General features: G+C 51.8%; 58 protein-coding genes and 1 other annotated feature (2 of these 59 only partly in view). Of the genes, 19 read left to right on the forward strand and 39 right to left on the reverse strand.

From position 1 onward, the window contains the following. Together fucP and rbsK are read right to left on the reverse strand one after the other, a co-directional pair. Positions 1 to 502, reverse strand: the 5' end (the start) of a protein-coding gene (gene fucP / locus OGX66_RS04580; protein ID WP_003023919.1) for an L-fucose:H+ symporter permease. It extends 815 nt beyond the left edge of the window; only the first 502 of its 1,317 coding nucleotides appear in the window; its start codon is at positions 500 to 502; its stop codon lies off the left edge, out of view. A 27-nt stretch (positions 503 to 529) separates the two neighbouring features. Next, positions 530 to 1,450, reverse strand: coding sequence for a ribokinase (rbsK, locus tag OGX66_RS04585; protein WP_003844463.1), 921 nt, complete (start codon positions 1,448 to 1,450; stop codon positions 530 to 532). Between the two features lie 324 nt (positions 1,451 to 1,774). On the opposite strand from rbsK, the gene OGX66_RS04590 reads away from it, so the two are divergent. Further along, complete coding sequence (locus OGX66_RS04590) at positions 1,775 to 2,560, forward strand: DeoR family transcriptional regulator (RefSeq protein WP_003023916.1); 786 nt, start codon at positions 1,775 to 1,777, stop codon at positions 2,558 to 2,560. 1 nt (position 2,561) lies between these two features. Here OGX66_RS04590 and ilvN read toward each other — a convergent pair whose 3' ends face one another. The 3 genes from ilvN to ivbL all read right to left on the reverse strand — a co-directional run bounded on the left by ilvN (position 2,562) and on the right by ivbL (position 4,750). Further along, the gene (gene ilvN / locus OGX66_RS04595) at positions 2,562 to 2,852 is read right to left on the reverse strand and encodes an acetolactate synthase small subunit (RefSeq protein ID WP_003023914.1); all 291 of its coding nucleotides are present in this window, start codon (positions 2,850 to 2,852) and stop codon (positions 2,562 to 2,564) included. Between the two features lie 3 nt (positions 2,853 to 2,855). Continuing rightward, positions 2,856 to 4,544: an acetolactate synthase large subunit gene (gene ilvB, locus OGX66_RS04600; RefSeq protein WP_032937132.1), complete on the reverse strand. Its 1,689-nt coding sequence runs from the start codon at positions 4,542 to 4,544 to the stop codon at positions 2,856 to 2,858. Positions 4,545 to 4,651: 107 nt separating this feature from the next. Next, the gene (ivbL, locus tag OGX66_RS04605; RefSeq protein WP_071696250.1) at positions 4,652 to 4,750 is read right to left on the reverse strand and encodes an ilvB operon leader peptide IvbL; all 99 of its coding nucleotides are present in this window, start codon (positions 4,748 to 4,750) and stop codon (positions 4,652 to 4,654) included. Positions 4,751 to 5,270: 520 nt separating this feature from the next. On the opposite strand from ivbL, the gene tisB reads away from it, so the two are divergent. From tisB to emrD, 3 genes are all read left to right on the forward strand, one after another. Continuing rightward, a complete protein-coding gene (tisB, locus tag OGX66_RS04610; RefSeq protein ID WP_003840643.1) occupies positions 5,271 to 5,360 on the forward strand; it encodes a type I toxin-antitoxin system toxin TisB in 90 nt (29 codons plus the stop codon). A gap of 123 nt (positions 5,361 to 5,483) precedes the next feature. Next, positions 5,484 to 6,317: an EamA family transporter gene (locus OGX66_RS04615; protein WP_003840641.1), complete on the forward strand. Its 834-nt coding sequence runs from the start codon at positions 5,484 to 5,486 to the stop codon at positions 6,315 to 6,317. A gap of 193 nt (positions 6,318 to 6,510) precedes the next feature. Continuing rightward, entirely contained in the window at positions 6,511 to 7,695 is a 1,185-nt protein-coding gene (gene emrD, locus OGX66_RS04620) for a multidrug efflux MFS transporter EmrD (RefSeq protein ID WP_003023905.1), read from the forward strand. On the opposite strand, the gene OGX66_RS04625 is transcribed toward emrD, so the two are convergent. Together OGX66_RS04625 and dsdC are read right to left on the reverse strand one after the other, a co-directional pair. Further along, complete coding sequence (locus OGX66_RS04625; RefSeq protein ID WP_088903382.1) at positions 7,622 to 8,704, reverse strand: cellulase family glycosylhydrolase; 1,083 nt, start codon at positions 8,702 to 8,704, stop codon at positions 7,622 to 7,624. The two genes, emrD and OGX66_RS04625, sit on opposite strands and share 74 nt — an antisense overlap. 78 nt (positions 8,705 to 8,782) lie before the next feature. Next, a complete protein-coding gene (gene dsdC / locus OGX66_RS04630; RefSeq protein WP_003023900.1) occupies positions 8,783 to 9,709 on the reverse strand; it encodes a DNA-binding transcriptional regulator DsdC in 927 nt (308 codons plus the stop codon). A 229-nt stretch (positions 9,710 to 9,938) separates the two neighbouring features. Here dsdC and dsdX point away from each other — a divergent pair, with 229 nt between their 5' ends. Both dsdX and dsdA read left to right on the forward strand, forming a co-directional pair. Continuing rightward, positions 9,939 to 11,276 (forward strand): D-serine transporter DsdX, encoded by a 1,338-nt coding sequence (gene dsdX / locus OGX66_RS04635; protein ID WP_003844455.1) that lies wholly within the window; start codon positions 9,939 to 9,941, stop codon positions 11,274 to 11,276. 17 nt (positions 11,277 to 11,293) lie between these two features. Then, complete coding sequence (gene dsdA / locus OGX66_RS04640; protein WP_088902920.1) at positions 11,294 to 12,616, forward strand: D-serine ammonia-lyase; 1,323 nt, start codon at positions 11,294 to 11,296, stop codon at positions 12,614 to 12,616. Between the two features lie 2 nt (positions 12,617 to 12,618). On the opposite strand, the gene OGX66_RS04645 is transcribed toward dsdA, so the two are convergent. From OGX66_RS04645 to ibpA, 6 genes are all read right to left on the reverse strand, one after another. Next, positions 12,619 to 13,131 (reverse strand): radical SAM protein, encoded by a 513-nt coding sequence (locus tag OGX66_RS04645; RefSeq protein WP_003023893.1) that lies wholly within the window; start codon positions 13,129 to 13,131, stop codon positions 12,619 to 12,621. Positions 13,132 to 13,145: 14 nt separating this feature from the next. Further along, positions 13,146 to 13,508, reverse strand: coding sequence for a DUF202 domain-containing protein (locus OGX66_RS04650; protein WP_003023890.1), 363 nt, complete (start codon positions 13,506 to 13,508; stop codon positions 13,146 to 13,148). Beyond that, positions 13,498 to 13,845 carry a YidH family protein gene (locus OGX66_RS04655; protein WP_003023888.1) on the reverse strand — a complete coding sequence of 116 codons (348 nt, stop codon included), beginning with the start codon at positions 13,843 to 13,845 and terminating at the stop codon, positions 13,498 to 13,500. Before OGX66_RS04655 ends, OGX66_RS04650 begins: the two co-directional genes overlap by 11 nt. 185 nt (positions 13,846 to 14,030) lie before the next feature. Then, positions 14,031 to 15,692 (reverse strand): putative transporter, encoded by a 1,662-nt coding sequence (locus tag OGX66_RS04660; protein WP_003023886.1) that lies wholly within the window; start codon positions 15,690 to 15,692, stop codon positions 14,031 to 14,033. 124 nt (positions 15,693 to 15,816) lie between these two features. Further along, positions 15,817 to 16,245 (reverse strand): small heat shock chaperone IbpB, encoded by a 429-nt coding sequence (gene ibpB, locus OGX66_RS04665; protein WP_003840609.1) that lies wholly within the window; start codon positions 16,243 to 16,245, stop codon positions 15,817 to 15,819. A gap of 92 nt (positions 16,246 to 16,337) precedes the next feature. Continuing rightward, complete coding sequence (gene ibpA, locus OGX66_RS04670; protein WP_003023882.1) at positions 16,338 to 16,751, reverse strand: small heat shock chaperone IbpA; 414 nt, start codon at positions 16,749 to 16,751, stop codon at positions 16,338 to 16,340. After that, positions 16,745 to 16,817: a sequence feature (ROSE (Repression Of Heat Shock gene Expression) occurs in the 5'-region of heat shock genes and acts as an RNA thermometer to modulate expression.), on the reverse strand. Its footprint overlaps the gene before it by 7 nt. A gap of 238 nt (positions 16,818 to 17,055) precedes the next feature. Here ibpA and OGX66_RS04675 point away from each other — a divergent pair. After that, entirely contained in the window at positions 17,056 to 17,388 is a 333-nt protein-coding gene (locus tag OGX66_RS04675) for a YceK/YidQ family lipoprotein (RefSeq protein WP_003023879.1), read from the forward strand. 1 nt (position 17,389) lies between these two features. Here the strand turns inward: OGX66_RS04675 and OGX66_RS04680 are convergent, their stop codons facing one another. Continuing rightward, positions 17,390 to 18,616: a YidR family protein gene (locus OGX66_RS04680; protein WP_088902919.1), complete on the reverse strand. Its 1,227-nt coding sequence runs from the start codon at positions 18,614 to 18,616 to the stop codon at positions 17,390 to 17,392. A 99-nt stretch (positions 18,617 to 18,715) separates the two neighbouring features. On the opposite strand from OGX66_RS04680, the gene cbrA reads away from it, so the two are divergent. Beyond that, entirely contained in the window at positions 18,716 to 19,834 is a 1,119-nt protein-coding gene (gene cbrA / locus OGX66_RS04685) for a colicin M resistance lipid reductase CbrA (RefSeq protein ID WP_087879407.1), read from the forward strand. A 4-nt stretch (positions 19,835 to 19,838) separates the two neighbouring features. Here the strand turns inward: cbrA and yidA are convergent, their stop codons facing one another. From yidA to dnaA, 5 genes are all read right to left on the reverse strand, one after another. After that, a complete protein-coding gene (yidA, locus tag OGX66_RS04690) occupies positions 19,839 to 20,651 on the reverse strand; it encodes a sugar-phosphatase (RefSeq protein ID WP_061547771.1) in 813 nt (270 codons plus the stop codon). A gap of 206 nt (positions 20,652 to 20,857) precedes the next feature. Next, entirely contained in the window at positions 20,858 to 23,272 is a 2,415-nt protein-coding gene (gene gyrB, locus OGX66_RS04695) for a DNA topoisomerase (ATP-hydrolyzing) subunit B (protein WP_003844435.1), read from the reverse strand. A gap of 28 nt (positions 23,273 to 23,300) precedes the next feature. Then, positions 23,301 to 24,374, reverse strand: a complete 1,074-nt coding sequence (gene recF / locus OGX66_RS04700; RefSeq protein ID WP_003023865.1) for a DNA replication/repair protein RecF — start codon at positions 24,372 to 24,374, stop codon at positions 23,301 to 23,303. After that, the gene (dnaN, locus tag OGX66_RS04705; protein ID WP_003023863.1) at positions 24,374 to 25,474 is read right to left on the reverse strand and encodes a DNA polymerase III subunit beta; all 1,101 of its coding nucleotides are present in this window, start codon (positions 25,472 to 25,474) and stop codon (positions 24,374 to 24,376) included. Before dnaN ends, recF begins: the two co-directional genes overlap by 1 nt. A 4-nt stretch (positions 25,475 to 25,478) precedes the next feature. Further along, complete coding sequence (gene dnaA / locus OGX66_RS04710; protein WP_003023861.1) at positions 25,479 to 26,882, reverse strand: chromosomal replication initiator protein DnaA; 1,404 nt, start codon at positions 26,880 to 26,882, stop codon at positions 25,479 to 25,481. Positions 26,883 to 27,179: 297 nt separating this feature from the next. Here dnaA and OGX66_RS24585 point away from each other — a divergent pair, with 297 nt between their 5' ends. From OGX66_RS24585 to OGX66_RS04755, 10 genes are all read left to right on the forward strand, one after another. Next, positions 27,180 to 27,260: a hypothetical protein gene (locus OGX66_RS24585; protein WP_418222139.1), complete on the forward strand. Its 81-nt coding sequence runs from the start codon at positions 27,180 to 27,182 to the stop codon at positions 27,258 to 27,260. A gap of 228 nt (positions 27,261 to 27,488) precedes the next feature. Beyond that, positions 27,489 to 27,629: a 50S ribosomal protein L34 gene (gene rpmH / locus OGX66_RS04715; RefSeq protein ID WP_003023858.1), complete on the forward strand. Its 141-nt coding sequence runs from the start codon at positions 27,489 to 27,491 to the stop codon at positions 27,627 to 27,629. 17 nt (positions 27,630 to 27,646) lie between these two features. Further along, a complete protein-coding gene (gene rnpA, locus OGX66_RS04720; protein WP_088902917.1) occupies positions 27,647 to 28,006 on the forward strand; it encodes a ribonuclease P protein component in 360 nt (119 codons plus the stop codon). Continuing rightward, positions 27,970 to 28,227: a membrane protein insertion efficiency factor YidD gene (gene yidD / locus OGX66_RS04725; RefSeq protein ID WP_003023846.1), complete on the forward strand. Its 258-nt coding sequence runs from the start codon at positions 27,970 to 27,972 to the stop codon at positions 28,225 to 28,227. The genes rnpA and yidD overlap by 37 nt, the downstream gene beginning before the upstream one ends. A gap of 2 nt (positions 28,228 to 28,229) precedes the next feature. Continuing rightward, on the forward strand, positions 28,230 to 29,876 hold the full coding sequence (gene yidC, locus OGX66_RS04730; RefSeq protein ID WP_003023844.1) for a membrane protein insertase YidC: 1,647 nt from the start codon (positions 28,230 to 28,232) through the stop codon (positions 29,874 to 29,876). Between the two features lie 105 nt (positions 29,877 to 29,981). Then, a complete protein-coding gene (gene mnmE / locus OGX66_RS04735; protein ID WP_003844431.1) occupies positions 29,982 to 31,346 on the forward strand; it encodes a tRNA uridine-5-carboxymethylaminomethyl(34) synthesis GTPase MnmE in 1,365 nt (454 codons plus the stop codon). 182 nt (positions 31,347 to 31,528) lie between these two features. Further along, a complete protein-coding gene (locus OGX66_RS04740; RefSeq protein WP_003840591.1) occupies positions 31,529 to 32,710 on the forward strand; it encodes an MFS transporter in 1,182 nt (393 codons plus the stop codon). Continuing rightward, positions 32,679 to 33,638, forward strand: coding sequence for an HTH-type transcriptional regulator YidZ (yidZ, locus tag OGX66_RS04745; protein WP_003023837.1), 960 nt, complete (start codon positions 32,679 to 32,681; stop codon positions 33,636 to 33,638). The genes OGX66_RS04740 and yidZ overlap by 32 nt, the downstream gene beginning before the upstream one ends. A 166-nt stretch (positions 33,639 to 33,804) precedes the next feature. Continuing rightward, positions 33,805 to 34,551: a 4'-phosphopantetheinyl transferase family protein gene (locus OGX66_RS04750; protein WP_048217017.1), complete on the forward strand. Its 747-nt coding sequence runs from the start codon at positions 33,805 to 33,807 to the stop codon at positions 34,549 to 34,551. Positions 34,552 to 34,581: 30 nt separating this feature from the next. Then, a complete protein-coding gene (locus OGX66_RS04755) occupies positions 34,582 to 35,148 on the forward strand; it encodes an NADPH-dependent FMN reductase (protein WP_003023832.1) in 567 nt (188 codons plus the stop codon). 54 nt (positions 35,149 to 35,202) lie between these two features. On the opposite strand, the gene adeP is transcribed toward OGX66_RS04755, so the two are convergent. Continuing rightward, positions 35,203 to 36,540, reverse strand: a complete 1,338-nt coding sequence (adeP, locus tag OGX66_RS04760) for an adenine permease AdeP (protein ID WP_003023830.1) — start codon at positions 36,538 to 36,540, stop codon at positions 35,203 to 35,205. Between the two features lie 167 nt (positions 36,541 to 36,707). On the opposite strand from adeP, the gene yieH reads away from it, so the two are divergent. Further along, a complete protein-coding gene (yieH, locus tag OGX66_RS04765) occupies positions 36,708 to 37,373 on the forward strand; it encodes a 6-phosphogluconate phosphatase (protein ID WP_003840584.1) in 666 nt (221 codons plus the stop codon). Between the two features lie 84 nt (positions 37,374 to 37,457). On the opposite strand, the gene phoU is transcribed toward yieH, so the two are convergent. From phoU to atpB, 19 genes are all read right to left on the reverse strand, one after another. Then, positions 37,458 to 38,183, reverse strand: a complete 726-nt coding sequence (gene phoU, locus OGX66_RS04770) for a phosphate signaling complex protein PhoU (protein ID WP_003023824.1) — start codon at positions 38,181 to 38,183, stop codon at positions 37,458 to 37,460. Positions 38,184 to 38,197: 14 nt separating this feature from the next. Beyond that, a complete protein-coding gene (pstB, locus tag OGX66_RS04775) occupies positions 38,198 to 38,971 on the reverse strand; it encodes a phosphate ABC transporter ATP-binding protein PstB (RefSeq protein WP_003023821.1) in 774 nt (257 codons plus the stop codon). Positions 38,972 to 39,017: 46 nt separating this feature from the next. Beyond that, on the reverse strand, positions 39,018 to 39,908 hold the full coding sequence (gene pstA, locus OGX66_RS04780) for a phosphate ABC transporter permease PstA (RefSeq protein WP_003023819.1): 891 nt from the start codon (positions 39,906 to 39,908) through the stop codon (positions 39,018 to 39,020). Further along, positions 39,908 to 40,867 carry a phosphate ABC transporter permease PstC gene (gene pstC / locus OGX66_RS04785; RefSeq protein ID WP_003023817.1) on the reverse strand — a complete coding sequence of 320 codons (960 nt, stop codon included), beginning with the start codon at positions 40,865 to 40,867 and terminating at the stop codon, positions 39,908 to 39,910. The genes pstA and pstC overlap by 1 nt, the downstream gene beginning before the upstream one ends. 144 nt (positions 40,868 to 41,011) lie before the next feature. Then, on the reverse strand, positions 41,012 to 42,052 hold the full coding sequence (gene pstS / locus OGX66_RS04790; protein WP_003023814.1) for a phosphate ABC transporter substrate-binding protein PstS: 1,041 nt from the start codon (positions 42,050 to 42,052) through the stop codon (positions 41,012 to 41,014). A 253-nt stretch (positions 42,053 to 42,305) separates the two neighbouring features. Beyond that, positions 42,306 to 43,373 carry a fimbrial protein gene (locus tag OGX66_RS04795; protein ID WP_088902915.1) on the reverse strand — a complete coding sequence of 356 codons (1,068 nt, stop codon included), beginning with the start codon at positions 43,371 to 43,373 and terminating at the stop codon, positions 42,306 to 42,308. Then, positions 43,360 to 45,831, reverse strand: a complete 2,472-nt coding sequence (locus tag OGX66_RS04800; protein ID WP_225990926.1) for a fimbria/pilus outer membrane usher protein — start codon at positions 45,829 to 45,831, stop codon at positions 43,360 to 43,362. Before OGX66_RS04800 ends, OGX66_RS04795 begins: the two co-directional genes overlap by 14 nt. 66 nt (positions 45,832 to 45,897) lie before the next feature. Then, on the reverse strand, positions 45,898 to 46,617 hold the full coding sequence (locus OGX66_RS04805) for a fimbrial chaperone (protein ID WP_371303540.1): 720 nt from the start codon (positions 46,615 to 46,617) through the stop codon (positions 45,898 to 45,900). 81 nt (positions 46,618 to 46,698) lie between these two features. Beyond that, positions 46,699 to 47,271 (reverse strand): chaperone-usher fimbrial major subunit, encoded by a 573-nt coding sequence (locus OGX66_RS04810; RefSeq protein ID WP_044714273.1) that lies wholly within the window; start codon positions 47,269 to 47,271, stop codon positions 46,699 to 46,701. Between the two features lie 438 nt (positions 47,272 to 47,709). Beyond that, positions 47,710 to 49,539, reverse strand: a complete 1,830-nt coding sequence (gene glmS / locus OGX66_RS04815; RefSeq protein WP_003023813.1) for a glutamine--fructose-6-phosphate transaminase (isomerizing) — start codon at positions 49,537 to 49,539, stop codon at positions 47,710 to 47,712. A gap of 224 nt (positions 49,540 to 49,763) precedes the next feature. Further along, positions 49,764 to 51,134: a bifunctional UDP-N-acetylglucosamine diphosphorylase/glucosamine-1-phosphate N-acetyltransferase GlmU gene (gene glmU / locus OGX66_RS04820; RefSeq protein ID WP_044700491.1), complete on the reverse strand. Its 1,371-nt coding sequence runs from the start codon at positions 51,132 to 51,134 to the stop codon at positions 49,764 to 49,766. A 647-nt stretch (positions 51,135 to 51,781) separates the two neighbouring features. Beyond that, positions 51,782 to 52,201, reverse strand: coding sequence for a F0F1 ATP synthase subunit epsilon (locus OGX66_RS04825; RefSeq protein ID WP_003023809.1), 420 nt, complete (start codon positions 52,199 to 52,201; stop codon positions 51,782 to 51,784). A gap of 20 nt (positions 52,202 to 52,221) precedes the next feature. Continuing rightward, positions 52,222 to 53,604, reverse strand: coding sequence for a F0F1 ATP synthase subunit beta (gene atpD / locus OGX66_RS04830; RefSeq protein WP_003023806.1), 1,383 nt, complete (start codon positions 53,602 to 53,604; stop codon positions 52,222 to 52,224). Positions 53,605 to 53,630: 26 nt separating this feature from the next. Further along, positions 53,631 to 54,494 carry a F0F1 ATP synthase subunit gamma gene (gene atpG, locus OGX66_RS04835; RefSeq protein ID WP_003023804.1) on the reverse strand — a complete coding sequence of 288 codons (864 nt, stop codon included), beginning with the start codon at positions 54,492 to 54,494 and terminating at the stop codon, positions 53,631 to 53,633. Positions 54,495 to 54,544: 50 nt separating this feature from the next. Next, complete coding sequence (atpA, locus tag OGX66_RS04840) at positions 54,545 to 56,086, reverse strand: F0F1 ATP synthase subunit alpha (RefSeq protein WP_003023802.1); 1,542 nt, start codon at positions 56,084 to 56,086, stop codon at positions 54,545 to 54,547. Between the two features lie 12 nt (positions 56,087 to 56,098). Continuing rightward, positions 56,099 to 56,632 carry a F0F1 ATP synthase subunit delta gene (gene atpH / locus OGX66_RS04845; protein ID WP_003023799.1) on the reverse strand — a complete coding sequence of 178 codons (534 nt, stop codon included), beginning with the start codon at positions 56,630 to 56,632 and terminating at the stop codon, positions 56,099 to 56,101. 14 nt (positions 56,633 to 56,646) lie between these two features. Then, complete coding sequence (gene atpF / locus OGX66_RS04850) at positions 56,647 to 57,117, reverse strand: F0F1 ATP synthase subunit B (protein ID WP_003023796.1); 471 nt, start codon at positions 57,115 to 57,117, stop codon at positions 56,647 to 56,649. Positions 57,118 to 57,176: 59 nt separating this feature from the next. Then, positions 57,177 to 57,416, reverse strand: a complete 240-nt coding sequence (atpE, locus tag OGX66_RS04855; RefSeq protein WP_003023794.1) for a F0F1 ATP synthase subunit C — start codon at positions 57,414 to 57,416, stop codon at positions 57,177 to 57,179. A 46-nt stretch (positions 57,417 to 57,462) separates the two neighbouring features. Continuing rightward, positions 57,463 to 57,671 carry the end of a F0F1 ATP synthase subunit A gene (gene atpB / locus OGX66_RS04860; protein ID WP_003023792.1) on the reverse strand. The gene runs 607 nt beyond the window's last position, so 209 of the gene's 816 nt are visible here — the last part of the coding sequence; the start codon falls outside the window, past its right edge; it ends in the stop codon at positions 57,463 to 57,465.

A 57,671-nucleotide genomic window follows, 5' to 3' on the forward strand; every position in this document is an offset into this window, starting at 1 on the left:
TGCCCAGCAGAATACCGGCGGCGGCGCCAATGGGGTAAAAGGTCTGGCTGATGTTCAGGCGTAAAGTGGCATACGCTTTTGGGCCGATCATGGAGCTGTAGGTATTAGCTGCCGTTTCCAGGAAGCTCAGGCCAATCGCAATCGCAAAAATTGCCGCGAGGAACATGGTGTAGGTGGCCATGTGCGATGCCGGGAAAAAGAGCGTACAGCCAACAATATATAGCGTCAGCCCCATTAAGATGGCAATTTTATAGCTGGTCTTTTTAATCACCAAAGATGCAGGAATCGCAATTAAAAAATATCCGCCATAAAAGGCACTCTGCACTAATGCCGAGGCAAAGTTGCTGAGTGAAAATACGCTTTTGAATTGCGTAATCAGAATATCATTTAATGCGGCTGCGCATCCCCATAATGGGAATAAACAGGATAACAAAATAAACTGGAACAGAGGCGTCTTATTCAGATAGCCGTCGGGCATCTGAATGATGTTTTTATCGTTCATAGTGCTACCTTTTACAATGCAGGAGTATTATTCGTTTAAGGTAAGAAACTCATTAAATTGTTCGATGCTTGGATAAGATGATTGAGTGCCTTTCCCGGTAACGCTAAATGCAGCGAAGAGAACGGCTTTTTTCATGGCGGCTTCGACATCACCGCTTTGAACGTAATAATGGGCAAAACAACCGATGAAAGCGTCGCCTGCGCCACTGGTATCGACAGCGTTCACTTTAAACGCCGGAACATGGACTTCCTGGTCACGCGTCATCCACAACGCACCTTTCTCACCCATGGTGACGATAATATTGTTCAAACCTTTATCAACCAGAGAACGTGCCGCTGCGCGAATATGGTCATAAGTATCCACTGGCATACCGGTTAATATTTCCAGCTCGGTTTCATTCGGCACAAAAAAATCACATTTACAGGCATAAGACATATCTAATTCCCGTAATGCAGGGGCGGGATTTAGTAACACTTCAATACCGTGTTTTTTGCCAAATTCAATCGCGTGATAAACAGTTTCCAGCTGCACTTCCAGTTGCAGGACAATAAGCTGACATTTTTTCAGATCTTCCGCCGCACGATCGATATCTTCCGGGGAGAGAAATTTGTTCGCTCCTTTAATAATCAGAATACTGTTGCTAGAGTTCGCATTAACAAAGATCGGTGCGACACCGCTGCTGGTGCAGGGTACCTTTTCGACATAGGTGGTATTAATCCCCCAGGATTCGAGATTGCGAATAGTGTTATCCGCAAAAATATCATCACCGACTTTTGTCAGCATCAGTACTTTGGAATTGAGCTTAGCGGCTGCAACGGCCTGATTTGCCCCTTTACCGCCACAACCAATTTTGAACGCCGGCGCTTCCAGCGTTTCCCCTTCTTTGGGCATCTGGTTGATGTAGGTGATGAGATCCACCATGTTGGAGCCAATAACCGCGATATCCATTTTACTACCTCTCAGAAACAATCACACCACAATGATATTAAAATAACATTATCATGTTACTTTCGTATCATTTGTGACTAGGATCGCGATTGGAAGATCATTTTATTGTTTATTTATTACGCTAAATGTTGCGACCCCATCACACTACAAATAATGAAGTTGCTTACAATTGACTGAAAGTTAACTGGATATAATCAATAAAACGTGAAAAAACACGCTTTTATTTCCGAATAGTCAGACGTATAGTAATACGGCAATGCCATGTTCTCAGAAACACAAAAATGTTACTGAAGGAACATGGGAACATGATTCGTGGAGAAGCACATGGAAACTAAGCAAAAAGAACGTATTCGACGTCTGATGGAATTGTTGAAGAAGACCGACCGAATCCATCTGAAAGAGGCGGCACGAATGCTGGAAGTTTCCGTGATGACTATTCGTCGGGATCTCAGTCAGGATGACGAGCCGTTACCGCTTACGCTGCTCGGTGGTTACATTGTGATGGTGAACAAGCCCGCCGCCATCGTTAATGCCCCAGTGCCTGCGCAAAAACAGTATCACCGCGACGATTTACCGGTTGCCATTCTGGCCGCGGGACTGGTAAGTGAAAATGATCTGGTCTTTTTTGATAATGGTGCGGAAATGCCGTTGGTGGTCAGCATGATCCCGGATGATATTTCCTTTACCGGAATTTGCTACTCGCACCGGGTATTCGTGGCGCTAAATGAAAAACCCAACGCCACGGTGATTCTTTGCGGAGGCACCTATCGGGCGAAAAGTGACGCCTTTTACGATACCAGCACCCCCTCTCCGCTGGATGCGCTCAACCCACGAAAAGTATTCATCTCCGCCAGCGGCGTCCATGAGCATTTCGGCGTTAGCTGGTTCAATCCGGACGATCTAGCCACAAAACGCAAAGCAATGGAACGCGGATTACGCAAAATTCTGTTGACGCGCCACGCCCTGTTCGATGAGGTCGCCCCCGCCAGCATTGGTCCACTCTCCACCTTTGACGTACTGATAAGCGACCGTCCGTTACCGGCAGATTACGCAACCCACTGCCGGAACGGCTCTGTCAAAGTGATCACCCCGGATTCAGACGGCGACTAACTCACTCAAAGAACACGGTGATTTTGTTAAACATCGACGGATCGGACTGATTGCGGGCCACTTTCACCACATCTTCAAGCTTGTCGATCTGGCTTATCATCTGCTCAAGACGTTGATCGTCGTTGACCAGTAGCCAGATGCGGCTCTTATCGCTGTCCTGAATCGGTAGACAGAGGATGCCTTCTACGTTGAACGCACGACGGGCGAACAGGCCGCAAACGTGAGTCATTACGCCCGGATGGTTACGTACGGTGAGTTCCAGGATTACGTTGTCATGAGTCTGCTGTTGCATGGCTTATTCCCCCACCATTTCTGTGTTTGCCGCACCCGGCGGCACCATCGGGTACACTTTTTCTTCGGCATCGATGCGCACGTGGATCAGCGCAGGTCCAGGGCGATTAATAATCTCCTGCAACGCTGCCTGTGGGTCCGCTTCGTTATTCAGATCGCAGGTTTCGAGACCAAACCCGGCAGCTATCTGCATAAAGTTAATCATCCCCGGATAGGTCGCGGCAAAAACACCCTGCTTATAGAACAGACTCTGCTGTTGATATACAAGACCTAACGCTTCGTTATTCATCAGAATGATTTTAATATCCAGCTGATTTTCGCTGGCGGTCGCCATTTCCTGAATATTCATCATCAGGCTGCCATCGCCGGAGAAGCACAGCACTTTTTTGTCTGGGTTAGCCAGGGCCGCACCAATCGCCGCAGGCAGGCCAAAGCCCATGGTTCCCAGACCGCCGGAGGTCAGCCACTGGCGTGGACGATTCAGCGGGTAAGCCTGTGCCGCCCACATCTGATGCTGGCCTACGTCGGTGGTGATAATGGCGCTGTCGTCTACGCAGGCAGCCACGGCGTTGATCAATCCATAGTGGCTGAGCGGATTTTTTTCCTGGGGGATCGTGCACGGAAATTCTTGCTGCAGGTCAGACACCAGTTGATGCCACTCTTCACGCGGCTGCGCTTCAATCTGCGGGAGCAATTGTGCCAGAACCTCATCGACATCTGCCTGGATCGCCACATGCGGCTGTTTGATTTTACCCAGCTCCGCGCGGTCAATATCCACGTGGATGATTTTGGCATTCGGGCAGAACTGTTCGGTTTTACCAATCGCCCGGTCATCAAAACGTGCGCCCAGAACAATCAGTAAATCCGCTTCTTGCAGAATAAAGTTGGTGCTGCGTGCGCCATGCATGCCCAGCATGCCTAACGACAGCGGATGCGCTTTTGGCAGCATACCGAGCGCCATCAACGTCATGGTGGTAGGCAGTTTTGCTTTTTCGGCCAGCTCACGAACACGTTCCGGCGCGTTAATTACGCCGCCGCCGAGGTACAGCACCGGGCGTTTGGCGGCGTTAATCATAGCTGCAGCATCGCGAATGCTGTCCTGGCTGAACGCTGGTGCCGCCATTTTCTGCGCGGGTTCCGGCATCTCTTCAATGTCAAAAACAGCGGTTTGAATATCCTTAGGAATGTCTATCCACACCGGGCCTGGACGTCCGGACTGCGCAATGCGGAACGCATCGCTCATGACCTGCGGTAATTCACTGATATGGCGGACCAGATAGTTGTGCTTAGTGATGGGGATAGAGATGCCGTAGGTGTCGACTTCCTGGAAAGCGTCGGTGCCGATCATTGAGGCCGGAACCTGCCCGGTGATACACACCAGCGGGATGGAATCCAGACGCGCATCGGCAATGGCGGTTACCAGGTTGGTTGCGCCCGGTCCACTACAGGCCATACAGACAGCGGGTTTGCCATCGGTTCTCGCCATTCCCTGCGCGATAAACCCCGCGCCCTGCTCGTGGCGCGCCAGGATATGACGGATTTGTGTGCTTTGGCTTAAGGCGTCATATACGGGAAGAATCGAGCCACCTGGAATACCGGTGACGACCTGAATCCCCTGACGTTCCAGGAAATGAACGATGAATTCTGCGCCCGTAAAACGCGTACGCTTGGATGTTATGCCCGAACTTGCCATGCTCCAGTCCTTTTATTCTGGGCCTTTGCTCCGGGCAGGTCTCTGAAACGAAAAACCCCGCCCGGTTTGCGCCGGCGGGGTTTTGGAATCGTGTGTTGATTCGGACCCTACGGCGCATTGCCGACGACCACCACCACACGCACGACGACCGCTGCGCGAGATGGCGCAGTTTTTAGTAGGGTCGCAGTCAGCGTGGAAGGGTTCATTAGGGACCTGTCTGTTTGTTGATTAACTGGATTTATACAAACACAGGTTTTTCAGCGTGACAATGGAAAAATTTTCATCTGCACAAAAATGCTTCAACGATCACATTTCATTGTATGTCGTGCAAAAACAAAAAACCCCGCCGGAGCGAGGTTTTTTCAGCGTTGTGCGGTTGGTAGCCGCCGAACACACTGTGTTATGTCAACGAAAAAAGTATACGCGTTCTACGAAGAACACGCAATTTCGGCACGAATTTTGATGCTTTTGAGTATGGAACATGAATAGCGTAACGTCCATAAAATACTGTTAATTTATACAGTATTTATCTATAATGTCTCGGTACGCAATGTGTTATGCGGGGGCCGCATCGTAAACCGGCGCATCAAAGTCCTGGCTGAAACGGGTGGTGCCGTCAGCGCCTTAACCCCGCGTGAGCACACTGTGTTATGTCAACAAAGGTGCTGGCAACAGGCAGCGGCGAGGTACGTCAGCACCGTGCTCCTTGTACCAAAAGGAGAGCGTATGAGCCTCGTGGATATCGCTATTCTTATCCTCAAACTCATTGTTGCAGCACTGCAACTCCTTGATGCCGTTCTGAAATACATTAAGTAATTCAGATTCAAGTCGCACCTAAGGGGGGCGGATAACACTCCGCTCCCCTTTCACCTTCTCCCTGGTGCTTGTATCGCGTCAATATGTTACGTTTTTATGACATCCTCAGGGAAGAATTCCGCCATGACGCTTTCTGTTTTCTGCATTTTGCTGTTCGCCGCACTGCTGCATGCCAGCTGGAATGCCATCGTAAAAGCGGGAAACGACAAGCTGTACTCGGCGATCAGCGTCAGCGGAACCGCTGCGATTATGGCGCTGATTTGTTTACCCTTTGCGCCGCAACCCTCTGCCGCCAGCCTGCCGTTTTTAGCTGTCTCAACCGCATTACAGGTGGTCTATACCGTCCTGGTCGCTAAAACCTATCAGGTTTCGGATATGAGCCAGACCTATCCTCTGATGCGCGGCACAGCGCCACTGCTGGTCGCGATTATCAGCGTCCTGTTTCTTGGCGATAGCCTTTCGCTACTCGCCTGGGTGGGGATTGCCACCATCTGTCTGGCTATTCTCGGGATGGCATTTAACGGACGCAGCGGTTCGCAACGCGGGATTATCCTGGCGCTCATTAACGCCTGCTTTATCGCCGGTTATACTCTGGTTGATGGCACCGGCGTACGTTTATCAGAAACCGCGCTGGGTTATACGCTGTGGACCTTCTTTCTGAACGGCTCCTGCCTGCTGGGCTGGGCGATGATCGCCAGACGCCGGGAAGCGTCGCGCTATCTGGTACAGCAGTGGAAGAAAGGTATTCTTGGCGGCATTGGCACAATGGGTTCTTACGGCCTGGCGCTGTGGGCCATGACCCAGGCTCCGTTGGCGGTAGTCGCGGCGCTGCGTGAAACCTCTATCCTGTTTGGCGCGCTGCTCGCGTGGCTGCTACTGAAAGAGAAGGTTGCCGGAATACGTCTTGTCGCGGCAGCAGGTATTGCCGTAGGCGCAGTTTTACTACGCTTATCATGATCGCGTTGTAAACCCGATGCAATCCGGCAACATTTGTTGCCGCTTTTTGTTTACATTTCCTGCCGTCTACCACATAAACATTCCAGCCCACTATCTGGCCTTCTTTTTCTGTTGTGGTAGATTCCACGCGCATTTACGGGAAAGTGCAGCACCTTATTCTTCTTTTTTCTCTTTTTTAAAAGTAATCAGCGAAATGAAAAGGCATAGAAGCGTCAATTTGTTGTTGATGTTGGTATTACTGGTGGCGGTAGGTCAGATGGCGCAAACCATTTATATCCCCGCGATTGCTGATATGGCGCGTGAACTGAACGTTCGCGAAGGGGCGGTGCAAAGCGTAATGGCCGCCTATCTGTTGACCTATGGTCTATCACAACTGGTTTACGGTCCCCTTTCAGACCGCGTTGGCCGCCGCCCGGTTATCCTCGCCGGGATGTCTATTTTTATGCTGGCCACGCTGGTCGCGATTACCACGCATAGTCTGACGGTACTGATTATCGCCAGTGCCATCCAGGGGATGGGAACGGGCGTCGGCGGTGTGATGGCGCGAACGTTACCGCGCGATCTGTACGAAGGCACGCAACTACGCCACGCCAATAGTCTGTTAAATATGGGGATTCTGGTCAGTCCGCTGTTAGCTCCGCTGATTGGCGGTGTGCTGGATACAGTGTGGAACTGGCGTGCCTGCTATATTTTTCTGTTGATTCTGTGTGCGGGCGTGACGTTTAGCATGGCACGCTGGATGCCGGAAACGCGCCCTGCAGGTGCGCCGCGTCCACGGCTGATCGCCAGCTACAAAACCCTGTTTGGTAATAGCGCTTTCACCTGTTACGTGCTGATGTTGATCGGTGGTCTGGCGGGCGTTGCGGTCTTTGAGGCCTGCTCCGGAGTATTATTGGGCGCACGTCTCGGTCTAAGCAGCATGGTGGTCAGTATCCTGTTTATCCTGCCCATCCCGGCGGCGTTTTTCGGCGCATGGTTCGCCGGTCGCCCGAATAAACGTTTCTCGACGCTAATGTGGCAGTCGGTGACCTGCTGTCTGGTAGCGGGTTTAATGATGTGGATCCCAGGGCTGTTTGACGTGATGAACGTCTGGACGCTGCTGGTTCCTGCCGCACTATTTTTCTTCGGCGCCGGAATGTTGTTTCCGCTGGCAACCAGCGGTGCAATGGAGCCTTTCCCGTTCCTGGCAGGCACTGCTGGCGCGCTGGTTGGGGGATTACAGAACATTGGTTCCGGCGTGCTGGCGTGGTTCTCTGCCATGCTGCCGCAGACCGGGCAAGCCAGTCTGGGCCTGCTGATGACCCTTATGGGGCTGTTGATTTTTGTTTGCTGGCTTCCGCTGGCGTCACGCGTGTCGCATCAGGGACAGGCGGTTTAAGCGTATGATGGCCCGGCTTATCGCCGGGCTTTTCGCATTCTGGCGCGATAATCGTCGTCAGTAACGGCTCCAGCGCCGGACGCCAGGCCCCCTCCTCACCATCATAGAACTGCGTATCCGCATTGATAGCATAGGGAATTTTCGCTTTTTTCAGCTCGCACGCCATAAAGCGGGCAAACGCCATTTGCGAGGCAGAAGGCGCGTTTTTGACGGTTTCTCCCGGCGACCAGCCCCCTACCCAACTGACATGCCCGGTTTTCTGCTGCCAATGAATGGCGGTATTGATACGGGCGCGAATGGCGGCCTTTTCTGCCGCAGTCCCTGAGGTCCACGGATATTTGCCGTTATTTTTCAGCGGTCCCCACGGGAAAATATGCCATTGGGCCAGCACCGTATTCTGACTTTGTGGCGGCAGCTTTAGGTTGGCCAAATCTTCCGGAGCGGCATGCAGTTTCGGCGCGATAAAAATCATTCGCTGTGGATCGATGGCATGGATGGTTCGAATGGTTTTGTCATACACGCGATTGAGCGACGCCTGATTATGGTTGAGCTTATCAGAGGGGTCGTAGATCAGGTCGAACCCCAGCAACGGCGAGCGTTGACCAAAGTAATGCGCCACCGCCACCCACCAGTTAACCACCTCTTTTTCGTTCCCGGCGCTGGGGTCTTTTTTATATTCGTCTGCCTGATAGGCAATGATCGGGATCACGCCATACTGCTCGCAGGCTTCCACCAGCTTGCGCAGATGAATCAGCCGCGCCTCCGTAGGCTCTCCCGCTACGCGAATGCGTACGTGGGCCAACCCTTTCGCCTTGTAGTCCCGCACTACCAGCGGATCGAATTCACGGATACCCCGATCGGTGCGCGCCCAATCTACGTCCATCCCAACGCCAAGCTGCTGCGCATACTGCGCCGCCGTCAGCGCAGGTTGCGCGGCACACACGGTGGCGCTGGCCAACAGTATGAGGGAAACAATCGGCTTTAACACGGTCGTCCTTACGCAAATCATCAGGAGTGATATCACGTATTTAGCACGCTTTTTCACTTTCCGTGTAGAGAGAAAGCGTAAAAAATATTCGCGGTCCGCTTATTTTACCTGCTCCTGAAGCCAGCTAATAAACGCCTCGATTTTCGGCCACTGCCTGCCGGGCAGCGTGGTGATGTAGTAATGCTGATGGCATTTCAGCGCCATATCGCCAAAAGGCGCTACCAGTTCTCCGCTGTCGAGACGTTTTTGCACCAGCCGCTTTCGGCCCATCGCCACGCCGATATGGTTCATGGCGGCAATTACCGCTAAATCAGAACGATCGAAACCAATCCCCGATGATGTCGGCAAATTCGCCGAAAAATGCTGCGCCCAGCTGTGCCATTCATCGGTTCCTGAGTCGTTACTCCATGCCTGTCTGTCGTGCAGCAAGGTGCAGTGCGGCAAATTCACTAACGAACCGGTAAGGTCATGGCGGCGAGCGTAGTCCGGGCTGCATACCGGCAGGATCTCTTCATCCATCAGGAAGTGGTGCGTAAGCTGCGCGGAGGGCGCATCGTCAAAATAGATAGCCAGATCGACCCCGGCACGCTGCAGATTGACGTTGTCGTTTCCGGTCAGGATGGTCAGTGAAATTGACGGGTAGCGACGGGTAAAGTCACCGAGCGCCGGAACCAGCCAGCACTGGGCGATAGAAGGTCGAGAGTAGACGGTGAGCGTCCCGGACAGCTCCTGGTTTTTAATATCGAGGATTTCCTGATTCAGCGTATCCAGCGACGATTTCAGCGCCCAGAATACCCGCTTACCCTCGTGGGTGAGTTCCACTTTACGGTGCGAACGGACAAACAGCTGAATGCCCAGTTCATCTTCCAGTTGATTAATGCGATGGCTGACGGCGCTGGGGCTTAACGACAGCTCATCTGCCGCCAGCGCAAACGACTGATGCCGGGCCGCCACTTCAAAAGTATACAGCTTTGACAGCTGCCAGCCATTGAGCAGCCGGTTTCTGACCTCGCGTAGGGGATCCAAACTCACCTCCTGTCCTCCTGATTCATTCGCCGGAGTGTAAAAAACTTCGCTGCAAAAATCAGCATAAAGATGAATCAAGGTGAACCATATCGCATAAACATAGCGTAATTAGACATAAATCACTCACTTGATGCAATCTAGCTCATGTGAAAGGAGATTTATATCGTTTGTCAGACGGTGCCTTATTTTTGTCCAATAACCTTATATTAATCACAGGGCAAGGTGAGCTATGCACTCTCAAATCTGGGTTGTGAGCACGCTGCTGATAAGCATCGTGTTAATCGTTTTGACCATCGTGAAGTTCAAATTCCACCCGTTTCTGGCGCTGCTGTTAGCCAGTTTCTTCGTGGGTACGATGATGGGGATGGGGCCGCTGGATATGGTCAATGCCATTGAGAGCGGCATCGGCGGTACGCTGGGCTTCCTCGCGGCGGTTATTGGCCTTGGGACCATTTTGGGCAAAATGATGGAAGTGTCCGGCGCGGCCGAACGCATCGGTCTGACGCTGCAGCGCTGCCGCTGGCTTTCCGCCGACGTCATTATGGTGCTGGTCGGGCTGATTTGCGGGATCACGCTGTTCGTTGAGGTCGGCGTGGTGCTGTTGATTCCACTGGCCTTTTCGATTGCTAAAAAAACCAATACCTCATTACTGAAGCTGGCGATTCCGCTGTGTACGGCGCTGATGGCGGTACACTGCGTCGTACCTCCGCATCCGGCCGCCCTGTTCGTGGCGAATAAGCTGGGCGCAGACATTGGCACCGTGATTGTCTACGGCTTACTGGTGGGTTTAATGGCCTCGCTTGTCGGCGGGCCGCTGTACCTGAAATTCCTCGGTAACCGTCTGCCATTTAAACCGGTACCGGCTGAGTTTTCCGACCTGAAAGTGCGCGACGAAAGTACGCTGCCATCGCTGGGGGCGACGCTGTTTACTGTACTTCTGCCGATTGGCCTGATGCTGGTCAAAACCGTCGCTGAGCTGAACATGGCGAAAGGCAGTACGCTGTATACGCTGTTGGAGTTTATTGGTAACCCGATCACCGCGATGTTTATCGCCGTTTTCGTAGCCTATTACATTCTCGGTCTGCGTCAGCACATCGGTATGGGTGCGCTGCTGACCCACACCGAAAACGGTTTTGGCTCGATTGCTAACATTTTGCTGATTATCGGCGCAGGCGGCGCATTCAACGCTATTCTCAAGAGCAGCGGGCTGGCGGATACTCTGGCGCTGATCCTCTCAAACATGCATATGCACCCGATTCTACTGGCGTGGCTGGTCGCTCTGATTCTGCATGCGGCGGTAGGCTCTGCCACGGTGGCGATGATGGGCGCAACGGCAATCGTGGCACCGATGCTACCACTCTACCCTAACGTAAGCCCGGAGATCATCGCCATTGCCATCGGTTCCGGCGCTATTGGCTGCACGATCGTCACCGATTCCCTGTTCTGGCTGGTGAAGCAGTATTGCGGCGCCACCCTGAATGAAACGTTCAAATACTATACGACCGCGACATTTATCGCGTCCGTTATTGCACTGGCTTGCACATTCCTGCTTTCCTTTATTATCTAAGCGCGAAGAGACTGACTATGGAAAACATTCAAACACTTATCGCCCAGCATCCTTTAGTGGAAGATCTGGTGGCTCTGAAAGAGACAACCTGGTTTAACCCTGGCACCACCTCTCTTGCGGAAGGTTTACCGTATGTTGGCCTGACAGCACACGACGTTGAGGATGCCCACGCGCGTCTGACGCGCTTCGCACCGTATCTGGCGCAGGCCTTCCCGGAAACCGCCGCCACCGGGGGCATTATCGAATCTGAGCTGGCCGCAATCCCTGCCATGCAAAAACGGTTGGAAAAAGAGTTCGGGCAACACATTAACGGCGAAGTCCTGCTGAAGAAAGACAGTCATTTGCCGATTTCAGGCTCGATTAAAGCGCGTGGCGGCATTTATGAAGTACTGACCCATGCGGAAAAACTGGCGCTGGAAGCCGGTCTGCTGACCACCAAAGACGATTACCGCGTTCTGCTTTCGCCGGAGTTCAAACAGTTTTTCAGCCAGTACAGCATCGCGGTTGGCTCCACCGGCAACCTGGGGATGTCGATTGGTATCATGAGTGCCCGCATCGGCTTTAACGTCACGGTGCATATGTCTGCCGACGCCCGCGCGTGGAAAAAAGCCAAGCTGCGCAGCCACGGCGTGACGGTAGTGGAGTACGAAGAAGATTATGGCGTGGCGGTTGAACAAGGTCGTAAGGCGGCGCAGTCCGATCCGAACTGCTTCTTTATCGATGATGAAAATTCCCGCACGCTGTTCTTAGGCTATGCGGTCGCCGGTCAGCGTCTGAAAGCGCAGTTTGCCCAGCAGGGGCGCGTGGTGGATGCCGATCATCCTCTGTTTGTCTACCTACCGTGCGGTGTCGGTGGCGGCCCTGGCGGCGTGGCATTTGGCCTGAAGCTGGCATTCGGCGATAACGTGCACTGCTTCTTCGCTGAACCGACTCATTCACCGTGTATGCTGCTGGGGATTTACACCGGGCTGCACGATACCATTTCCGTACAGGACATCGGCATCGATAACCTGACAGCAGCGGATGGACTGGCGGTGGGTCGCGCATCGGGCTTTGTTGGCCGGGCGATGGAGCGTCTGCTCGACGGTCTGTACACCCTGGACGATCAGACAATGTACGATATGCTGGGCTGGCTGGCACAGGAAGAAGGCATTCGTCTTGAGCCGTCGGCGCTGGCAGGCATGGCTGGCCCTCAGCACGTTTGTGCCTCCACGGATTACCAGCAGATGCATGGCTTCAACGCGGATCAGCTCAATAACGCCACCCATCTGGTGTGGGCAACCGGCGGCGGCATGGTGCCGGAAACCGAGATGGCGCAATACCTGGCGAAAGGGCGCTAATCTCAGCGCAGCATCGCCATCAGCTCCATCGGTGAGCGATGCTGCTTAAGCAGGTCACGCATCACGCGCATATGCGGTGCGGTATGGTTGAAGAAAGCCTGATATCCTGCACACAGCACGCCCTTTCCATTTTCCTCGCAGTACGCAGGACAATCACCATGGTAATATTGAAACAATGAGCATGTTTGGCAACGCGTATTCATTGATGACATGGTCTGTCGTTCAATTTGTGCTGCCAGACCACACCACTGGCGGAGCGTTTTGTCGAAAAGCTGGATAGATATCTGATTAATATCTTCACGTACCCAGATATCAAATATCGTAATTAAAAATCGGCCCCACGCCTCAGACGTAACCGATTCGTCTGTCAGATGACCTGAGCCATCGTGCTTAACCAGCGGAATAAACTGTACCAGGCGAACATTTCCTTGTTGCAAACCACGGTACACTTCAACTGGTTGTAAACACTTCTGGTGGTCAATCACCACGTTTAAAACATCATCACTAACATCCATGTTCTCACATCCTGTCATGCAAAATTCCCGATAAATACGATAAGTTGGCGAACATGCGTTACAGCAAACAGTATTGCGAGGGATAACACCGCGAGGGAGATCATAAATTTGTCACGCACCGCACGAGATTCAGAAAAATCGCTATGTGTAACATCCATCAGATTACGGCTGCGGGTATAGCGCCAAAGTACGATTCCCACCATCGCCAGCACCACAATTGAAACCCAAAACAGGAAGCCCGCCTGATGCCAGTTGTGCTTCAGCGCCAGCGCCATTAACGCACCATAACCCAGCAGGGTACGAAACCAGGCCAGCGATGTTCGCTCCGGTTGTAACCCCGGGTCGGCGATACGTCGCGATTTGCGGCTATCCGGCATACAGCACCAGCGTCATGACAATCACTGCCACAATAGTCAGCATAACGCTGATAATCAGCAGGCTGTGGGTGTAGGGCAAGTCCTCTTTCAGTCGCATCGCCTTTTCGTTACGTAGCCAGCGCAGGTAGCCGTAGATCGCCAGACCGCCGGCAAACAGACACAGCAACAAGGCAAGCGCCTCACGGATGACCGGCGTGGCAAAATCCGGGGCCAGTTGATCAAGGCCAACCCCCGCAGCCAGAAATCCGAGCGCGGTGCGGATCCACGCCAGAAAGGTACGTTCATTTGCCAGCGAGAAGCGATAGTCCGGTGCTTCCCCAAGGCGAGAAATCTTCATGACAGCTCCTTAAATATTGTTGTCTGGTCGTTATACCGGAACAGTTAAGGAGTATGAACCTGATTCTCAAACGAAAGGGCGAGTCGGGTGATGAGACAATGGAAAAGAGAGAGGGTGTTTGTAATGCCGGATGGCGAGTTGCGTTTTATCCGGCCTACAGGAGATGCAGGCCGGATAAGTCAGTTTTAACCTAATCCCCAGAAGAGCACCGCCAGCAATTGCGGGGTGATAATCCTCAGGAACATAACCAGCGGATAAACGGTGGCGTAGGAGAGCGCTGCCGCCCCGCTGGTGGCATGCAGGTTGTTAGCAAACGCCAGCGCAGGAGGATCGGTCATTGAGCCGGCCAGCATGCCGCACAGCGTCAGATAGTTCATTTTGGCGAATATCCGCGCCAGCAAGCCCACGGTAATGAGCGGAATCGCGGTAATGAAAATACCGTAGCCCACCCAGCTCAGACCATCGCCCTGCGTCAGGGTATGAACAAAATCACCGCCTGACTTCAGACCAACCACCGCGAGAAACAGTACGATACCCAACTCTCGCAGCGCCAGGTTAGCGCTGGGAGGCATAAACCAGTACAGCTTACCGATGCTGCCAATACGTCCAAGAATCAAAGCCATAATCAGCGGCCCACCGGCCAGCCCCAGCTTTAACGCCACCGGGAAACCCGGGATAAACAGCGGGATTGACCCCAGCAGAACACCCAGTCCGATACCGATAAATACCGGCAGCATCTGCACCTGCTGCAGTTTTTGCTGCGCGTTACCAACAACATTGGCAACGGCGTCAATCGACGAAGGGCGCCCAACCAGATTGAGGATGTCCCCGAATTGCAGGCTAGCGTCGCTGCTGGCTACCAGTTCAACCCCCGCACGGTTCAGGCGGGAGATCACCACGTCGTAACGTTCTTTAAAGTGCAGATCGCGGATACGTTTACCCAGCACTTGTTCGTTGGTCACCACCACGCGCTCAACGCGTAAATCAGTCCCGCGCGTCGACAACGATGTGTCCACCTCCTGACCAATCACCACCTGCGCGTTGTGCAGATCGGCTGGCTGCCCGACCAGGTGTAGCAGGTCGCCCATCTGGATAACTGTCCCTGGCGACGGCACCATCAATGTCTCGTCACGTTTCAGACGTGAGCAGATGATTTTGTCGCTGTTCAGAATCGGGACATCCTGAATTGCCATATTGTTGATGTTTGGGTTTTCCACACGGATGTTCATCGTCTGAATCAGTGCGTGCCCGTTGGTTAGCGTGGATTCATGCTGCTGGGCTTCAGCATCGACGTTAACGCGGAAAATAAGGCGCATCAGCCACATGGTGAGTAAAATTCCGCAAATGCCGAAAGGATAAGCCATGGCATAGCTCATCCCCATCTGGTCAACCACATCGCCAGGGGTACCCAGATCACGCAGAATTTGCTGCCCGGCTCCCAACGCTGGGGTATTGGTGACCGCCCCGGAGAATATACCCAGTACCACGGGAAGAGGAATGGCAAAAAGCTTATGCAGAATCGCGGTGACCAGGCCACCCATGATGACAATCAGCACGGCAAACAGATTCAGCCGCAGGCCCGAAACGCGCAATGACGCAAAAAAGCCCGGTCCGACCTGGATACCGATGGTGTAGACGAACAGGATCAGGCCAAATTCCTGAATGAAATGCAGCATGTCGCCGCTCAGGGTCATCCCTGCCTGATCGACAAAATGCCCGACAATAATACCGCCGAACAGCACGCCTCCGATGCCAAAACCCACACCACGTATTTTTATGTTGCCGATCCATAATCCGACAACTGCCACTAATGCCAGAACGCTGACCGTCAATGCTATATCACTCATTATCTTGTTCCCTGTGAATAACATCATTAAGTAAATGGATTCTCGCAGAGTACAGTCGCAATGTATGGGTGGTAAAGCACAAAAAAGCCCCGTCATTTCTGGCGGGGCAAAGGCAAGGAGCTATTTAACTATTTAATGCGGGACGTTCGCTGATAGCGATACGTTGTGGAGCAATGGCTTCAGGTTCATTCCGGGTCAAATCGATATGCAGCAAGCCGTTAGTGAAGCTTGCGCCGGAGACCTCCATATTTTCAGCCAGCGTAAAGCTCAGGCTGAACGGCTGAATGACCAGCCCCTGGTGCAACCATTTGGTCTCTTTTTCCGGCTGCTGCGGCGTACCTTTCACGGTCAGGCGCGTACCTTCCAGTTGAATATCCAAATCTTCCTGGCGGAAACCGGCTAACGCAAGGGTAATGCGGTAGTGGTTATCATCGCTCTTTTCGATGTTATAAGGCGGGAAGCTCTGGCTTTCACCGGTGTTTTGCAAAGCATTGGCCAGTTTGTCAAAACCGATCCATTGACGCAGCAGTGGGGATAAATCGTAGTTACGCATAATAATCTCCTTCTAAGAAGCGAGTAGGTACCTTTCGGCTCCCTGACGGCAAGCCGATGACTTAGCAAGGCCGCCTGAAGCGGCCTATAGAATTAGTTGATTTCGATGCGGCGCGGCTTATTCGCTTCAGGAATCACGCGCTCAAGATCGATATACAGCAGACCATTTACCAGGTTTGCGCCGCGAACATGAATGTTCTCCGCTAACTGGAACTTACGTTCGAAGTTGCGCTCGGCAATACCCTGATACAGGTAAGTACGTTCTTTTTGATCGTCCGCATGGGCGCCTTTCACCACCAGCAGATTATCCTGGGCAGTAATTTCCAGTTCGCTTTCGGCAAAACCGGCAACGGCAATTGCAATGCGGTAATGGTTTTCGTCTACCAGCTCAACGTTGTACGGAGGGTAGCCGCCATTGCTTTGGCCCTGATTGTTTTCCAGCAGGTTAAACAGACGGTCAAAACCAATAGCAGAACGGTACAGCGGGGATAAATCAAAGTTACGCATAATTAATAGCTCCTGAAATCAGCGAGAATAATTGACCTTCCATCATGGACAGGTCAGGTAGCCAGGACACCCATCAGGCATGCCCTTCATTTGTCTACACTCTAAAAATGGGTCTTAATACAAACTTTTCAAGCGTATTCATCTGACTTTTTTTGCAGTTTGTTGTCTATTGCATACACTGGGGGGAGCAGTTGTTCTCGTTAAATCGCGATGGCCGCCACAGTGCGACGAAATGGTGATGTTATTTTCGCAACGGATCGCTTTAACTCACCATGCAAACACGATAAATACAGATGAATAAATGATGATTAAAAAAATGTTGGTAACACTGACGATGTGTAGTGGGATGGCGTTTGTAAGCGGCTGTTCCAGCATCATGTCGCATACCGGTGGCAAAGAAGGGACATATCCTGGCACGCGAGCCAGTGCCACAATGATTAGCGAAAGTGATACGAACTGGGGAACCAAGTCACTGGCAATTCTGGATATGCCTTTCACCGCGGTGCTCGATACGGTATTGCTACCGTGGGATCTCTTTCGCAAAGACAACTCGGTGAGATCCCGCGTAGAAAAGAGCGAGGAGAGAACCCAGGCCACGAACGCCGTTATTCCCCCGGCAGAAATGTCCGCGCCATAAGTTAACGCCCGGTTTCAGTCACCCACAGCTGGCGGAAACCCTCGACGTCTTCCATCCACGCAACCTGTCGACCATCAGGGGAGAAGACGATCGCATCGGCCGACGGCGGGTTACCATGACGTTCCGTTAAAAAAACAATCTCGCCCGTTTGAACATCACAACAAGCAATTCTGTTCTCCAGTACAAATCCCAGCCATTTCCCCGATGGGTGCCAGTTAAAGGCTGACTGAATATTCGTAGCGCATTGGGTAAGCTGACGCGGTGCTCCCCCCTGTGGGGAAATCAGCCATAGCTGTACAATACCGCTGTCATCACGCATTAAAAACGCAATCTCAGACGCCTTTGGATTACTGCGTACCCAATGGCGAGGTTGATTCACCAGCCCCGGGAAAGCGCGCTCATGGGTAAACGTCAGGCGACGTTGGCAAATACCGGATGGCGGCGCAGGCATGGTCATGTCAGTCCCCTCCAGAGGCGCGTCCCCCGGCTGTTTCCAGCCGTTTTCATCCAGTGGCAAATCGACAATAAACAATTCCGGTACTTTTTCGCCATTCACTGACAACGTATCGCCGATAAACGCCAGCCTGTTTTCTCCTACCCAGCCCTCTTCATAGGCACGGTTAATCTCATCGCTACCCGGTTTTGGCGTTGGTGTCGTCTGGCTCACCAGTACGCACCAATGGCTGCCACTGTATTCACGCGGATGCTGCGCGGAGACCTTCACCGGCCCATACGGTGCAGCTACGCCGACGTTGCGTAAATCCAGCGCCGCCGAGCGCTCATGCAAAACATGGTCGTTATAGGTGAAACTGACACACTCACCGTTTGGGCTAAAGACATGCACATGACTCCCGCCACGCAGCGCGCCTGGCGTGTACGGCGCGGTAATATCCATCGCATCCAGATTCTCCACCCCAGCCTGCGTAACAATCACCCCACGACGATGATGGAAGTCGTAATGCCATGTTTCATCAGGATTTTCAGGCCCGTGAATGAATACATATTTTTCCGACTTTGGATGAACGGTCACCACGCCAACGTGCGCTCCCTGAGTAGCCCGGTAAATCACCTCCAGTTCGCCAGTATGGATATTGACGCGCTCAATTGTTTCACCGGTAAAGGAGGCGCCAGAAGGACGCACATCAAAGACCAGCCACTGGCTGTCCGGTGTCCAGGTGTTAATATTGGTAAGCTGATGATTACGCGGCGTAAAGGTGATTTGCTTCATGGGATGCCCTGATACAAGACGATTAAAGCAATCATACTTCACAAGCACTTCACTTTCAGGCTTTAGCGTATCGCCATCTTCATTTTTGCGGACAGAAAGATGGAACATTTTGACGTGGCGATTATCGGATTAGGTCCGGCAGGCGCAGCGCTGGCGCGGCAGTTGAGCGGAAAAATGCGCGTGATTGCGTTGGATAAAAAACGCCAGTGCGGCAACGAAGGTTTCACTAAACCCTGCGGCGGTCTGCTGGCCCCGGACGCCCAGCGTTCGTTTATCCGCGATGGTATAACCTTACCCGTTGATGTCATCGCCAACCCGCAGATTTTTAGCGTTAAAACGGTTGATGTTGCCGCTTCTTTGACGCGTAACTACCAGCGCAGCTACATTAATATCAACCGCCATGCTTTTGATTTATGGCTTAAATCTCTCATCCCTGATGATGTGCAGGTGTACCACGACAGCCTGTGTCGGAAAATCTGGCGCGAGGGCGATAAATGGCATGTTATTTTCCGCGCCGACGGTTGGGAGCAGCAGATCACCGCGCGTTATCTGGTGGGGGCAGACGGTGCGAATTCACTGGTGCGCCGTCATCTCTATCCCCAGCACCAAATCCGTAAATATGTCGCTATTCAACAATGGTTTGCGGAGAAACATCCTGTGCCGTTCTATTCCTGTATTTTTGATAACGATGCAACTGACTGTTATTCATGGAGTATCAGCAAAGATGGCTATTTTATCTTTGGTGGCGCCTACCCCATGAAGGACGGACAGGCACGCTTTGACGCGCTGAAGGAGAAGCTGAAAGCGTTCCATTTCCAGTTCGGCAAACCGGTGAAAAGTGAAAAATGTACGGTGCTGTTCCCCTCACGCTGGAAGGATTTCGTCTGCGGTGAAGACAATGCGTTTTTGATTGGCGAAGCGGCCGGTTTTATTAGCGCCAGCTCGCTGGAAGGGATTAGCTATGCGCTGGACAGCGCGGAGATCCTCAAATCGGTACTGCTGCGGGATACGCCAGATATGAATCATGCTTACCGTAAAGCTACCCGTAAAATACGTCTCAAACTGTATGGCAAAATCCTTAAAAGCCGGGCACTCACATCAGCATTTTCGCGGAAATGGATAATGCGCAGCGGCGTGGCGCATATTCCCCAGGGAGACCATTCAGCACCACAAATCATGGCTGAAACAGGGCAAATGAAACAAGGCACTTGCCCATAATTTCTTAATTCAGCGCAAATTTCTCAATGGCATACGCGACGCCATCTTCGAGGTTGGATTTGGTCACGAAGTTGGCGATTTCTTTGACTGATGGAATAGCGTTGCCCATGGCAACACCCACGCCTGCGTATTCAATCATCGCGATGTCGTTTTCCTGATCGCCTATCGCCATCACCTCTTCGGCTTTAATACCTAACGCATCGGCCAGCGATTTTACGCCCGTCCCTTTATTGACGCGTTTATCGAGGATTTCGAGGAAATACGGCGCACTTTTCAATACGGTGTACTTCTCTTTTACTTCTGCTGGGATGCGCGAGATGGCTTTATCGAGGATCTCCGGTTCATCAATCATCATCACTTTCAGGAACTGGGTTTCTGGATCCATTTTCTCGGCTTCACAGAACACCAGCGGGATGGTCGCGACAAACGATTCGTGCACCGTGTAGTAGCTGATATCACGGTTCGCGGTATACAACGTGTTGCGATCGAGGGCGTGGAAATGTGAGCCAACTTCCCGGGAAAGCTGCTCCAGGTAGCGATAATCGTCATAGCTTAACGCAGTTTGCGCTACGGTACTGCCATCTCCAGCTTTCTGCACCAGCGCACCGTTGTAGGTGATGCAGTAGTCACCGGGCTGTTCCATATGTAGTTCTTTCAGATAGCTGTGAACGCCGGCATACGGGCGTCCCGTGGTCAGCACCACATTCACGCCACGCGCGCGCGCTGCGGCAATCGCCGTTTTGACCGCAGGTGAAATGGTGTGATCGGGCAGCAGAAGTGTGCCATCCATGTCGATAGCAATAAGTTTGATAGCCATGAGTTCCCCGGATTAAATGAGTCCGTCCTCATGCTAACGCGATTCCGCTCAAAAAACAGCTACGAAAAGGGGGATAGAAAGGGGAATCGAGATTCCCCTTTTGACAATCGATGGTAGGCCGGATAAGGCCTGAGCCGGCAAACATAGACGAACTGCCTGATGGCGCTTCGCTTATCAGGCCTACAGGAGCAGGCCTGAGGTACATGTTAGATATCGATATTCGCCGCTTTCAGGGCATTCTCTTCGATAAACGCGCGACGCGGTTCAACGGCATCACCCATCAGCGTGGTGAACAGCTGGTCGGCAGCAATCGCATCCTTCACGGTAACGCGCAGCATACGACGGCTTTCCGGATCCATGGTGGTTTCCCACAGCTGTTCCGGGTTCATCTCGCCCAGACCTTTATAACGCTGGATAGCGAGGCCGCGACGTGACTCTTTCTGCAGCCATTCCAGCGCCTGCTCGAAGCTGGCAACCGGCTGGCGACGCTCGCCACGTTCGATAAACGCATCGTCCTCGATCAGTCCACGCAGCTTCTCGCCGAGCGTACAAATACGACGATATTCGCCACCGGTCACAAATTCATGCTCCAGCGGATAATCGGTATCAACGCCGTGGGTACGCACGCGGATCACCGGCTCGAACAGGTTCAGTTCAGCGTCTTTACGCACAAAGCTGTTCCAGGTGCTGCCGTGAACTTCGTTTTCATTCAGTACGTTAACCAGCTGGGACACCCAGGCAGTGACTTTCGCTTCATCAGCCAGATCGGCTTCAGCCAGCGTCGGCTGATAAACCAGTTCTTTCAGCAGCGCTTTCGGGAAACGACGTTCCATACGGCCAATCATTTTCTGCGTCGCGTTGTATTCAGAAACCAGTTTTTCTAACGCTTCACCCGCCAGGGCTGGTGCGCTGGCGTTGGTGTGCAGCGTGGCGCCATCAAGGGCGATAGAGATCTGGTACTGATCCATCGCTTCATCGTCTTTGATGTACTGTTCCTGCTTGCCTTTCTTCACTTTGTACAGCGGCGGCTGTGCAATGTAAACGTGGCCGCGCTCAACGATTTCCGGCATCTGACGATAGAAGAAGGTCAACAGCAGCGTACGGATGTGCGAGCCGTCGACGTCCGCATCGGTCATGATGATGATGCTGTGATAACGCAGTTTGTCCGGGTTGTACTCGTCGCGACCGATGCCGCAGCCCAGCGCGGTGATCAGCGTCGCCACTTCCTGAGAAGAGAGCATCTTGTCGAAACGCGCCTTCTCAACGTTAAGAATTTTACCCTTCAGCGGCAGAATCGCCTGGTTCTTACGGTTACGTCCCTGCTTCGCAGAGCCGCCCGCTGAGTCCCCTTCCACCAGGTACAGTTCAGAGTGAGCCGGGTCGCGTTCCTGACAGTCCGCCAGTTTGCCCGGCAGACCCGCTAAGTCCAGCGCGCCTTTACGACGGGTCATTTCACGCGCGCGACGTGCAGCTTCACGAGCACGCGCAGCATCAATGATTTTGCCGACGACGATTTTCGCGTCAGACGGGTTTTCCAGCAGGTATTCGCTCAGCAGTTCGTTCATCTGCTGTTCTACCGCCGATTTCACCTCAGAGGAGACCAGCTTATCTTTGGTCTGAGAGGAGAATTTCGGATCCGGTACCTTCACGGAAACAACGGCAATCAGGCCTTCACGGGCATCGTCACCGGTAGCGCTGACTTTCGCTTTTTTGCTGTAGCCTTCTTTGTCCATGTAGGCGTTCAGGGTACGGGTCATCGCCGCACGGAAGCCTGCAAGGTGAGTACCGCCGTCACGCTGCGGAATGTTGTTGGTGAAGCAGTAGATGTTTTCCTGGAAACCATCGTTCCACTGCAGCGCAACTTCAACGCCGATACCGTCTTTTTCAGTGGAGAAGTAGAAGATATTCGGGTGGATCGGCGTTTTGTTTTTGTTGAGGTATTCAACAAACGCCTTGATGCCACCTTCGTAGTGGAAATGGTCTTCTTTGCCGTCGCGCTTGTCGCGCAGACGAATAGAGACGCCGGAGTTCAGGAATGACAGCTCACGCAGACGCTTGGCCAGAATGTCGTATTCGAACTCAACGACGTTGGTAAAGGTTTCGTGGCTTGGCCAGAAACGGACCTGAGTCCCCGTCATTTCTGTTTCGCCAGTTACTGCCAGCGGCGCCTGCGGCACACCGTGCACGTAAGTTTGCTGATGCACTTTGCCTTCGCGACGAATCACCAGTTCCAGCTTCTGTGACAGGGCGTTAACGACGGAAACACCCACACCGTGCAGACCGCCGGAAACTTTATAGGAGTTATCATCGAATTTACCGCCTGCGTGCAGAACGGTCATGATAACTTCCGCCGCCGAAACGCCCTCTTCCGGGTGAATACCGGTTGGGATACCACGGCCATCATCGGTAACGGACACGGAGTTATCAGCGTGAATCGTTACCACGATATCTTTACAGTGACCCGCGAGCGCTTCGTCGATAGCGTTATCTACCACCTCGAATACCATGTGGTGCAGACCGGTGCCGTCATCCGTGTCGCCGATATACATACCCGGGCGCTTACGCACCGCATCCAGTCCTTTCAGGACTTTGATACTGGAGGAGTCATAAGAATTCGACATCAACGTTTCTCGCTCATTTTATCTTGGGTTAATCCGTTATTTTACCCTTTTCCACGGTAAACATCTTCGAATTTTCATCGGACATGTCTATAACGTGTTCAGCGCTTATTGCGCTGACAAAGACCTGAGATTGCGTGGCTTTTAAGCGGCTGGCCAGCAGCCCGCGACGCGCATCATCCAGTTCAGAGGCAAAATCATCTATCAGGTACAGGCAGCGCCGTCCGCTTTCGCGGGTCAGGAACTCCCCTTGCGCCAGACGTAAGGCGCACATCAGCAGCTTGAGCTGCCCACGCGACAACGTATCTTCCACCGGCGCACCGTCGGCGCGAATGCGGAAATCCGCCTTATGCGGACCGTGCGCGGTGTAGGTCAACATGCGATCGCGTTCAAAACTACGTTCCAGCACTTCGGCGTAATCTGTCTCTTTCTCCCAGCCGCGCTGGAAAGAGAAGGAGAGAGAAAACTCGGGAAGAAACTGCTGGCAGGTATCCGCCATATCCTGCGCGATACCGGCGCTGTACTCCGCGCGCCAGGTGCTGATTTGTTCCGCCAGTGGGATCAGTTCTTTATCCCACGGGCGCAGTTGCTCATAACGACTCACCTGGCGCAGCGCTGCATTGCGCTGCTTGAGCAGTCGCTTCAGGTTACTCCAGGCGGTGAAAAATCCGGCTTCATTGTGAAAGCATCCCCAGTCAAGGAATGCTCTTCTGTATTTGGGGCCGCCATTGAGTAAAGTAAACCCCTCAGGCGTGATCAACTGCATCGGCATCAGGTGCGCCAGTTCCGCGACCTTGTGCCCGTCAGTGCCGTCAATGCGCACTTTGCTGTCACCCAGTTTGTCTTTCGTCAGGCCAATCGACGTCTCACGTTCTTCACCCTGCAAACGCCCGTGTAAAACAAACGACTCCTGCTCGTGGCGAATCACGCGGCCAATCTGCAAACTGCGAAACGCCCGACCATGGCCGAGCGTATAGATAGCTTCCAGCACGCTGGTTTTGCCGCTGCCGTTAGCGCCTACCAGAAAGTTAAAGCCGGGAGATAAAGCGAGATCCGCATTTTCGATATTGCGAAAATCGCGGATCAACAGGCGGGTCAGCGACATTACAGTCTCATTGGCATAACAACGTAAGCCGCGCTCTGGCTGGCTGCATCTTCAATTTGTACACTGGAGACGGAATCGGTCAGCAGAATACGCACGTTTTCGCACTTCAGCGCGTTCAGAACGTCCAGTACGTAGCTAACGTTAAAGCCGATTTCCAGTTCAGTACCAGGATAGGAAACATCCAGAATTTCTTCTGCTTCTTCCTGCTCCGGGTTGTTGGCAGTGATTTTGAGCTGGTTTTCGCTGACATACAGACGCACGCCACGGAATTTCTCGTTGGAGAGAATCGCCGCACGCGCAAACGCCTGTTTGAGGATATCGCAACCGGCTTCCAGATGTTTGTCCGGATTCTTCGGCAATACGCGGCGATAATCCGGGAAACGACCGTCAACCAGCTTGGAAGTAAAGATGAAGTCACCAACGTGCGCACGAATATTGTTGCTGCCAATCTGCACGCGCAGCGGGTTATCGCCGCCGTCGAGCATACGCATCAGTTCAATCACACCTTTACGCGGTACGATCACCGAATGGCTAGGCAACGGCTGACCGACAGGCATTGAACAGACCGCCAGGCGGTGACCGTCGGTCGCCACGGTACGCAACTCTTCCCCTTCGGTTTCAAACAGCATGCCGTTTAAGTAGTAACGCACGTCCTGATGCGCCATCGAAAACTGTGTGGCTTCAATCAGGCGCTTCATTGTCGCCTGTGGCAGGGTGAATTCGACTTCGCTCTGCCAGTCGTCCAGATTCGGGAAGTCGGCGGCAGGCAGCGTAGACAGCGAGAAACGGCTGCGGCCAGAACGCACCAGCATACGGTCGCCTTCCAGTTGAACGGCAATTTCCGCCCCTTCTGGTAATCCACGGCAAATATCGAAGAATTTACGCGCCGGAACGGTGGTCGCACCAGGTTCATGAGGCTGGATCAGCGCCACGCGCGCCACCATCTCCATTTCGAGATCGGTACCGGTAAGCGAAAGGGTGCCGTCAGCAACCTGCAGCAGCAGGTTTCCGAGGATCGGCAGTGTAGGACGTCCACCCAGCGGGCCGCTGACCTGCTGAAGCGGTTTTAATAAATGTTCACGTTCAACGGTAAATTTCATAGCGTCACGAAGATAATGTTCTGATTAAATTGGAGAAATCTTCTTTAATATCATGGCTTTCTTCACGCAACTGCTCAATCTTGCGGCAGGCATGAAGCACGGTAGTATGGTCACGCCCACCAAACGCGTCGCCAATTTCCGGCAGACTGTGGTTAGTGAGCTCTTTTGCCAGCGCCATCGCCATCTGGCGCGGACGAGCTACCGAGCGAGATCGACGCTTAGAAAGCAGATCCGCAATTTTGATTTTGTAATACTCCGCCACCGTCTTCTGGATATTGTCGATGGTGACCAGCTTTTCCTGCAAAGCCAGCAGATCGCGCAGCGCTTCACGCACGAAATCGATAGTAATCGCCCGGCCGGTAAAATTGGCGTTGGCGATCACGCGGTTCAGTGCGCCTTCCAGCTCACGTACGTTAGAGCGTAGACGCTTGGCAATAAAGAACGCTACTTCACCCGGCAGACGAATGTCGTTTTCGTCGGCTTTTTTCATCAGGATCGCAACACGCGTTTCCAGTTCAGGCGGTTCGATCGCGACAGTCAGTCCCCAGCCAAAACGGGATTTCAGACGATCTTCAACGCCGTTGATCTCCTTCGGATAGCGATCCGAGGTCAGGATGATCTGCTGATTGCCTTCCAGCAGGGCGTTAAAGGTGTGGAAAAACTCTTCCTGCGATCGCTCTTTATTCGCGAAGAATTGGATATCGTCAATCAGCAGCGCGTCAACGGAACGGTAGTAACGTTTAAACTCTTCGATCGCGTTGTTTTGCAGGGCTTTGACCATGTCCTGCACAAAACGCTCGGAGTGCATATACACCACTTTGGCGTTTGGCTTACGCGCCATAATGCCGTTACCGACAGCGTGCAGCAGGTGAGTTTTACCCAGGCCCGTACCGCCATAAAGGAATAACGGATTGTAGGCGCCGCCAGGATTGTCCGCCACCTGACGTGCCGCCGCGCGCGCCAGTTGGTTAGATTTACCTTCAACGAAGTTATCAAACGTGTGTTTGACGTTGACGTTAGAACGATAGGTAGGTTCTGCCGGAGCCGGGACGTTATCCCAGCCTGGACGCGCCGCCGGAGCAGCACGTTGTGGTTGCACTTGCTGAGTCACGTGGGCGGGCGCAACAACGTTGTTGACCGGCGTTTTCAGCGTTTGCGTGACGGGTTTAGTACCGACTTCAAAGCGCAGCTGTGGGGCATCCGCTCCACAGAAATTATTGAGTAATCCATTAATATTATTAAGGTATTTATCCCTTACCCAATCGAGCACGAAACGGTTTGGCGCGTACAAAGCCAGCGTGTTATCGCTCAGTTCCGCCTGCAATGGGCGTATCCACATACTGAACTCTGTGGCTGGTAACTCATCCTGCAATCGGGCAAGACACTGCTGCCAAAGCGAAAGTGACACGGCGGACTCCACTCGAACAAAAGTCGATAAATGACAAAGGCTGAAACATTCATGATTGTTGACGCACATCGACAAGACCCTATGCAAAGGGTGACGTGCGAATTGCTATCTGCAATTTTTACCCGATCAGGATCCATTGAAACGATCAGGACCGCGGATCATAGCGTAAACTGAGAAAGAGATCTTCTGTTTCTCACAGATTCTTCCCGATTTATCCACAGGATGATCCAGAATCGGCTAAGTGTAAACGATCCTGGAGAAGTGCTGCAGGTTTTAGCGCGCATATTGAAAAAATTAATGAGTAAAGATGCTTTACTGCTTAAACGATCTAATAAAGATCCCGAGCGATCCTTGCGCTTTATCCACCAGCCCGTATAATTCTTACCCCCAGCGAGTAACGGCCGCCTTACGGCGTCAACGCTGCCTGTTTTTTACGCGAAACCATGCGGAAAAAAGCGGGAAATAAGGAAAGAGAATTGACTCCGGAGTGTACAATTATTACAATCCGGCCTCTTTAATCACCCACACTGTGGCGTAAGTCGTTCGAAATTCGTTCGGGTATACGCAAAAGTCAGTGAATTTATTCAAGTTTAGGTAGAAATCGCCATGAAACGCACTTTTCAACCGTCTGTACTGAAGCGCAACCGTTCTCACGGCTTCCGTGCTCGTATGGCTAATAAAAATGGTCGTCAGGTTCTGGCACGTCGTCGTGCTAAAGGCCGTTCTCGTCTGACCGTTTCTAAGTAATAAAAGCTAGCCCCTGAGTGGTTAAGCTCGCATTTCCCAGGGAGTTACGTTTGTTAACTCCCACTCATTTCACATTCGTCTTCCAGCAGCCACAACGGGCTGGCACGCCGCAAATCACCATCCTCGGCCGCCTGAATTCGCTGGGGCATCCCCGTATCGGTCTTACCGTCGCCAAGAAAAATGTTAAACGTGCGCATGAACGCAATCGGATTAAACGTCTGACGCGTGAAAGCTTCCGTTTACGTCAGCACGAGCTTCCAGCAATGGATTTCGTGGTGGTGGTGAAAAAAGGGGTTGCTGACCTCGATAACCGTGCTCTCTCGGAAGCGTTGGAAAAATTATGGCGTCGCCATTGTCGCCTGGCTCGCGGGTCCTGATAGCCCTCATTCGGGTCTATCAACGCCTGATCAGTCCGCTGCTTGGGCCGCATTGCCGTTTCACTCCAACCTGTTCGAGCTACGGAATTGAGGCATTGCGCAGGTTTGGAGTGATAAAAGGCAGTTGGTTGACGGTGAAACGCGTATTAAAATGCCACCCTTTACACCCTGGTGGTGACGATCCCGTCCCGCCCGGACCATTTGATACCAGAGAACACTAACGATGGATTCGCAACGCAATCTTTTAGTCATCGCTTTGCTGTTCGTGTCTTTCATGATCTGGCAAGCCTGGGAGCAGGATAAAAACCCGCAACCTCAGGCCCAACAGACCACGCAGACAACGACCACCGCAGCGGGTAGCGCCGCAGACCAGGGCGTACCGGCCAGTGGCCAGGGGAAACTGATTACGGTTAAAACTGACGTGCTTGATCTGACCATCAACACCCGTGGTGGTGATGTGGAACAGGCTTCACTGCCAGCTTACCCGAAAGAACTCGGTTCTACCGAACCGTTCCAGTTACTGGAAACCACGCCACAGTTCATCTACCAGGCACAGAGTGGCCTGACAGGTCGTGACGGCCCGGATAACCCGGCTAACGGCCCGCGTCCGCTGTACAACGTCGAAAAAGACGCGTTTGTACTGGCTGACGGTCAGAACGAACTGCAGATCCCGATGACCTATACTGACGCAGCGGGTAACACATTCACTAAAACGTTTGTACTCAAGCGTGGTGAATATGCTGTCAACGTTAACTACAGCGTGCAGAACGCCGGCGAAAAACCGCTGGAAGTCTCCACCTTTGGTCAGCTGAAGCAATCCATCAATCTGCCATCTCATCGCGATACCGGAAGCAGCAACTTTGCGCTGCACACCTTCCGCGGCGCGGCGTACTCCACGCCGGATGAGAAGTATGAGAAATACAAATTCGACACCATTGCTGAAAACGAAAACCTGAACGTCAATGCTAAAGACGGCTGGGTCGCAATGCTGCAACAGTATTTCGCAACGGCATGGGTTCCGCGTAACGACGGCACCAACAACTTCTATACCGCTAACCTGGGTAACGGCATTGCCGCTATCGGCTATAAGTCACAGCCGGTACTGGTACAGCCTGGCCAGACTGGCGCAATGACCAGTACCCTGTGGGTCGGCCCGGAAATTCAGGATAAAATGGCGGCCGTTGCACCGCACCTGGATCTGACCGTGGATTACGGCTGGTTGTGGTTCATTTCTCAGCCGCTGTTTAAACTGCTGAAGTGGATCCATAGCTTCCTGGGTAACTGGGGCTTCTCCATCATCGTTATCACCTTTATCGTTCGTGGCATCATGTACCCGCTGACCAAAGCGCAGTACACCTCCATGGCGAAGATGCGTATGCTGCAGCCGAAGATTCAGGCAATGCGTGAGCGTCTGGGCGATGACAAACAGCGTCAGAGCCAGGAAATGATGGCCCTGTACAAAGCTGAGAAGGTTAACCCGCTGGGCGGCTGCTTCCCGCTGATCATCCAGATGCCAATCTTCCTGGCGTTGTACTACATGCTGATGGGCTCCATTGAACTGCGTCATGCGCCGTTCGCTCTGTGGATCCATGACCTGTCTGCACAGGACCCGTACTACATTCTGCCGATTCTGATGGGCGTGACGATGTTCTTCATTCAGAAGATGTCTCCGACCACTGTAACCGACCCGATGCAGCAGAAGATCATGACCTTTATGCCGGTCATCTTCACCGTGTTCTTCCTGTGGTTCCCGTCAGGTCTGGTGCTGTACTATATCGTCAGCAACCTGGTAACCATTATTCAGCAGCAGCTGATTTACCGTGGTCTGGAGAAGCGTGGCCTGCATAGCCGCGAGAAGAAAAACTCCTGATTCGGTGTAGGCCGGATTAGGCGAAGCCGCCATCCGGCAAACGGAACATAAAGTAAAGGGCGGTCATTAGACCGCCTTTTTTATTGCATTAAGAAGAGACAAACCATGAGCCATAACGACACCATCGTCGCTCAGGCCACCCCACCGGGACGTGGTGGCGTGGGTATCCTGCGTATCTCCGGCCTGAAGGCGCGTGAGGTCGCCGAAACCGTACTGGGGAAACTACCCAAACCGCGTTACGCCGATTATCTGCCGTTTAAAGACGCGGATGGCAGCACGCTGGATCAGGGGATTGCCCTGTGGTTCCCCGGCCCGAACTCCTTTACCGGCGAAGACGTTTTAGAGCTTCAGGGCCACGGAGGTCCGGTGATTCTTGACCTGCTGCTCAAACGTATTTTGACGATTCCCGGGCTGCGCATTGCCAGACCCGGTGAATTCTCCGAGCGCGCGTTTCTCAATGATAAGCTCGATTTAGCCCAGGCAGAGGCGATTGCCGACCTGATCGATGCCAGCTCGGAGCAAGCCGCTCGCTCGGCGCTGAACTCGTTGCAGGGCGCATTTTCCGCACGGGTAAATCATCTTGTGGAAGCACTCACTCACCTGCGCATCTATGTCGAAGCGGCGATCGACTTCCCGGATGAAGAAATCGACTTCCTGTCTGACGGCAAGATTGAAGCGCAGCTCAATAGTGTTATCAGCGATCTTGATGCCGTACGTGCCGAAGCGCGTCAGGGTAGCCTGCTGCGCGAAGGGATGAAGGTAGTCATTGCCGGTCGCCCTAACGCCGGGAAATCGAGCCTGCTGAACGCGCTGGCAGGCCGTGAGGCGGCTATTGTGACCGACATTGCGGGGACGACTCGCGACGTACTGCGTGAGCATATTCATATCGACGGTATGCCGCTACACATCATCGACACCGCCGGTTTGCGCGATGCCAGCGATGAAGTTGAACGCATCGGTATCGAACGTGCCTGGCAGGAAATCGAACAAGCCGACCGTGTGCTGTTTATGGTGGATGGCACCACCACCGACGCCGTGGACCCAGCTGACATCTGGCCAGACTTTATTGCCCGTCTGCCAGCCAAACTGCCGATTACCGTGGTGCGTAACAAAGCGGATATTACCGGTGAGACGCTGGGCCTTAGCGAAGTAAATGGCCACTCACTGGTTCGTCTCTCCGCACGTACCGGTGAAGGTGTTGACGTACTGCGTAACCATCTCAAACAGAGCATGGGCTTTGAAACCAATATGGAAGGTGGCTTCCTGGCGCGTCGTCGTCACCTGCAGGCACTGGCAGAAGCGGCGGAGCATCTTGAGCAGGGTAAAGCCCAACTTCTCGGCGCATGGGCCGGAGAATTGCTGGCAGAGGAGCTACGTCTGGCGCAGCAGAACCTCAGTGAGATCACCGGGGAATTTACCTCCGACGATCTGCTGGGACGAATTTTCTCCAGTTTCTGTATTGGTAAGTAACGTTGTGTTGCCCGGTGGCGCGATGCTTGCCGGGCCTACAGGCCCTGTAGGCCGGATAAGGCGTTTACACCGCCATCCGGCAACAATAATTTCCCATGCGGAAATCACTGTTGTCCAAATGGCAACTCGTGCAGTTGACTCTCTGACCGTATGCTTAGCGCCACATTTCTCATGAGGTCGCTATGACACGCTTTCTAATCTGCAGTTTCGCCCTGGTTCTTCTTTATCCTGCCGGTATTGATATGTATCTGGTGGGGCTGCCCCGTATTGCGGCCGATCTACAGGCCAGCGAGGCGCAACTGCATATCGCGTTTTCGGTTTATCTGGCGGGAATGGCGACGGCGATGCTTTTCGCCGGAAAAGTTGCCGACCAGTCAGGACGTAAACCAGTCGCTATTGTCGGTGCACTCATCTTTATTTTCGCCTCTGCGCTGTGTTCATTTGCCGAGAGCGGTACGCCGTTCCTGGTAGGCCGCTTTATTCAGGGTGTGGGCGCCGGCTGCTGCTATGTGGTGGCTTTCGCTATTCTGCGCGATACGCTCGACGATCGTCGCCGGGCGAAGGTACTGTCGTTGTTGAACGGTATTACCTGTATCGTGCCGGTGCTGGCTCCGGTGATGGGGCATCTGATCATGCTCAAATACCCGTGGCAGAGCCTGTTCTACACGATGATGGGAATGGGTGTGGCTGTTTGCCTGCTGTCGGTATTTGTCCTGCGAGAATCGCGCCCAGCAACGCTTATGGCGACGATGGAAAAGAACCACACAACCGAATCACTGGTAAACCGCTTTTTCTTAAGCCGTCTGGCCATTACCACCCTTAGCGTGTCGGTGATCCTGACCTTCGTGAATACGTCTCCGGTGCTGCTGATGGAAGTGATGGGCTTCGACCGCGGCGAGTACGCCACTACCATGGCCATGACCGCTGGCATCAGTATGGCAGTCTCTTTCTCTACGCCATTCGCCCTGAGCGTGTTTAAGCCTCGCGTTATGATGCTGACCTCGCAGGTGCTGTTTCTGTGTGCTGGCGTGGTGTTAACCCTTGCTACTTCACACGCGGTAACGTTGTTCGGGTTAACCTTAATCTGCGCCGGATTCTCGGTCGGTTTCGGTGTTGCGATGAGCCAGGCGCTGGGACCGTTCTCGCTGCGCGCGGGCGTCGCCAGCTCGGCATTAGGTATTGCACAGGTTTGCGGTTCCTCGCTGTGGATTTGGCTGGCGGCTGTTCTTGGCCTTGATGCGCTGAATATGCTGATCGGGATTCTGATTGGCTGTAGCATAGTGAGTATCATGCTGATTATCACTGTTGCACCTAACCGGTCCGCGCCAACTCATGAAGAAATCCCTCAGCAGTCTCGATCTTAATTTATTGCTCTGCCTGCAGTTGTTGATGCAGGAACGCAGCGTCACTAAAACCGCTAAACGGATGAACGTCACTCCGTCGGCGGTCAGTAAGTCGCTGTCGAAGCTGCGGGCCTGGTTTGACGATCCCTTGTTTGTGAACACCCCGCTGGGGCTATCGCCGACGCCGCTGATGGTCAGCATGGAGCAGAGCCTGGCTGAATGGATGCAGATGGGCAATCAGCTGCTCGATAAGCCGCACCATGAATCGCCGCGCGGGCTGAAGTTTGATCTGGTGGCCGAAACGCCGCTGGTGATGATCATGTTCAACGCGCTCTCCCGGCAGATTTACCAGCGCTATCCTCAGGCGACGATCAAAATACGCAACTGGGACTATGATTCGCTGGATGCCATTATTCGCGGTGAAGTGGATATTGGCTTTACCGGACGCGAAAGTCATCCGCGTTCGCGAGAACTGCTGAGTTTGTTGCCATTGTCGATCGACCATGAAGTGCTGTTTTCCGATCTGCCCTGCGTCTGGCTACGTGAAGATCATCCCGCACTGCAGGAAGAGTGGAATCTGGACACCTTTCTGCGCTATCCGCACATCAGCATTAGCTGGGAGCAAAGCGATACCTGGGCGCTGGATGAAGTCCTGCAAGAAATGGGGCGCGCACGCAATATCGCGTTATGTCTGCCTGGTTTTGAGCAATCGCTGTTTATGGCAGCGCAGCCGGATCACGCGCTGATTGCCACCGCACCGGTTTATTGCCAGCGTTATAACCAACTCCACCAGCTTCCACTCGTTGCGCGGCCGATGCCATTTGATACAGCGCAACTGGAAAAAATGCGCGTACCGTTTACTCTTCTTTGGCATAAACGCAACAGCCACAATCCTAAGATCGTCTGGCTAAAAGACACGATCAAGGCGCTTTATCGCGATATATCCTGACGATCCGTCATTTTGGTGTTTCAAAATCGACCATTCTGGCAACAGAAATGTAAATATCGCGTAATGTATCCCATTTCCGCTTACTTTTTGGGCAGCAAAGCCTGCCCGGAAGCCGTGTAAATGTTACTCTGGTGATAATCACGGACCATTAATCACGGAGCGAAAAATGGCGACACATTTTGCCAGAGGGATTCTTACGGAGGGACACCTGGTATCAGCTCGCCTCCCTTCTCCATGCCATATCGAAGCAAGAGATCTGCCCGCTCATCGCCGAACACGCTTCCTGGCCTCCCGAAGTCTTCTCGCCGAACTGATGTTCATGCTTTACGGCACCAGCACGTTGCCTGAGATTGTTACTGAGGCGAAAGGTAAGCCCGTTTTTCGCGATAAGAATCTACCGGGATTTTCGATCTCTTATGCCGGGAATATCGTCGGCGTTGTGCTAACGACTGAAGGAACGTGCGGCCTGGATATGGAACTTCAGCGGGCAACCCGCGGGTTTAACAATCCAAATTCAGCGGAAATGTGGCGCTTCTCCAGTAACGAAAACCTGTGGATCAATAATCAAAACGACCCCAATGAAGCGCGCGCGCAGCTCATTACATTGCGCCAGAGCGTACTCAAACTCACCGGCGATGTATGCAATGACGATCCGCGCGAACTCCAGCTTTTACCCGGCGCAGGACGCCTGAAATGTGCCCATGTTGCGCAGATTGAAGCCATTTGCGACGCGGAAGATGTGCTGGTGTGGTCGGTTGCGGTTTCGCCAGCCATTGAAAAACTCAAGGTTTGGGAGTTTGATGGTCAGCAGGACTGGAAAAGTTTGCCTGATATCCAGACTCGCGCCAATGAGCCAACGGGTCGTCTGATCCGGTTCTCTCAATTATGCGCAGCGAAAAGCCATACGCTTTGATTTAACCTTTATGATGAAACAGGAGTCACCATGTCTGAAACATTGAATGTTGTTACGTTACTGGGAAGTCTGCGCAAAGGTTCGTTTAATGGAATGGTTGCCCGTACACTGCCCAAGATTGCTCCCGCAGGAATGGAAGTGAGCGCGTTACCGTCGATTGGTGATATCCCACTGTACGATGCCGATCTCCAGCAGGAAGAAGGTTTTCCGGCCAGCGTAGAAGCACTGGCTGAGCAAATCAGAAAGGCTGACGGTGTCGTCATCGTCACACCTGAATATAACTATTCTGTTCCGGGCGGACTGAAGAACGCCATCGACTGGCTGTCTCGCCTGCCCGATCAGCCATTATCCGGCAAACCGGTGCTGATCCAGACCAGCTCCATGGGTGCCATTGGCGGCGCGCGCTGCCAGTACCATCTGCGTCAAATCCTGGTGTTCCTCGACGCCATGGTAATGAACAAGCCGGAATTTATGGGCGGGGTCATTCAAAACAAGGTGGATCCGCAGACGGGTGAAGTGATTGACCAAAGCACGCTGGACCATCTGACCGGCCAGTTGACCGCATTTGGCGACTACATCCAACGCGTGAAAGCCTAAAAGAAAAAGCCCGCCAGCAACGATGCCTGGCGGGCAGTTGTCCAGACCGATATTTTAGTGCGCGTCGATAAACACAATCTTCAGCACAAACAGCAGCGCGACAACGATGACGCACGGGCTGAGATCGCGGAAACGTCCAGTACCGATTTTCATCACGCAGTAAGAGATAAAGCCCAGCGCAATACCTTCGGTAATTGAGAAGCTAAACGGCATCATCACGGCGGTAATAAACGCCGGAACCGCTTCAGTCAGATCATCCCACTTCACGCGTGACAGGCTTGATGTCATCAGGACACCAACGTAAATCAGCGCACCTGCAGCTGCATAGCCCGGTACCATTCCCGCCAGCGGCGACAGGAAGATAACCAGCAGGAACAGCAGGCCAACGACGACTGCAGTCAGGCCGGTACGGCCACCAACCGACACCCCGGAAGAGGATTCAATATAGGCAGTAACGGAAGAAGTCCCGATAAACGCCCCGGTAACCGACGACACGCTATCCACATACAGCGCCTGCTTCATGCGTGGGAACTTGCCCTTCGCGTCCGCCAGACCGGCTTTATCCGTCACGCCAATCAGCGTACCGGAGGAGTCAAACAGGTTGACCAGCATGAACGAGAAAATCACACCCGCCAGGCCAATGTTAAACGAACCGGCCAGATCGACATGTCCGATAACGGACATCACGCTCGGCGGCGCAGAAACGATACCGTTGTAATGGACATCGCCCAGCATCCAGCCCAGCAGCGTGGTTACAATGATGGAAATCAGCACCGCCGCATGAATATTACGTGACGCCAGAATCGCGATGATAAAGAAGCCCAGAATACCGAGAAGTACGCTGTGGGACGTCAGGTTACCGATAGACACCAGCGTGTCTTTGTTGGCGACGATAACACCTGCGTTTTTCAGCCCCATCATGCCGATGAACAGACCGATACCACTGGTGATCCCCACTCGCAGGCTCACCGGGATATTGGCGATCATCCAGTAACGTACGCGGAAAATGGTCAGCAGCAGCAGACCTACCGCGCCCCAGAAGATAGCCCCCATACCGATCTGCCATGACAGGCCCATCGCGCCGACGACCACGAAAGCGAAAAATGCATTCAGGCCCATAGCAGGCGCAAGTGCGACCGGCAGGTTAGCAAATAGCCCCATCAGGATGCTACCAAAGGCAGCAATAAGGCAGGTGGTAACAAAGACTGCGCTGGTATCCATGCCAGCCACGCCAAGAATTTGCGGGTTAACAAAAACGATATACACCATCGTCAGGAAGGTGGTTAAACCGGCGATCACTTCGGTCCGTGCCGTCGTGCCATGTTCGCGCAGTTTGAACACGCGTTCCAGCATCCCCTGGCCAGAAGCCTGGGTTGTGTGTTGTTGACTCATTATCAATTTCCGAACAAGGAGGGAAAATTCGTCGCTATCCTATACCAAAATGCGACAATAGGGTTGGGTTATGAGCAACTTTTTTCATTGATTTTGCTTATACGGCAACGATTGCGTCGCCCAATAATGCATTACGAAAACGTTAAACTTGTTAAAACGGAAATGACATGTCCCAGATAGAAGCCGTATTTTTTGACTGTGACGGTACCCTTGTCGACAGTGAAGTGATTTGTTCTCGCGCGTATGTCAGCATGTTCCAGGCGTTTGGCATTACGCTCGATCTTGAAGAAATTTTCAAACGCTTCAAGGGGGTAAAGCTGTACGAGATCATCGACATTATCAACGAAGAGCACGGTGTCGAACTGGCAAAAGCCGATTTAGAACCGGTTTACCGCGCTGAGGTCGCACGTCTGTTCGATACCGAGCTGGAAGTCATTGCTGGTGCGCACACGCTGCTGGACAGCATGGCTGTGCCAATGTGCGTGGTGTCTAACGGTCCGGTCAGCAAAATGCAGCATTCGCTGGGTAAGCTGGGCATGTTGCACCATTTTCCTGATTTACTGTTCAGCGGCTACGATATCCAACGCTGGAAGCCCGATCCGGCCCTAATGTTCCATGCGGCAAAAGCAATGGACGTTAATGTTGAGAACTGCATTCTGGTTGATGATTCCAGCGCAGGCGCGCAGGCGGGGATTGCGGCGGGGATGGAAGTGTTCTACTTCTGCGCCGATCCGCATAACAAACCGATCGATCATCCAAAAGTCACGACCTTTACCGATCTGACACAGTTGCCGGAATTGTGGAAGGCACGGGGTTGGGATATTACCCGGTAATTTTTTGTAGGCCCGGTAAGCTTGCGCCACCGGGCAATTGCCGGATGGCGCTAACGCTTATCCGGCCTACTTTCTACGTTTTTATCACTCTTTAGGATCTTTGCCCGCCAGCAGCTTATCCAGCTCATCGCCGCCCACGTGACGGAAGTCTTGTCCCTTCACGAAATAGAAGATGTATTCGCAGATATTCTGGCAGCGGTCACCGATACGTTCGATGGAACGTGCGCAGAACAGCGCGGTCAGCACGCTTGGAATGGTACGTGGGTCTTCCATCATATAAGTCATCAGCTGACGCACGATGCCTTCATACTCCTGGTCGACTTTCTTATCTTCGCGATAAATACGTACCGCTTCGTCGAGATCCATACGCGCAAACGCATCCAACACGTCGTGCAGCATCTGCACGGTGTGACGACCCAGCGACTCCAGACTTACCAGCAGCGGCTGGTGTTGTTGCGAGAACTTCTCCAGCGCGGTGCGGCAAATTTTATCTGCCACGTCGCCAATACGTTCCAGCTCAGCGATGGTTTTGATAATCGCCATCACCAGACGCAGGTCGCTCGCTGTCGGTTGACGCTTGGCGATGATGCGTACGCAGGCTTCGTCGATCGCCACCTCCATCATGTTGACGTTCTTATCGCCTTCAATGACGCGCTTCGCCAGCTCGCTGTCCTGGTTGTGCATCGCCGTGATTGCATCAGAAAGCTGCTGCTCGACCATGCCGCCCATGGTCATCACCTGGGTACGGATGCTTTCCAGCTCTGCATTGAACTGGCCGGAAATATGTTTATTAAGGTTAAGGTTATCCACAACAAGCTCCTGAATCAGCCGTAACGACCGGTGATGTAATCTTCAGTTTGTTTCTTCGCGGGCTTGGTGAACAGATCGTCCGTGTTACTGAACTCAATCAACTCGCCCAGGTACATAAATGCCGTGTGATCGGAACAACGCGCAGCCTGCTGCATGTTGTGGGTAACGATAACGACGGTGTAATCCTCTTTCAGCTCAGTGATCAGCTCTTCGATACGCCCGGTAGAAATAGGGTCGAGCGCTGAACATGGCTCATCAAGCAGAAGCACTTCCGGGCGAATGGCGATGCCACGCGCAATACACAGTCGCTGCTGCTGACCACCCGAGAGAGAGTACCCGCTCTGGTGTAATTTATCTTTGGTTTCATTCCACAATGCGGCCTTGGTCAATGCCCACTGCACGCGTTCGTCCATATCCGCACGCGAGAGTTTCTCAAACAGACGTACGCCAAAAGCGATGTTGTCGTAGATGGACATCGGGAACGGCGTGGGCTTCTGGAATACCATGCCCACTTTGGCACGCAGCAGAGCGATATCCTGGGTATTGGTGAGAATATTGTCGCCATCCAGCAGAATTTCACCTTCCGCACGTTGCTCCGGGTACAGTTCAAACATTTTGTTGAACGTACGCAGCAGCGTCGATTTACCACAGCCAGAAGGCCCGATAAACGCCGTTACCTGGTTTTTAGCAATATCCAGGTTGATGTTCTTCAGGGCATGGAATTTGCCATAGTAGAAGTTCAAATCACGAACCTGAATCTTACCTGGGGCAGTATCAACCATACTCATTTCAATCTTTTCCTCATCCGGCGCCGCATCAGCCACGCCGTAAAAATTAACCGTGTTTCTTCTTCGCGAAAATGACGCGCGCCAGAATGTTCAGCAGCAGTACGCACAGAGTAATAATCAGTACCCCGGCCCAGGCCAGTTGCTGCCACTCAGCAAACGGGCTCATCGCAAACTTAAAGATAGTGACCGGCAGGTTGGCGATAGGCTGCATCATGTCAGTGCTCCAGAACTGGTTGGAGAGCGACGTAAACAGCAGCGGAGCCGTTTCACCTGCGATACGAGCAATTGCTAACAGAACACCTGTAATGATCCCCGAGACAGATGCCTTCAGGGTGATCGCAGAAATCATCTTCCATTTCGGCGTACCCAGTGCATAGGCGGCTTCACGCAGGCTATCTGGCACCAGCTTGAGCATGTTCTCTGTGGTACGAATAACAATGGGCACCTGCAGCAGCGCCAGCGCGATCACGCCCGCCCAGCCGGAGAAATGCTCCATTTTTGCTACCACGATGGTGTAAACGAACAGACCGACCACGATGGATGGCGCAGAAAGCAGAATGTCATTGATAAAGCGGATGACCTCAGCCAGCCAGGACTTACGCCCATACTCCGCCAGGTAGATACCCGCCATAATGCCGAGCGGGGTACCAAACACGGTCGCCCACAGAATCAACAGACCGCTACCGGCCAGGGCGTTCGCCAGACCACCACCCGCCGTATTCGGCGGCGGCGTCATTTCGGTGAACAGCGCCAGCGACATACCGTCAATACCGCGGGTGATCGTGGACATCAGGATCCAAATGAGCCAGAACAGACCGAACGCCATGGTCGCCATAGAGAGCGTCAGCGCGATGCGGTTTTTCAGACGACGACGCGCCTGCATTTTACGGCGGGATTCCGCAAGCTGAGCGGTGTTTTGCATTTCAAGCGTAGCCATTAGCGTGCCCCCTCGTTCTTCGCAAGGCGCATGATCATGAACTTAGACGCAGCCAGCACGATGAAGGTGATCACAAACAGAATCAGACCCAGCTCCATCAACGCGGCAACGTGCAGCCCAGATTCCGCTTCGGCAAATTCATTCGCCAGCGCAGAGGTAATACTGTTGCCCGGCATGTACAGCGAGGCACTGTCGAGCTGGTAGGTGTTACCGATGATAAAGGTCACCGCCATGGTTTCACCCAGTGCGCGGCCCAGCCCCAACATCACGCCGCCGATCACGCCATTTTTGGTGAACGGCAGGACGATGCGCCAGATAACTTCCCAGGTGGTACAGCCGATGCCGTAGGCTGACTCTTTCATCAGTACCGGCGTTTGTTCGAACACATCACGCATAACCGCCGCAATGTACGGGATGATCATGATGGCGAGGATCACGCCAGCCGCCAGAATACCGATACCAAAAGCCGGGCCGGAGAACAGTGCGCCAACAAACGGAATGTTGGAAAGGATGTTTCCGACCGGCTCCTGGAAATAAGTCGCAAACAGCGGGGCAAAGATAAACAGCCCCCACATGCCGTACACGATACTCGGAATTGCCGCCAGCAGTTCAATAGCGATGCCCAGCGGGCGACGCAGCCAGCCAGGTGCAAGTTCAGTCAGGAACAGCGCAATGCCGAAACTCACCGGAACGGCAATCAGCAGTGCAATAAGTGAGGTAACCAGCGTACCGTAAATCGGTACTAAGGCACCGTAGATATCGTTTGGCGCATCCCAGTCTTTGGTCCACAGAAAGGAGAAACCAAATTTCTGAATGCTTGGCCAGGAGGAGATAACCAGAGAGACAATAATGCCACCCAACATCAATAGCACAATCAGCGCAGCCAGTCTTACCAGCGCGCTGAAGATCATGTCACCCTTTTTACCCGGTGGGTTAAAAGCAGGCTTGGTTGCAGCCATAAATCACTCTTTAAGTTAAACGCGTTTACGAAGTTGCCCATGCCGGATGGCGCTACGCTTATCCGGCCTACAAAGCGGGCCTACAGTCGAAACCGTAGGGCGGATAAGCGTAGCGCCATCCGCCAACTCGTTAAAGATATTCTATTAGTACAGCGCTTTACCGCTGCTGTCTTTCACGTTGGTCTTCCATGCAGCACGAACCTGCTCAACCACGCTGTCCGGCAGGCTAGCGTAATCCAGGTCGTTAGCCTGTTTGCCGCCATTTTTGTACGCCCAGTCGAAGAACTTCAGCACTTCTGCGCTCTGCTCTGGTTTCTTCGACTCTTTATGGACCAGGATGAAGGTGGTGGAAGTGATTGGCCACGCGTCGTCACCTTTCTGGTTAGTCAGATCCTGAGCGAAAGTTTTGCTCCAGTCAGCGCCTTTTGCGGCGTTAGCAAAGCTCTCTTCTGTCGGGCTTACCGGTTTGCCATCAGCAGAGACCAGCTTGGTGTACGCCAGGTTGTTCTGCTTAGCGTAAGCGTACTCAACGTAACCGATAGAACCCGGCAGACGCTGTACGAACGCAGCGATACCGTCGTTACCTTTACCGCCCAGACCGGTCGGCCAGTTCACAGTAGAGCCGGAACCAATTTTAGATTTCCACTCTTCGTTTACTTTTGCCAGGTAGCTGGTGAAAACGAAGGAAGTACCGGAACCGTCAGCGCGACGCACAACGGCGATATTCTGTGAAGGCAGCTTCAGACCCGGGTTCAGTTTGGTGATGGCTTCATCATCCCACTTCTTAATTTTACCGAGGTAGATGTCACCCAGCGTTTTACCGTCCAGCACCAGCTCGCCGGATTTCAGGCCCGGGATGTTCACAGCCAGCACTACGCCACCGATCACGGTCGGGAACTGGAACAGACCTTCTTGCGCCAGTTTTTCGTCAGACAGCGGTGCATCAGAAGCGCCGAAATCAACGGTATTGGCCGTAATTTGTTTTACACCACCGGAGGAGCCGATACCCTGGTAGTTTACTTTGCTACCGGTCTCTTTCTGATAGGTATCTGCCCATTTGGCATACACTGGCGCAGGGAAGGTTGCACCTGCACCTGTCAGGCTCGCTGCTGCAAACGCAGAGAACGCGCTCATGGATAAGGTCGCGGCGACAACAGTTGCGACAGTGGTACGCATAACTTTCATAATGTCTCCTGCACGGTTTTCGTAAATCGTTGTTTGAGTTGCTACTGTGAGCAAAATAGGACAAACAGGTGACAGTTAAATGTACGAAATATGACAGTTTTATGACAGCAACAACATAAAATATAAAGCATTGAAAAATAACAAAAATAAATCAATTAGCTTTCATTTTTTTTGTCATAAAATTTTTGATGCGTTGGGATTCGGATGGTAAATATGACAACGGCTGTCATAAACAGCCGTTGCCTGAGGAGGATTAGTTTTTAATTTCCATGATGATCGTAGCATTGGCGCTAAAGGTACCGGGCTTTGGCCTGGCACCGGTGGCGCTACCGGGTGCGGCAGAGAAATTGAACTCGCCATCTTCTTCACCCAAACGCGAACGTTTTCCCATATCTGTTTCCATGCGCCCGCCGTTCACATCAACTTCTTTATCGTATTCATCATAAATCTTGATTCCAACATCGTCGTTTGATGTCTGTAACATTGTGGGCGATGTCGCCGTCTGCGTCGCATGTAGCGAAACTTCAACATCTTGCCCAGCCGCCATTCCCGTACATTTAACCGATGCCTTTATCGGAATTTTACGGCTGGTAATCGCCGCACCCGGCGTCGATGAAAATTCGGAGGCGGGTATTTTTTCAAAATTGACTTCAATCACTTGCCCTCCATTAACTTCACACTCCTGTGGAGCGGTAATATCCCCCTGGATATAGACATCGGCTAACGGAGTAGGACTATCTGCACCAGTGGCGTTCGTTTTACCATACAAAGAAGCCATCAACATAGTTGGAATAATCATTTTGCCAATAAATGGTTCCTTGACATAAAAATAAACAATCGCATCTGATCCACTATCAAAATTCGCTATTTTTTTATTATTGGTACATGTATTTTTACCATCAGGATTGTTAGGTTGATTGGAAAAAGGAACATTAATATAACCTCTACCGAGAATAGCGATGGAGATCCCTACATCCAAATACTCATTAAGATTATAATATTGTATATTACTCCGAACCCCTGATTTATCTAACGAGGGATTTTCCACGGCAGTATAATAAACATAGTTGAAATTGTTGGTACAGTAGCAAAACCCATGATATTTATCATCATTATCAACATGCTGCTCAAATGTTTGCCCACTTTTATTTTGAGTTGCACTAATTGTTTTATTTGGGAATGTTAATATACTATGATGCGTTCCACCATCAGCCTCACAATAAAAATCGGCGGCTAATAGATTTTTGCAAAAAATAGCGGACGTTATAAATATAAAACAGATAACCAGTCTCAAATCAATATCCTTTTTATTTGCAGCCAACTTTAACCTGAATCAGTTCATTATTTTTCGGTTCAGGAAAATGGTAATGTGCAGAACAGGTGCCCAGATTACCCGTAATCGTAAAATGACCTTCTGCCGGCATTCCGGATAAATAAAGCTCACCATTATCACCTACAATCCCCGTTACCGTGCCGGACTCTAGATCCGCCGAGGCCATAGCGCCAAATGGCGCGGGTTTACCATCTGGCATCGCTACCGTAAACAGCACACGATAACCAACATGAGTGACAAACGTCGCTTTCACCACAGCGCCGCGCGTAGGTACCAGATTGACAACGGTATTTTCCAGTTCGACATTAGCGCGCGAGAAATAATTACTGTTGATCGCCACCCGGTTTTCATCATACGGATTCATTTGCGTTTTTACCGTATAGCCTCGCCAGTCGGTGGATACGCCGGTGGCGTTCTCCACAGAGAGGCCATCTGCCCCCGGCGCTTCAACCAGCGCCACCGTTTCTCCTAGCTCTTGCGAAAAAGTAATGCCGCCGCTGTGAACCAGAATACCGCCCCTAACTCCGTAGTTAAGGCGCTGTGAATCCTGACTATAGGCATAGCTGCCGTTGACAGATCCATAAGTACCGTCGTAATTCAGGCTGGCATTACTGCTATAGCTGTCTTCTGGATTGCTAACCCATGACTCCTGGACGTTATAGGCAAGGTTATGTCCTTCCAGTGCGGTACCGCCCAATCCAACCTGCATCGTGCTGTCATTATGGTTATTTTGCGTCAGCGAATAGTTGACGTAGCTGTTTTCCAGCCAACCAGAGAGCGGAACCGAAACCGACAGCATAAAAATATGCTCATGATCGTTCTCATCATCATAAGACTGACTGCTTCCATAACGATTGACAGAATCGGTGTAGTTCCAGGAAACGTTCCACGAAATACGCCGCCAGGTGTTGGCATAACCAAACTGAACCAATTTCTCGACGTCATCCGTTTTCCAGTACTGTTGTCGACTCAACGTCAGATAAATATTACCGTAGCCCCGGGCAAAAGATTGCGACCACGTCCCTTCAATACGGCTACGTCGGTTACCAGTCATCCAGAAATCTTCATCATTATTCTGCCGGGATGCCCATTCATTGAGCGTGTAATATCCTTCCGTGGAGTAACGGTATCCAACCAGACGGAAATTCGTATCGGTTTCATCGAAACGCTTAGAATAGAGAAAGCGATAAGATTGCCCGGTTTCATCGTCGCCATCGTCAAAGTTGGCATGCGCGTGAGTCACATCCAATGACAGCGCACCGAGCGAGCCCATATCCTTACCCATCCCCATTGCCGCAGAAGCATAATCATTCGCGACCTGTGTACCGCCATACAGCGTGAGCCCCCACGGCAAACCATGGAGAACCTGAGCCTGTAGCACATTGGGCGTAAAGCCGCTCTCATCGCGTATTTCACCGACGCTAATGTCCACATCGGTTTGCCCTTCACGTTTCAGAATGGCAAGCGAGGCATACGGCTGGGTAAAGTGCTGCTCGCTGCCATCCTCCTCTTTGATGGTCACATCCAGATCGCCGCCGCCGCTGGTGGTGTTAAGATCGGTGATCTCAAAAGCCCCTTGCGGTACAGCAGACTGATAAATAACATAATTATTCTGCCGAATAATCACCGTCGCGTTGCTTTTAGCGATACCACGAACTATTGGCGCAAAGCCATTCTGGCTGGATGGCAACATATCGTCGTCGGTATACAACCGTGCCCCACGGATTTGCGTGCTGTCAAAAACATCACTCGCCGTCCAGGTATCACCCAGCATAATCTGGCTACGCAGCGCGGCAATATCTCGCTGAACGTAGCTACTGATAGAGTGGTATTCAGTACTGTTTTCCGTCGCGTTTAAGGTGCTGTAGTTACGTAGCCGCCAGGCACCGATATTCAAACCGTTGCGTAAGTTGAGGTAATAGCTGTCATCCTCAGAGGAGTCATAATTGGATTTTAATGTGTGTGCCCCGGAGAAATCATAGTTAACCATCAGCGCATTAATCCCCTGATCCCAGCGGGAGGGGCTGATATAATCAGCCGCCGAACTATCCAGATAAATTTGTGGAACAGAAATATTCAACGCCAGTTTGTTAGCATCAAAAAACCACGATGAGCCATCGATCAAGGGAACCGGATTGATACACGCTTCACTATCAGCCTCATTCAGTTCCTTCAGCGCATTAACTTTTACACCATAGGAAGATAAAACATCCTTTATGGCAATAAAGCAGGGGTGAAGCTCCCCTTCCGGTGAGTTCTGAATAAATTTAATATCCTGTCGTTCAAAAAAACGACCATTAACGATTACATCAACCTTATAATTACCCGGAGGAAGCGCATTTGAGCGGTTAAACTGACGGATATCGACATTAACCGGGTGATCGATCTCCAGAAGATTCGGGTTAAATAATGAATCCTGCGCCATACTCTGAAAAGTAGCGCTCATAAAAACGCCGGAAACCAGTATGAAATAACGACCTGAATCAATCATCGTGACGTCCTTGTCGGGTAGTTAAAGGGCCCTTTTTATCGGATCGCTGATCGCACCGTAATCGTTAATGAATTTCCATACCAACGAACGCCCAGCAGCCCCTTCAGGAATGTCCAGGGCTATCGTTTCAAACGGCTTAATCATATTTAAGGTGATATCTTTTCCGTCAACAATTACGCTCATCACATTGATATGAATAGGCGTTGGATTATTCACCATCAGTTTATTTCCCTGACGCTGCCAGGATACTTTGGCTACTGCCTTTTCCGGCGTAATGGTTATCGACGCGGGACGCCAGAAAAGCTTAATTCGTGTTTTAATAGCAATTTCAAGAGAGCTCCCCTCTTTTTTATTCGTTGACGGGGGAATATTTTTAACATTAAACCAAAAAACAGATTCACGATCGGTAGGAAGATTACCCTCTGTTTTAATAATACGTAATATTTTTTCTTGCCCAGCCTCGAGTCGCGACACAGGAGGAATCGTCGTAAAGGGCGGTTTGCTCTTATCATTTTTGTCAAATGGATCGACCCACGACTGAATTAAATAAGGGAGTTTAGATTCTTTATTATAAATAGATATCGTTGCATCGGGTGCATTACCTGGAAAAATAACTCGTGTGCCTCCAACAACGATACCTGAAAAAGACACCGATGAATAAAATGAAAAGACCATAAACAGAACTATTTTAAAATAATGACCAGGCATACATGTATCCAGAAATAAAAAGACGCTCGCTATAACAAAGAAAAAGGAATAGCACAATAACGAGCGCCATTTAATTAACAATGAATATTCAATTGAAACGAATGACTCTTTGTATTACTTCACATATTCAACGGTGAACTGGGAATCGGCGTTAGCGGTACCGGCAGTCACTGTCGCAGAAGTGGCAATATAACGAGCAACAAACTGCATAGACGCTTTAGTCGCAACAATCGGGGTTTCAGCTGATTTTGTATACAGCTTAACCTGAGAGTTATCAGCTTTGTTATAGATACGGATCGCAACACCTGTTGCGGTAATCGGTGCAGGTTCAGTTCCTGTATAATCACCCGGAGTCGTCGTATTCAGCGGATCGCCAATAGCCAGGTCGCCATTACCGTCGGCAGCTTCTGTGCCATCGAAGCGAACGCCCGCTTTGGTATATGTATCCGGGCATTTCTCCAGGTCAATATGGAAAGCCGTCGGCGCGGCGGTAGAACCTGCACCGGTGAATGCAGTACGGTTTACTTTACCTAAGTCGACACTCTGATCTTTGGTATCTGCGGTCACTTCACACGTACTGTCAATCACTTCACCACGAAAGTGGACGGTACCATCAGAAGCAAATACCTGGCTTGCCATAATCGTAGAAGAAAGCACCAACGCACCCGTAATTAAATTTAGTTTCATTTTATCCCTTTATATATTAAATTATCTTAACGTTTTATTTTCACAGATAAAAAATAAAACAAATATCCTTTACATCGGGATAGATAATACTCCTTAAAATATATAAACAGCAAATTACAAAATCTGTAAAACAGAAATAATCAGGTTTACAGATTTCATTAACTAATAATACAAGCATATACATTAATTATTAATATAACAATTACCTCACATTTTATATATCAGAATTTAAATTTTCAGAATTCACCCATAAAAAAGTGCAAAAAAAACACAATCAGCTCAATCTACAAGCTAACATCATTATTATTTATATGATTTAAATATAATTACAAACAGGTGATTAATCTATAATTAAAATACTATTTAGAATATTTGTAAATGCAAATAAAAAAGGTTGCTGTATTGCTACAGCAACCCTTAATAGCTTTGTACTAAGTATTATTCTACGGTAACTGACTTCGCCAGGTTACGCGGCTGATCGACGTCGGTGCCTTTAATCAGTGCCACATGATACGCCAGCAGCTGCAGCGGAACGGTGTAGAAGATTGGTGCAATCACCTCTTCCACATGCGGCATCTCAATGATGTGCATGTTTTCGCTGCTGGTAAAGCCAGCATCCTGGTCAGCAAAGACGTACAGCTGACCGCCACGGGCGCGAACTTCTTCAATGTTGGATTTCAGTTTTTCCAACAATTCGTTGTTCGGCGCAACCACGATAACTGGCATATCGGCATCAATCAGCGCCAGCGGACCGTGTTTCAGTTCACCTGCGGCATAAGCTTCAGCGTGAATATAAGAGATCTCTTTCAGCTTCAGCGCGCCTTCCAGCGCAATTGGATACTGATCGCCACGGCCAAGGAACAGCGCATGATGTTTGTCAGAGAAACCTTCTGCCAGAGCGGCAATGCGTTTGTCCTGAGACAACATCTGCTCAATACGACTCGGCAGCGCCTGCAGACCGTGAACGATCTCCTGCTCAATAGACGCATCAAGGCCTTTCAGACGGGACAGTTTCGCCACCAGCATCAGCAGAACGGTCAGCTGAGTGGTAAATGCCTTCGTGGAGGCCACACCGATTTCGGTACCGGCATTGGTCATCATCGCCAGGTCAGATTCACGCACCAGAGAGGAGCCCGGAACGTTACAGATAGCCAGCGATCCCAGATAGCCCAGCTCTTTAGATAAGCGCAGGCCCGCCAGGGTATCCGCCGTTTCACCAGACTGAGAAAGGGTAATCATCAGGCTGTTACGGCGCACGGCGGATTTGCGATAGCGGAATTCGGAAGCGATTTCGACATCACAAGGAATACCCGCCAGCGATTCAAACCAGTAGCGGGACACCATACCGGAGTTGTAAGACGTACCGCAGGCGATAATCTGGATATGCTCAACCTGAGACAGCAGCTCGTTGGCACGCGACCCCAGCTCGCTTAAATCCACTTCACCGTGGCTAATGCGCCCGGTCAGCGTATTTTTAATCGCGTTCGGCTGTTCGTAGATCTCTTTCTGCATGTAGTGGCGATAAATACCTTTTTCGCCCGCGTCATACTGCAGATTCGATTCGATATCCTGACGTTTCACTTCTGCGCCAGACTTGTCGAAAATAGAGACAGAACGACGAGTCACTTCCGCGATGTCACCCTCTTCCAGGAAGATGAAGCGACGGGTTACCGGCAGCAGCGCCAGCTGATCGGAAGCGATGAAGTTTTCGCCCATACCCAGACCAATCACCAGCGGGCTACCAGAACGGGCCGCCAGCAGGGTTTCCGGATTACGGGTATCCATGATCACCGTGCCGTAGGCACCACGTAGTTGGGGAATAGTGCGCAGCACGGCTTCACGCAGCGTACCACCCTGCTCCAGTTCCCAGTGCACCAGGTGAGCAATCACTTCGGTGTCGGTTTCAGAAACAAAGGTATAGCCACGCGTTTTCAACAGCTCACGCAGTGGTTCATGGTTTTCAATGATGCCGTTATGCACCACAACAATGTGTTCAGAAACATGAGGATGCGCGTTCGCTTCTGAAGGTTCACCGTGTGTCGCCCAACGGGTATGAGCGATACCTGTACCACCATGCAACGGATGTTCTTCCGCAGCAGCAGTCAGCATCTGCACTTTACCCAGACGACGCAGACGGGTCATGTTACCTTCAGCATCGACGACGGCCAGACCAGCAGAGTCATAACCACGATATTCCAGACGACGTAAACCTTCGAGAAGGATTTCAGCTACATCACGCTGCGCGATAGCGCCAACAATTCCACACATATTTTTTGATTCCGAATTTAGGCATTATGCCTGTCGTTGTCGCTGACCTGTATTTGCCCATTTCGGGCGCCCCGAGCCTTGTAGAGAGTGGGGTTATTTTTATGGTACTGCTTGTTGAGCGGAGGATTATGTTATCCCCTCATCTCTTGTGTGCCTGATGGCGCTTACGCTTATAAGGCCTACAGAACGTCACCGCACGTAGGCCGCCATCCGGCAAAAATCACTTACTTCTTCTTCACCGGACGCTGCCAGCCCTGTTTATGGACCTGAGGTACACGGCTTAATACCAGTTCGTTATCGGCGACATTACGCGTTACGGTGGTTCCGGCGGCAATCGTCGCACCTTTACCAACGGTGACAGGCGCCACCAGCTGAGTATCAGAACCCACAAACACATCATCACCAATAATGGTTTTAAACTTATTGGCGCCATCGTAGTTGCAGGTAATCGTACCCGCGCCGATATTCACGTTATCGCCAATTTCCGCATCACCCAGGTAGGTCAAATGACCGGCTTTGGAGCCTTTACCCAGACGCGCTTTTTTCATTTCGACAAAGTTACCCACGTGCGCGCCTTCCTGCAGCTCAGCACCCGGGCGCAGACGTGCGAATGGACCAATGGTGCAAGCGGCTTCCAGATGCGCATCTTCCACCACACTGTATGGGCTAAGCTCGCAACCCTCACCAATCACGCTGTTTTTGATGATGCAACCGGCGCCAATCTTGACGCGATCCCCAACGGTTACGTTACCTTCAATGATAACGTTAGTATCAATTTCAACATCGCGCCCGTGAATAAGCGTACCGCGAAGATCAAAACGTGCCGGATCGCGCAACATCACGCCCGCCAGCAGCAGTTTTTCTGCCTGCTCGGACTGATAAACACGTTCCAGGCGGGATAGCTGAAGACGGTTATTCACCCCTTCAGTTTCGCTAATGCGTGCCGGATGTACTGCAGCAATTTCACGTCCTTCCTTATACGCCATCGCGATGATATCGGTGATGTAGTATTCACCCTGCACGTTATTGTTGGTCAGTTTAGACAGCCAACGCTTCATGTCAGCGCCGTTGGCAATCAGGATACCAGTGTTTATTTCCTGGATTTGACGCTGCTCGTCGGTGGCATCTTTATGCTCAACGATACCCGTGACATTGCCGTTATCGCGGGTAATTCGGCCATAACCGGTTGGGTCATCAAGTTTTACCGTTAGCAAGCCAATGCCGCCCTGCGGTTTAGCTTCACGCAGGCGACGTAAGGTATCGGTAGAGATCAGCGGCACATCGCCATAGAGCATTAAAATGTCTTCATCATCACCAAAGAATGGCGCCGCCTGCTGCATTGCATGGCCGGTACCCAACTGTTCCGCCTGCAGAACCCAGTTCAGATTGCCATCTTTCAGCGTCTGCTTGAGCAAATCACCACCGTGCCCGTAGACCAGATGTACGTGAGTCGCACCTAATTCATTAGCAGCATCAATGACATGCTGAACCATCGGTTTTCCTGCGAGGGTATGCAGCACTTTAGGGAGATCGGAATACATACGCGTGCCTTTGCCTGCGGCAAGGATCACGACGCTCATAGCATTATTCAACATACACATCCTGACTGTAATTTGAGAACGAATTTATACCGTTTCACATTGAAAATACTACATTTTTTTCAGCGTGAAATGGACCGAAGATAAAACGTTCAACAGGGGTAATTCCCCATCTGATAACTCACTATTTTCGTCTAAATCAGTATCTTTTGTCTGCCAAAAACCTGGGGACTGCTCTTATTAAAGCCTTAGGTTAATGTTTTTGCTATTTTTTTACCGCATGAATAAAGAGTTACACATGCAAAGCCCGATTTTTTTTATGTGATTCAGTGAGAAACCGAACATGTGTACGCGAAATAAAAAGTTGAGGGAGAAGAGTAGGGGAGGGGATTTATAACAACAAGTGGCGCTGACTGATAAACCATATCAAGCATCGCGCCACAGGACAGGCAGGTAAAGTCTAAAAGCTCATATTGCTGAACATGGCGATGATTTTATTGAGTAATTTCATGTTGGCATCTCTTTTTATCTGATTTTATTATGTGACATACATCACATAAAAAGAGTCTACGCCGCATTTTTTAGCCAATCAATATTTTTATGATCTAAATCACAAAACAGCTTTCAATTTAAATGTTCTTGCAGCAAAAACAAAAAAAGCCAGCCTGGAAACCAGACTGGCCTTTGTGCTTTTCAAGCCGGTGTTACATCGCTTTTTTGGTCAACTCGATAACGCGCAGTTTCGCGATCGCTTTGGCCAGTTCCGCAGATGCCTGAGCGTAATCCACGTCACCATGAGAGCTCTTGATGTGCTCTTCAGCCTTACGCTTCGCTTCCAGGGCTCTCGCTTCATCGAGATCCTGTCCGCGAATCGCGGTATCAGCCAGAACGGTCACGCTGCCAGGCTGCACTTCGAGAATGCCGCCGGACAGGTAGATAAACTCTTCATGACCGAACTGTTTAACGATGCGGATCATACCAGGCTTAATGGCGGTGAGCAGCGGTGCGTGACCCGGGAAAATACCCAGTTCACCTTCACTACCCGTTACCTGGATTTTCTCGACCAGACCAGAGAACATTTGTTGCTCTGCGCTGACGACGTCCAGGTGGTAAGTCATTGCCATATCACCCTCCGATTAAGGCGTTAAAGTTTTTTGGCTTTTTCCACGGCTTCGTCGATAGAACCAACCATGTAGAACGCCTGCTCTGGCAGGTGGTCGTATTCGCCTTCCATGATGCCTTTAAAGCCACGGATGGTGTCTTTCAGGGAAACGTATTTGCCCGGAGAACCGGTGAATACTTCCGCAACGAAGAACGGCTGGGACAGGAAGCGCTGAATCTTACGTGCGCGAGCTACCACCAGTTTATCTTCTTCAGACAGTTCATCCATACCCAGGATGGCGATGATGTCTTTCAGTTCCTGATAACGCTGCAGCAGGGACTGTACGCCACGCGCGGTGTCGTAGTGTTCCTGACCAACAACCAGCGGATCCAGCTGACGGCTGGTGGAGTCCAGCGGGTCAACTGCCGGGTAGATACCCAGAGATGCGATCTGACGGCTCAGTACCACGGTTGCATCCAAGTGAGCAAAGGTGGTTGCTGGGGATGGGTCAGTCAAGTCATCCGCTGGTACGTATACCGCCTGAACGGAGGTGATAGAACCGGTTTTGGTGGAGGTGATACGTTCCTGCAGAACACCCATCTCTTCCGCCAGGGTCGGCTGGTAGCCTACCGCTGATGGCATACGACCCAGCAGTGCAGATACTTCTGTACCGGCCAGGGTGTAACGATAGATGTTATCAACGAACAGCAGAACGTCACGACCTTCGTCACGGAACTTCTCAGCCATGGTAAGACCGGTCAGCGCAACACGCAGACGGTTTCCCGGCGGCTCGTTCATCTGGCCATATACCAGGGATACTTTGTCCAGAACGTTGGAGTCGGTCATTTCGTGGTAGAAGTCGTTACCCTCACGAGTACGTTCACCTACGCCCGCAAACACGGAGTAACCGGAGTGTTCGATCGCGATGTTACGGATCAGCTCCATCATGTTTACGGTTTTACCTACACCCGCACCACCGAACAGACCAACTTTACCGCCCTTAGCGAACGGACACATCAGGTCGATAACTTTGATACCGGTTTCCAGCAGTTCCTGAGAGCTTGACAGCTCTTCGTAGGAAGGTGCTGCACGGTGGATAGCCCAACGCTCTTCTTCACCGATATCGCCTTTCATGTCGATCGGGTGACCCAGAACGTTCATGATACGACCCAGCGTTGCTTTACCTACCGGGACTTCGATCGGGTGCTCGAGGTCTTTAACTTCCAGACCACGACGCAGACCGTCAGAAGAACCCATGGCGATGGTACGTACGATACCGCCGCCGAGCTGCTGCTGAACTTCCAGCACCAGGCTCTCTTTACCATTCATAACCTCAAGAGCATCGTACACGCGCGGTACGGCATCCTGAGGGAATTCGACGTCAACCACGGCGCCGATTACCTGGACAATTTTTCCAGTAGCCATCTTGAATCCTCTACGAATTAACCTGGTTATACCGCGGATGCACCACCGACGATTTCGGTGAGTTCCTGAGTAATGCTGGCCTGACGAGCTTTGTTGTATACCAACTGCAGCTCTTTAATCAGGCTGCCGCCATTGTCGGTCGCGGCTTTCATCGCCACCATACGTGCGGCCTGCTCGCTGGCCAGGTTTTCTACCACGCCCTGATAAACCTGAGACTCGACATAACGACGCAGCAGGGTATCCAGCAGCGCTTTCGGGTCTGGCTCATACAGGTAATCCCAGGATTTACGCTTCAATTCATCATCATCTGATGCCGGCAGAGGCAGCAGTTGGGTGATGGTTGGCGTCTGAGACATGGTGTTAATAAATTTGTTGCTGACAACGTACAGTCTGTCCAGGCGACCTTCATCGTAGGCCTGCAGCATCACTTTAACCGGACCGATCAGTTCGGACAGGGAAGGGTTATCCCCCATACCGGTTACCTGAGCAATCACATTACCGCCAACGGAGTTAAAGAAAGACACGCCCTTAGAGCCGATCATTGCGATATCGCACTGAACGCCTTTATCGGACCATGTTTTCATATCCGCCAGCAGCTTTTTGAACAGGTTAATGTTCAAGCCACCGCACAGACCACGGTCGGTCGACACCACCAGGTAGCCCACGCGTTTAACGTCGCGTTCTTCCAGGTAAGGGTGCTTATATTCCAGATTACCATTCGCAAGGTGACCAATCACTTTGCGCATGGTCTCTGCATAAGGACGGCTGGCCGCCATGCGATCCTGCGATTTACGCATTTTGGAAGCGGCGACCATCTCCATCGCTTTAGTGATCTTCTGCGTGTTCTGGACGCTTGCGATCTTACTACGTATCTCTTTTGCGCCGGCCATGAGCTTCTCCTCAATGCCTTGCGGTCCACCCTAAAGCAGACCGCCAGACGTTACCAGGACTGGGTTGCCTTGAAGGAATCGAGGATAGCTTTCAGCTTGCCTTCGATTTCATCGTTATAGCCACCGGACTGGTTGATCTCTTGCATCAGCGGAGCGTGGTCACGGTCAACGTAAGCCAGCAGAGCGGCTTCGAAGCTACCGATTTTCGCCAGTTCCACATCTTCGAGGTAACCGCGTTCAGCCGCGAACAGCACCACACCCTGCTGTGCAACAGACATTGGCGCATACTGTTTCTGCTTCAGCAGTTCAGTTACTTTCTGACCGTGGCTCAGCTGCTTACGAGTAGCTTCATCCAGGTCGGAAGCGAACTGAGAAAACGCTGCCAGTTCACGATACTGCGCCAGCGCGGTACGAATACCACCGGACAGTTTCTTGATGATCTTGGTCTGCGCTGCACCACCAACACGAGATACGGAGATACCCGGGTTAACTGCCGGACGAATACCGGAGTTAAACAGGTTGGTTTCCAGGAAGATCTGACCATCGGTAATAGAAATTACGTTGGTCGGAACGAACGCAGAAACGTCACCCGCCTGGGTTTCGATAATCGGCAGAGCGGTCAGGGAGCCGGTTTTACCTTTAACTTCACCATTGGTGAACTTCTCAACGTATTCCGCGTTTACGCGGGATGCGCGTTCCAGCAGACGGGAGTGGAGGTAAAATACGTCGCCCGGGAATGCTTCACGTCCTGGTGGACGACGCAGCAGCAGGGAAACCTGACGGTAAGCAACAGCCTGTTTAGACAGGTCATCGTAAACGATCAGTGCATCTTCACCGCGGTCACGGAAGTATTCGCCCATTGCGCAACCGGCATATGGTGCCAGGTATTGCAGTGCAGCAGATTCAGACGCGGTCGCCACAACAACGATGGTGTTGGACAGTGCGCCGTGTTCTTCCAGTTTACGAACCACGTTAGAAATGGTGGACGCTTTCTGGCCGATAGCCACGTACACACATTTGATGCCGGAATCACGCTGGTTGATGATGGCATCGATTGCCATCGCGGTTTTACCTGTCTGACGGTCACCGATGATCAGCTCACGCTGGCCACGACCGATTGGGATCATGGCATCAACAGATTTATAACCGGTCTGTACTGGCTGGTCGACGGACTGACGTTCGATTACGCCCGGTGCGATAACTTCGATTGGCGAGAAGCCATCGTTATCAACCGGACCTTTACCGTCAATCGGGGAACCCAGAGTGTTCACCACACGACCCAGCAGGCCACGGCCAACCGGAACTTCCAGAATACGACCCGTACACTTAACCTTCATGCCTTCGGCGAGGTCAGCGTATGGACCCATCACAACTGCACCTACGGAGTCGCGCTCCAGGTTCAGTGCGATAGCGTAACGGTTACCCGGCAGGGAAATCATCTCACCCTGCATACAATCGGCCAGGCCGTGAATGCGGATAACACCGTCACTTACAGAAACAATAGTACCTTCGTTGTGAGCTTCGCTCACAACATTGAACTGAGCAATGCGCTGCTTGATCAGTTCGCTGATTTCGGTGGAATTCAGTTGCATGCTCCAGTCCCCTTAAGACTGCAAGACGTCTGCAAGGCGTTCAAGACGGCCGCGTACGCTGCCATCAATGACCATATCACCCGCTCGGATGATTACGCCTGCCATTACAGACTTATCGATTTTGCAATTCAGCTTAACTTTGCGTGACAGACGTTTTTCCATCGCTGCGCTAATCTTCTTAAGCTGTTCATCACTCAGTGCATTGGCAGAAGTAACTTCTACCTCAGAGATAGCCTCACTGGCTGCACGCAGGTGAATAAACTGCTCAAGAACATCCGGGAGCGCATTCAGACGGTTATTTTCAGCCATTACCCGAATCAGGTTTTGGCCACTTTCGTCCAGTTGCTCACCGCATACGGCGATAAACGACTCAGCGAGCGTTTCCGGCGCCAGCGCGCCAGAGAGAAGCTCTGCCATTTGTTCGTTTTTTGTCACCTCAGCGGCAAACATCAGCATATCCTGCCAACGGTCAACGCTTTGGTGCTCAACGGCAAAGTCAAAAGCTGCTTTGGCGTAGGGGCGAGCTACCGTAACAAATTCAGACATCAGCCCCTCCCTCCTTACAGTTCAGCGACAAGTTTGTCCACGATGTCGCTATTAGCAGCTTCATCCACGGAACGTTCGATGATCTTCTCGGCGCCAGCAACAGCCAGGATAGCAACTTGCTTACGCAGCTCTTCGCGAGCACGTTTACGCTCGGCTTCAATTTCCGCCTGCGCCTGTGCCACGATTTTAGTACGTTCCTGCTCTGCTTCAGTTTTAGCTTCGTCCAGGATCTGAGCACGGCGTTTGTTCGCCTGCTCGATGATTACCTGAGCTTCCGCCTTCGCTTTTTTCAGCTGGTCGGTCGCGCTGGCCTTTGCAAGGTCAAGATCCTTATGTGCTCGTTCTGCAGAAGCAAGGCCGTCAGCAATTTCTTTTTGACGTTTTTCGATGGCAGCCATTAAAGGCGGCCATACGTACTTCATGCAGAACAGAACGAACAGGACAAACGCGATGGCCTGGCCGAGGATTGTTGCGTTAAGATTCACAGCACAATGCCTCTATCTAGTTAACGTTCTGATATTGCTCTTAATTCAAGCAACGCTTACTACGCGACAGCAAACATCACGTACAGACCCAGACCTACAGCGATCATTGGGATTGCATCCACCAGACCCATAACGATAAAGAACTGAGTACGCAGCAGAGGAATCAGATCCGGTTGACGCGCTGCGCCTTCCAGGAATTTACCCCCGAGGATGCCGATACCGATCGCAGCACCGATTGCCGCCAGACCCATCATCACAGCGGCAGCAATGTACAGCAGATCCATATTCAGGTTTTCCATGACAGTCTCCAGTTTGTTTCAGTTAAAACGTAGTAGTGTTGGTAAATTAATGCTCTTCAGATGCCATCGACAGATAGACAATCGTCAGAACCATAAATATGAAGGCTTGCAGCGTGATAATCAGTATGTGGAAAATGGCCCACGGCACATTCAGGATCCACTGTGACCACCACGGCAACAGACCAGCAATCAGAATGAAAATCAGCTCACCAGCGTACATGTTACCGAACAGTCGCAGACCAAGTGAGATTGGTT

Source organism: Citrobacter sp. Cf072 (assembly GCF_030334485.1).
Classification (GTDB): Bacteria; Pseudomonadota; Gammaproteobacteria; order Enterobacterales; family Enterobacteriaceae; genus Citrobacter; species Citrobacter freundii.

Excerpts from the sequence above, each read along its gene's own strand:
- rbsK (WP_003844463.1), bottom strand. The coding sequence starts at position 1,450 with ATGGATATCGCGGTTATTGGCTCCAACATGGTGGATCTCATCACCTAC.
- OGX66_RS04590 (WP_003023916.1), top strand. The coding sequence starts at position 1,775 with ATGGAAACTAAGCAAAAAGAACGTATTCGACGTCTGATGGAATTGTTG.
- ilvN (WP_003023914.1), bottom strand. The coding sequence starts at position 2,852 with ATGCAACAGCAGACTCATGACAACGTAATCCTGGAACTCACCGTACGT.
- ilvB (WP_032937132.1), bottom strand. The coding sequence starts at position 4,544 with ATGGCAAGTTCGGGCATAACATCCAAGCGTACGCGTTTTACGGGCGCA.
- ivbL (WP_071696250.1), bottom strand. The coding sequence starts at position 4,750 with ATGAACCCTTCCACGCTGACTGCGACCCTACTAAAAACTGCGCCATCT.
- tisB (WP_003840643.1), top strand. The coding sequence starts at position 5,271 with ATGAGCCTCGTGGATATCGCTATTCTTATCCTCAAACTCATTGTTGCA.
- OGX66_RS04615 (WP_003840641.1), top strand. The coding sequence starts at position 5,484 with ATGACGCTTTCTGTTTTCTGCATTTTGCTGTTCGCCGCACTGCTGCAT.
- emrD (WP_003023905.1), top strand. The coding sequence starts at position 6,511 with ATGAAAAGGCATAGAAGCGTCAATTTGTTGTTGATGTTGGTATTACTG.
- OGX66_RS04625 (WP_088903382.1), bottom strand. The coding sequence starts at position 8,704 with ATGATTTGCGTAAGGACGACCGTGTTAAAGCCGATTGTTTCCCTCATA.
- dsdX (WP_003844455.1), top strand. The coding sequence starts at position 9,939 with ATGCACTCTCAAATCTGGGTTGTGAGCACGCTGCTGATAAGCATCGTG.
- dsdA (WP_088902920.1), top strand. The coding sequence starts at position 11,294 with ATGGAAAACATTCAAACACTTATCGCCCAGCATCCTTTAGTGGAAGAT.
- OGX66_RS04645 (WP_003023893.1), bottom strand. The coding sequence starts at position 13,131 with ATGGATGTTAGTGATGATGTTTTAAACGTGGTGATTGACCACCAGAAG.
- OGX66_RS04650 (WP_003023890.1), bottom strand. The coding sequence starts at position 13,508 with ATGCCGGATAGCCGCAAATCGCGACGTATCGCCGACCCGGGGTTACAA.
- OGX66_RS04655 (WP_003023888.1), bottom strand. The coding sequence starts at position 13,845 with ATGAAGATTTCTCGCCTTGGGGAAGCACCGGACTATCGCTTCTCGCTG.
- OGX66_RS04660 (WP_003023886.1), bottom strand. The coding sequence starts at position 15,692 with ATGAGTGATATAGCATTGACGGTCAGCGTTCTGGCATTAGTGGCAGTT.
- ibpB (WP_003840609.1), bottom strand. The coding sequence starts at position 16,245 with ATGCGTAACTACGATTTATCCCCACTGCTGCGTCAATGGATCGGTTTT.
- ibpA (WP_003023882.1), bottom strand. The coding sequence starts at position 16,751 with ATGCGTAACTTTGATTTATCCCCGCTGTACCGTTCTGCTATTGGTTTT.
- OGX66_RS04675 (WP_003023879.1), top strand. The coding sequence starts at position 17,056 with ATGATTAAAAAAATGTTGGTAACACTGACGATGTGTAGTGGGATGGCG.
- OGX66_RS04680 (WP_088902919.1), bottom strand. The coding sequence starts at position 18,616 with ATGAAGCAAATCACCTTTACGCCGCGTAATCATCAGCTTACCAATATT.
- cbrA (WP_087879407.1), top strand. The coding sequence starts at position 18,716 with ATGGAACATTTTGACGTGGCGATTATCGGATTAGGTCCGGCAGGCGCA.
- yidA (WP_061547771.1), bottom strand. The coding sequence starts at position 20,651 with ATGGCTATCAAACTTATTGCTATCGACATGGATGGCACACTTCTGCTG.
- gyrB (WP_003844435.1), bottom strand. The coding sequence starts at position 23,272 with ATGTCGAATTCTTATGACTCCTCCAGTATCAAAGTCCTGAAAGGACTG.
- recF (WP_003023865.1), bottom strand. The coding sequence starts at position 24,374 with ATGTCGCTGACCCGCCTGTTGATCCGCGATTTTCGCAATATCGAAAAT.
- dnaN (WP_003023863.1), bottom strand. The coding sequence starts at position 25,474 with ATGAAATTTACCGTTGAACGTGAACATTTATTAAAACCGCTTCAGCAG.
- OGX66_RS24585 (WP_418222139.1), top strand. The coding sequence starts at position 27,180 with ATGAGTAAAGATGCTTTACTGCTTAAACGATCTAATAAAGATCCCGAG.
- rpmH (WP_003023858.1), top strand. The coding sequence starts at position 27,489 with ATGAAACGCACTTTTCAACCGTCTGTACTGAAGCGCAACCGTTCTCAC.
- yidD (WP_003023846.1), top strand. The coding sequence starts at position 27,970 with ATGGCGTCGCCATTGTCGCCTGGCTCGCGGGTCCTGATAGCCCTCATT.
- yidC (WP_003023844.1), top strand. The coding sequence starts at position 28,230 with ATGGATTCGCAACGCAATCTTTTAGTCATCGCTTTGCTGTTCGTGTCT.
- mnmE (WP_003844431.1), top strand. The coding sequence starts at position 29,982 with ATGAGCCATAACGACACCATCGTCGCTCAGGCCACCCCACCGGGACGT.
- OGX66_RS04740 (WP_003840591.1), top strand. The coding sequence starts at position 31,529 with ATGACACGCTTTCTAATCTGCAGTTTCGCCCTGGTTCTTCTTTATCCT.
- yidZ (WP_003023837.1), top strand. The coding sequence starts at position 32,679 with ATGAAGAAATCCCTCAGCAGTCTCGATCTTAATTTATTGCTCTGCCTG.
- OGX66_RS04750 (WP_048217017.1), top strand. The coding sequence starts at position 33,805 with ATGGCGACACATTTTGCCAGAGGGATTCTTACGGAGGGACACCTGGTA.
- OGX66_RS04755 (WP_003023832.1), top strand. The coding sequence starts at position 34,582 with ATGTCTGAAACATTGAATGTTGTTACGTTACTGGGAAGTCTGCGCAAA.
- adeP (WP_003023830.1), bottom strand. The coding sequence starts at position 36,540 with ATGAGTCAACAACACACAACCCAGGCTTCTGGCCAGGGGATGCTGGAA.
- yieH (WP_003840584.1), top strand. The coding sequence starts at position 36,708 with ATGTCCCAGATAGAAGCCGTATTTTTTGACTGTGACGGTACCCTTGTC.
- pstB (WP_003023821.1), bottom strand. The coding sequence starts at position 38,971 with ATGAGTATGGTTGATACTGCCCCAGGTAAGATTCAGGTTCGTGATTTG.
- pstA (WP_003023819.1), bottom strand. The coding sequence starts at position 39,908 with ATGGCTACGCTTGAAATGCAAAACACCGCTCAGCTTGCGGAATCCCGC.
- pstC (WP_003023817.1), bottom strand. The coding sequence starts at position 40,867 with ATGGCTGCAACCAAGCCTGCTTTTAACCCACCGGGTAAAAAGGGTGAC.
- pstS (WP_003023814.1), bottom strand. The coding sequence starts at position 42,052 with ATGAAAGTTATGCGTACCACTGTCGCAACTGTTGTCGCCGCGACCTTA.
- OGX66_RS04800 (WP_225990926.1), bottom strand. The coding sequence starts at position 45,831 with ATGAGCGCTACTTTTCAGAGTATGGCGCAGGATTCATTATTTAACCCG.
- OGX66_RS04810 (WP_044714273.1), bottom strand. The coding sequence starts at position 47,271 with ATGAAACTAAATTTAATTACGGGTGCGTTGGTGCTTTCTTCTACGATT.
- glmS (WP_003023813.1), bottom strand. The coding sequence starts at position 49,539 with ATGTGTGGAATTGTTGGCGCTATCGCGCAGCGTGATGTAGCTGAAATC.
- glmU (WP_044700491.1), bottom strand. The coding sequence starts at position 51,134 with ATGTTGAATAATGCTATGAGCGTCGTGATCCTTGCCGCAGGCAAAGGC.
- OGX66_RS04825 (WP_003023809.1), bottom strand. The coding sequence starts at position 52,201 with ATGGCAATGACTTACCACCTGGACGTCGTCAGCGCAGAGCAACAAATG.
- atpD (WP_003023806.1), bottom strand. The coding sequence starts at position 53,604 with ATGGCTACTGGAAAAATTGTCCAGGTAATCGGCGCCGTGGTTGACGTC.
- atpG (WP_003023804.1), bottom strand. The coding sequence starts at position 54,494 with ATGGCCGGCGCAAAAGAGATACGTAGTAAGATCGCAAGCGTCCAGAAC.
- atpA (WP_003023802.1), bottom strand. The coding sequence starts at position 56,086 with ATGCAACTGAATTCCACCGAAATCAGCGAACTGATCAAGCAGCGCATT.
- atpH (WP_003023799.1), bottom strand. The coding sequence starts at position 56,632 with ATGTCTGAATTTGTTACGGTAGCTCGCCCCTACGCCAAAGCAGCTTTT.
- atpE (WP_003023794.1), bottom strand. The coding sequence starts at position 57,416 with ATGGAAAACCTGAATATGGATCTGCTGTACATTGCTGCCGCTGTGATG.